58 protein-coding genes and 1 pseudogene (1 of these 59 running past the window's edge) are annotated in these 54,743 nt (G+C 61.5%); 25 read left to right on the plus strand and 34 right to left on the minus strand.

Translation table 11 applies throughout. From position 1 onward, the window contains the following. Window positions 1-19: 19 nt before the first annotated feature. From FFS45_RS32350 to FFS45_RS32365, 4 genes are all read right to left on the minus strand, one after another. Complete coding sequence (locus FFS45_RS32350; RefSeq protein WP_137958713.1) at window positions 20-964, minus strand: peptidyl-prolyl cis-trans isomerase; 945 nt, start codon at window positions 962-964, stop codon at window positions 20-22. A gap of 10 nt (window positions 965-974) precedes the next feature. Then, entirely contained in the window at window positions 975-2,795 is a 1,821-nt protein-coding gene (locus tag FFS45_RS32355; RefSeq protein ID WP_137958714.1) for a ShlB/FhaC/HecB family hemolysin secretion/activation protein, read from the minus strand. Further along, window positions 2,780-4,936, minus strand: coding sequence for a filamentous hemagglutinin N-terminal domain-containing protein (locus FFS45_RS32360; protein ID WP_137958715.1), 2,157 nt, complete (start codon window positions 4,934-4,936; stop codon window positions 2,780-2,782). Before FFS45_RS32360 ends, FFS45_RS32355 begins: the two co-directional genes overlap by 16 nt. A 295-nt stretch (window positions 4,937-5,231) precedes the next feature. Further along, window positions 5,232-6,206 carry a C45 family autoproteolytic acyltransferase/hydolase gene (locus tag FFS45_RS32365; protein WP_137958716.1) on the minus strand — a complete coding sequence of 325 codons (975 nt, stop codon included), beginning with the start codon at window positions 6,204-6,206 and terminating at the stop codon, window positions 5,232-5,234. Between the two features lie 148 nt (window positions 6,207-6,354). Between FFS45_RS32365 and fabV the strand changes: the two genes are divergently transcribed. From fabV to FFS45_RS32385, 4 genes are all read left to right on the plus strand, one after another. Then, window positions 6,355-7,551: an enoyl-ACP reductase FabV gene (fabV, locus tag FFS45_RS32370; RefSeq protein ID WP_137958717.1), complete on the plus strand. Its 1,197-nt coding sequence runs from the start codon at window positions 6,355-6,357 to the stop codon at window positions 7,549-7,551. A 33-nt stretch (window positions 7,552-7,584) separates the two neighbouring features. Next, on the plus strand, window positions 7,585-8,352 hold the full coding sequence (cobF, locus tag FFS45_RS32375) for a precorrin-6A synthase (deacetylating) (protein ID WP_137958718.1): 768 nt from the start codon (window positions 7,585-7,587) through the stop codon (window positions 8,350-8,352). Window positions 8,353-8,518: 166 nt separating this feature from the next. Next, entirely contained in the window at window positions 8,519-9,310 is a 792-nt protein-coding gene (locus FFS45_RS32380) for a hypothetical protein (protein ID WP_137958719.1), read from the plus strand. Between the two features lie 109 nt (window positions 9,311-9,419). Next, entirely contained in the window at window positions 9,420-9,845 is a 426-nt protein-coding gene (locus tag FFS45_RS32385) for a RidA family protein (RefSeq protein ID WP_137958720.1), read from the plus strand. An 18-nt stretch (window positions 9,846-9,863) separates the two neighbouring features. Here FFS45_RS32385 and FFS45_RS32390 read toward each other — a convergent pair whose 3' ends face one another. The 3 genes from FFS45_RS32390 to FFS45_RS32400 all read right to left on the minus strand — a co-directional run bounded on the left by FFS45_RS32390 (window position 9,864) and on the right by FFS45_RS32400 (window position 12,041). Continuing rightward, a complete protein-coding gene (locus FFS45_RS32390; RefSeq protein ID WP_137958721.1) occupies window positions 9,864-10,391 on the minus strand; it encodes a chromate transporter in 528 nt (175 codons plus the stop codon). Continuing rightward, window positions 10,388-11,029, minus strand: a complete 642-nt coding sequence (locus tag FFS45_RS32395; RefSeq protein WP_137958722.1) for a chromate transporter — start codon at window positions 11,027-11,029, stop codon at window positions 10,388-10,390. Before FFS45_RS32395 ends, FFS45_RS32390 begins: the two co-directional genes overlap by 4 nt. A gap of 118 nt (window positions 11,030-11,147) precedes the next feature. Further along, window positions 11,148-12,041: a LysR family transcriptional regulator gene (locus tag FFS45_RS32400; RefSeq protein ID WP_137958723.1), complete on the minus strand. Its 894-nt coding sequence runs from the start codon at window positions 12,039-12,041 to the stop codon at window positions 11,148-11,150. Between the two features lie 85 nt (window positions 12,042-12,126). Here FFS45_RS32400 and FFS45_RS32405 point away from each other — a divergent pair, with 85 nt between their 5' ends. Continuing rightward, window positions 12,127-12,903, plus strand: coding sequence for an NAD(P)H-dependent oxidoreductase (locus tag FFS45_RS32405; RefSeq protein WP_137958724.1), 777 nt, complete (start codon window positions 12,127-12,129; stop codon window positions 12,901-12,903). A 16-nt stretch (window positions 12,904-12,919) separates the two neighbouring features. Here the strand turns inward: FFS45_RS32405 and FFS45_RS32410 are convergent, their stop codons facing one another. Further along, window positions 12,920-15,436, minus strand: a complete 2,517-nt coding sequence (locus FFS45_RS32410) for a transglycosylase domain-containing protein (protein WP_249363021.1) — start codon at window positions 15,434-15,436, stop codon at window positions 12,920-12,922. 267 nt (window positions 15,437-15,703) lie between these two features. Here FFS45_RS32410 and FFS45_RS32415 point away from each other — a divergent pair, with 267 nt between their 5' ends. Beyond that, entirely contained in the window at window positions 15,704-16,441 is a 738-nt protein-coding gene (locus FFS45_RS32415; RefSeq protein ID WP_137958726.1) for a hypothetical protein, read from the plus strand. A gap of 46 nt (window positions 16,442-16,487) precedes the next feature. Here FFS45_RS32415 and FFS45_RS32420 read toward each other — a convergent pair whose 3' ends face one another. Then, on the minus strand, window positions 16,488-17,360 hold the full coding sequence (locus FFS45_RS32420; protein ID WP_137958727.1) for a LysR family transcriptional regulator: 873 nt from the start codon (window positions 17,358-17,360) through the stop codon (window positions 16,488-16,490). Window positions 17,361-17,449: 89 nt separating this feature from the next. Between FFS45_RS32420 and FFS45_RS32425 the strand changes: the two genes are divergently transcribed. Continuing rightward, the gene (locus FFS45_RS32425; RefSeq protein WP_137958728.1) at window positions 17,450-17,758 is read left to right on the plus strand and encodes a YciI family protein; all 309 of its coding nucleotides are present in this window, start codon (window positions 17,450-17,452) and stop codon (window positions 17,756-17,758) included. Next, complete coding sequence (locus tag FFS45_RS32430; RefSeq protein ID WP_212745785.1) at window positions 17,727-18,548, plus strand: haloacid dehalogenase type II; 822 nt, start codon at window positions 17,727-17,729, stop codon at window positions 18,546-18,548. Before FFS45_RS32425 ends, FFS45_RS32430 begins: the two co-directional genes overlap by 32 nt. Window positions 18,549-18,558: 10 nt before the next feature. Here the strand turns inward: FFS45_RS32430 and FFS45_RS32435 are convergent, their stop codons facing one another. Continuing rightward, on the minus strand, window positions 18,559-19,470 hold the full coding sequence (locus FFS45_RS32435; RefSeq protein ID WP_137958729.1) for a LysR family transcriptional regulator: 912 nt from the start codon (window positions 19,468-19,470) through the stop codon (window positions 18,559-18,561). Between the two features lie 102 nt (window positions 19,471-19,572). Here FFS45_RS32435 and FFS45_RS32440 point away from each other — a divergent pair, with 102 nt between their 5' ends. Then, entirely contained in the window at window positions 19,573-20,448 is an 876-nt protein-coding gene (locus FFS45_RS32440) for an aldo/keto reductase family oxidoreductase (RefSeq protein ID WP_137958730.1), read from the plus strand. A gap of 76 nt (window positions 20,449-20,524) precedes the next feature. On the opposite strand, the gene FFS45_RS32445 is transcribed toward FFS45_RS32440, so the two are convergent. Next, window positions 20,525-21,370 carry a helix-turn-helix transcriptional regulator gene (locus FFS45_RS32445; RefSeq protein WP_137958731.1) on the minus strand — a complete coding sequence of 282 codons (846 nt, stop codon included), beginning with the start codon at window positions 21,368-21,370 and terminating at the stop codon, window positions 20,525-20,527. An 84-nt stretch (window positions 21,371-21,454) separates the two neighbouring features. Here FFS45_RS32445 and FFS45_RS32450 point away from each other — a divergent pair, with 84 nt between their 5' ends. Beyond that, a complete protein-coding gene (locus tag FFS45_RS32450; RefSeq protein WP_137958732.1) occupies window positions 21,455-22,357 on the plus strand; it encodes an SDR family oxidoreductase in 903 nt (300 codons plus the stop codon). Between the two features lie 64 nt (window positions 22,358-22,421). Here FFS45_RS32450 and FFS45_RS32455 read toward each other — a convergent pair whose 3' ends face one another. Continuing rightward, window positions 22,422-23,255 (minus strand): SDR family oxidoreductase, encoded by an 834-nt coding sequence (locus FFS45_RS32455; RefSeq protein ID WP_137958733.1) that lies wholly within the window; start codon window positions 23,253-23,255, stop codon window positions 22,422-22,424. 98 nt (window positions 23,256-23,353) lie between these two features. Between FFS45_RS32455 and FFS45_RS32460 the strand changes: the two genes are divergently transcribed. Continuing rightward, a complete protein-coding gene (locus tag FFS45_RS32460; RefSeq protein ID WP_137958734.1) occupies window positions 23,354-24,244 on the plus strand; it encodes a LysR family transcriptional regulator in 891 nt (296 codons plus the stop codon). Window positions 24,245-24,262: 18 nt separating this feature from the next. Here the strand turns inward: FFS45_RS32460 and rsgA are convergent, their stop codons facing one another. The 3 genes from rsgA to FFS45_RS32475 form a co-directional block, all read right to left on the minus strand. Then, entirely contained in the window at window positions 24,263-25,366 is a 1,104-nt protein-coding gene (rsgA, locus tag FFS45_RS32465) for a ribosome small subunit-dependent GTPase A (RefSeq protein WP_137958735.1), read from the minus strand. A 277-nt stretch (window positions 25,367-25,643) separates the two neighbouring features. Further along, window positions 25,644-27,521: a type II CAAX endopeptidase family protein gene (locus FFS45_RS32470; protein WP_137958736.1), complete on the minus strand. Its 1,878-nt coding sequence runs from the start codon at window positions 27,519-27,521 to the stop codon at window positions 25,644-25,646. 121 nt (window positions 27,522-27,642) lie between these two features. Then, on the minus strand, window positions 27,643-28,209 hold the full coding sequence (locus FFS45_RS32475) for a cysteine hydrolase family protein (RefSeq protein WP_137958737.1): 567 nt from the start codon (window positions 28,207-28,209) through the stop codon (window positions 27,643-27,645). Between the two features lie 323 nt (window positions 28,210-28,532). Here FFS45_RS32475 and FFS45_RS32480 point away from each other — a divergent pair, with 323 nt between their 5' ends. Then, the gene (locus tag FFS45_RS32480; RefSeq protein ID WP_137958738.1) at window positions 28,533-31,019 is read left to right on the plus strand and encodes a penicillin acylase family protein; all 2,487 of its coding nucleotides are present in this window, start codon (window positions 28,533-28,535) and stop codon (window positions 31,017-31,019) included. Between the two features lie 325 nt (window positions 31,020-31,344). After that, a complete protein-coding gene (locus FFS45_RS32485; RefSeq protein ID WP_137958739.1) occupies window positions 31,345-32,154 on the plus strand; it encodes a hypothetical protein in 810 nt (269 codons plus the stop codon). A 45-nt stretch (window positions 32,155-32,199) separates the two neighbouring features. Here FFS45_RS32485 and FFS45_RS32490 read toward each other — a convergent pair whose 3' ends face one another. From FFS45_RS32490 to FFS45_RS32500, 3 genes are all read right to left on the minus strand, one after another. Continuing rightward, window positions 32,200-33,258 (minus strand): endo alpha-1,4 polygalactosaminidase, encoded by a 1,059-nt coding sequence (locus FFS45_RS32490; RefSeq protein WP_249363019.1) that lies wholly within the window; start codon window positions 33,256-33,258, stop codon window positions 32,200-32,202. Between the two features lie 103 nt (window positions 33,259-33,361). Then, window positions 33,362-34,522, minus strand: coding sequence for an iron-containing alcohol dehydrogenase (locus FFS45_RS32495; RefSeq protein ID WP_137958741.1), 1,161 nt, complete (start codon window positions 34,520-34,522; stop codon window positions 33,362-33,364). After that, window positions 34,522-34,830, minus strand: a complete 309-nt coding sequence (locus FFS45_RS32500) for a putative quinol monooxygenase (RefSeq protein WP_137958742.1) — start codon at window positions 34,828-34,830, stop codon at window positions 34,522-34,524. The genes FFS45_RS32495 and FFS45_RS32500 overlap by 1 nt, the downstream gene beginning before the upstream one ends. A 189-nt stretch (window positions 34,831-35,019) precedes the next feature. Between FFS45_RS32500 and FFS45_RS32505 the strand changes: the two genes are divergently transcribed. Then, window positions 35,020-35,304, plus strand: coding sequence for a hypothetical protein (locus tag FFS45_RS32505; protein ID WP_137958743.1), 285 nt, complete (start codon window positions 35,020-35,022; stop codon window positions 35,302-35,304). A gap of 11 nt (window positions 35,305-35,315) precedes the next feature. Here FFS45_RS32505 and FFS45_RS32510 read toward each other — a convergent pair whose 3' ends face one another. Further along, entirely contained in the window at window positions 35,316-36,035 is a 720-nt protein-coding gene (locus FFS45_RS32510) for a YceH family protein (protein WP_137958744.1), read from the minus strand. 173 nt (window positions 36,036-36,208) lie between these two features. Here FFS45_RS32510 and gcvA point away from each other — a divergent pair, with 173 nt between their 5' ends. The 4 genes from gcvA (at window position 36,209) to FFS45_RS32530 (ending at window position 39,533) form a co-directional block, all read left to right on the plus strand. Continuing rightward, window positions 36,209-37,126 (plus strand): transcriptional regulator GcvA, encoded by a 918-nt coding sequence (gcvA, locus tag FFS45_RS32515; RefSeq protein WP_137958745.1) that lies wholly within the window; start codon window positions 36,209-36,211, stop codon window positions 37,124-37,126. A gap of 108 nt (window positions 37,127-37,234) precedes the next feature. Beyond that, complete coding sequence (locus FFS45_RS32520) at window positions 37,235-37,708, plus strand: RidA family protein (protein WP_137958746.1); 474 nt, start codon at window positions 37,235-37,237, stop codon at window positions 37,706-37,708. 40 nt (window positions 37,709-37,748) lie between these two features. Beyond that, window positions 37,749-38,945 carry an aminotransferase class V-fold PLP-dependent enzyme gene (locus tag FFS45_RS32525; RefSeq protein ID WP_137958747.1) on the plus strand — a complete coding sequence of 399 codons (1,197 nt, stop codon included), beginning with the start codon at window positions 37,749-37,751 and terminating at the stop codon, window positions 38,943-38,945. A gap of 93 nt (window positions 38,946-39,038) precedes the next feature. Continuing rightward, a complete protein-coding gene (locus tag FFS45_RS32530; protein WP_137958748.1) occupies window positions 39,039-39,533 on the plus strand; it encodes a cupin domain-containing protein in 495 nt (164 codons plus the stop codon). Window positions 39,534-39,683: 150 nt separating this feature from the next. Here FFS45_RS32530 and FFS45_RS32535 read toward each other — a convergent pair whose 3' ends face one another. The 3 genes from FFS45_RS32535 to FFS45_RS32545 are packed head-to-tail and all read right to left on the minus strand — an operon-like array spanning window position 39,684 to window position 41,438. Further along, a complete protein-coding gene (locus tag FFS45_RS32535; protein ID WP_137958749.1) occupies window positions 39,684-40,268 on the minus strand; it encodes a YceI family protein in 585 nt (194 codons plus the stop codon). Window positions 40,269-40,294: 26 nt separating this feature from the next. After that, window positions 40,295-40,855, minus strand: coding sequence for a YceI family protein (locus FFS45_RS32540; protein ID WP_137958750.1), 561 nt, complete (start codon window positions 40,853-40,855; stop codon window positions 40,295-40,297). Window positions 40,856-40,883: 28 nt separating this feature from the next. Next, a complete protein-coding gene (locus FFS45_RS32545) occupies window positions 40,884-41,438 on the minus strand; it encodes a cytochrome b (protein WP_137958751.1) in 555 nt (184 codons plus the stop codon). A 305-nt stretch (window positions 41,439-41,743) separates the two neighbouring features. Here FFS45_RS32545 and FFS45_RS32550 point away from each other — a divergent pair, with 305 nt between their 5' ends. The 4 genes from FFS45_RS32550 to FFS45_RS32565 all read left to right on the plus strand — a co-directional run bounded on the left by FFS45_RS32550 (window position 41,744) and on the right by FFS45_RS32565 (window position 45,778). Further along, window positions 41,744-42,907 carry a porin gene (locus FFS45_RS32550; protein WP_137958752.1) on the plus strand — a complete coding sequence of 388 codons (1,164 nt, stop codon included), beginning with the start codon at window positions 41,744-41,746 and terminating at the stop codon, window positions 42,905-42,907. Window positions 42,908-43,130: 223 nt separating this feature from the next. Then, on the plus strand, window positions 43,131-43,925 hold the full coding sequence (locus tag FFS45_RS32555; protein WP_137958753.1) for a MipA/OmpV family protein: 795 nt from the start codon (window positions 43,131-43,133) through the stop codon (window positions 43,923-43,925). 200 nt (window positions 43,926-44,125) lie between these two features. Continuing rightward, window positions 44,126-44,896, plus strand: a complete 771-nt coding sequence (locus tag FFS45_RS32560; RefSeq protein WP_137958754.1) for a DUF4118 domain-containing protein — start codon at window positions 44,126-44,128, stop codon at window positions 44,894-44,896. A 54-nt stretch (window positions 44,897-44,950) separates the two neighbouring features. Continuing rightward, window positions 44,951-45,778: an alpha/beta fold hydrolase gene (locus tag FFS45_RS32565; RefSeq protein WP_137958773.1), complete on the plus strand. Its 828-nt coding sequence runs from the start codon at window positions 44,951-44,953 to the stop codon at window positions 45,776-45,778. 41 nt (window positions 45,779-45,819) lie between these two features. Here FFS45_RS32565 and FFS45_RS32570 read toward each other — a convergent pair whose 3' ends face one another. The 4 genes from FFS45_RS32570 to FFS45_RS32585 all read right to left on the minus strand — a co-directional run bounded on the left by FFS45_RS32570 (window position 45,820) and on the right by FFS45_RS32585 (window position 48,589). Then, window positions 45,820-46,617, minus strand: coding sequence for a hypothetical protein (locus tag FFS45_RS32570; protein ID WP_137958755.1), 798 nt, complete (start codon window positions 46,615-46,617; stop codon window positions 45,820-45,822). Window positions 46,618-46,628: 11 nt separating this feature from the next. Continuing rightward, a complete protein-coding gene (locus tag FFS45_RS32575) occupies window positions 46,629-47,108 on the minus strand; it encodes a hypothetical protein (RefSeq protein ID WP_137958756.1) in 480 nt (159 codons plus the stop codon). A gap of 299 nt (window positions 47,109-47,407) precedes the next feature. Continuing rightward, a complete protein-coding gene (locus FFS45_RS32580) occupies window positions 47,408-47,953 on the minus strand; it encodes a GNAT family N-acetyltransferase (protein ID WP_283204779.1) in 546 nt (181 codons plus the stop codon). Window positions 47,954-48,010: 57 nt separating this feature from the next. Beyond that, entirely contained in the window at window positions 48,011-48,589 is a 579-nt protein-coding gene (locus FFS45_RS32585; RefSeq protein ID WP_137958757.1) for a GNAT family protein, read from the minus strand. A 143-nt stretch (window positions 48,590-48,732) separates the two neighbouring features. Between FFS45_RS32585 and FFS45_RS32590 the strand changes: the two genes are divergently transcribed. Both FFS45_RS32590 and FFS45_RS32595 read left to right on the plus strand, forming a co-directional pair. Continuing rightward, the gene (locus FFS45_RS32590; protein ID WP_137958758.1) at window positions 48,733-49,284 is read left to right on the plus strand and encodes a YfhO family protein; all 552 of its coding nucleotides are present in this window, start codon (window positions 48,733-48,735) and stop codon (window positions 49,282-49,284) included. Further along, window positions 49,285-49,581: a transcriptional regulator gene (locus tag FFS45_RS32595; protein WP_137958759.1), complete on the plus strand. Its 297-nt coding sequence runs from the start codon at window positions 49,285-49,287 to the stop codon at window positions 49,579-49,581. Between the two features lie 48 nt (window positions 49,582-49,629). On the opposite strand, the gene FFS45_RS32600 is transcribed toward FFS45_RS32595, so the two are convergent. The 5 genes from FFS45_RS32600 to FFS45_RS32620 form a co-directional block, all read right to left on the minus strand. After that, complete coding sequence (locus FFS45_RS32600) at window positions 49,630-50,058, minus strand: rubredoxin (protein ID WP_137958760.1); 429 nt, start codon at window positions 50,056-50,058, stop codon at window positions 49,630-49,632. A 111-nt stretch (window positions 50,059-50,169) separates the two neighbouring features. Next, the gene (locus FFS45_RS32605) at window positions 50,170-50,655 is read right to left on the minus strand and encodes an SRPBCC domain-containing protein (protein ID WP_137958761.1); all 486 of its coding nucleotides are present in this window, start codon (window positions 50,653-50,655) and stop codon (window positions 50,170-50,172) included. Beyond that, the gene (locus tag FFS45_RS32610) at window positions 50,652-50,954 is read right to left on the minus strand and encodes a metalloregulator ArsR/SmtB family transcription factor (RefSeq protein ID WP_249363020.1); all 303 of its coding nucleotides are present in this window, start codon (window positions 50,952-50,954) and stop codon (window positions 50,652-50,654) included. The genes FFS45_RS32605 and FFS45_RS32610 overlap by 4 nt, the downstream gene beginning before the upstream one ends. Window positions 50,955-50,994: 40 nt before the next feature. After that, window positions 50,995-51,456, minus strand: a complete 462-nt coding sequence (locus tag FFS45_RS32615; RefSeq protein WP_137958763.1) for a VOC family protein — start codon at window positions 51,454-51,456, stop codon at window positions 50,995-50,997. A gap of 86 nt (window positions 51,457-51,542) precedes the next feature. Next, window positions 51,543-52,148 (minus strand): TetR/AcrR family transcriptional regulator, encoded by a 606-nt coding sequence (locus FFS45_RS32620; RefSeq protein ID WP_137958764.1) that lies wholly within the window; start codon window positions 52,146-52,148, stop codon window positions 51,543-51,545. 194 nt (window positions 52,149-52,342) lie between these two features. Between FFS45_RS32620 and FFS45_RS32625 the strand changes: the two genes are divergently transcribed. Next, a complete protein-coding gene (locus tag FFS45_RS32625) occupies window positions 52,343-53,113 on the plus strand; it encodes an alpha/beta hydrolase (RefSeq protein ID WP_137958765.1) in 771 nt (256 codons plus the stop codon). 32 nt (window positions 53,114-53,145) lie between these two features. On the opposite strand, the pseudogene FFS45_RS42550 reads toward FFS45_RS32625, so the two are convergent. The 3 genes and pseudogenes from FFS45_RS42550 to FFS45_RS32640 form a co-directional block, all read right to left on the minus strand. Next, window positions 53,146-53,271 (minus strand): annotated as a pseudogene (locus tag FFS45_RS42550) (3-ketoacyl-ACP reductase); the annotation flags it as partial. 120 nt (window positions 53,272-53,391) lie between these two features. Next, a complete protein-coding gene (locus FFS45_RS32635; RefSeq protein ID WP_137958766.1) occupies window positions 53,392-53,790 on the minus strand; it encodes a VOC family protein in 399 nt (132 codons plus the stop codon). A gap of 325 nt (window positions 53,791-54,115) precedes the next feature. Further along, window positions 54,116-54,743, minus strand: the 3' portion of a protein-coding gene (locus FFS45_RS32640; RefSeq protein WP_137958767.1) for a TetR/AcrR family transcriptional regulator. The gene runs 14 nt beyond the window's last position; only the last 628 of its 642 coding nucleotides appear in the window; its start codon lies off the right edge, out of view; its stop codon occupies window positions 54,116-54,118.

Consider the following 54,743-nt stretch of genomic DNA (forward strand, 5'->3'; position numbering starts at 1 on the left):
GCCCCATCCACCGGGACGCCTACTGCTGGATATGCGCGTTGCGAATCAGACCGGCCACAACCTGCGTGGTCGCCTTCTCGATTGCTATCTGCTCGAGCTGCTTGCGCAACACGTCCTTCGTCTGGTCGAACTGCGGAATCTGGGTCGGACGCTTCTCGTCGGCACGCAAGATCCAGAACGTGTCGCCCACCTGGACCGGCTCGCTCGACACCGCGCCTTGCGGCAGCTTCACCAGCGCTTCGGCCAACGGCTGCGGCCAGTTCTGCGTGTTGCCCGGCTGAATCGGCGTCTTGAACGAAATCCAGTTCTGCGCGCCGCCTTGCGCAGCACCCGGACCCTGGCTGTATTGCCTGGCCAGTTGTGCGAAATCAGCGCCCTTCTTCAACTGATCGAGAATCTTCTGAGCCGTATCTGCGTCCTTCACGGCAATCACACTCGGTTTGTATTCGTTATCGCCGAGGGTCGAAATGATCTTGTCGTATTGCGCCTTCACGTCGGCATCGGTCACCGGAGCCGGCTTGATCTGATCGCGCAGGTAGGCCTGCACCACCACGGCGTTGCGCGCCTGATCGATTGCGGCCTGGACTTCGGGCCGCGTTGCGTAGTGCGCCTGGTCGGCAGCCTGACGGAACAGTTCGCGAGCGATCAACTGGCTCTTGATCGACGCACGTAACGCCGGAGTATCTGGCGCATTCGAAATGCGCACCGCCTGATCGACCTGCTCCTGCGTAATTGAGACGTTATTCACGCGCGCCACGACGCCCGGGGGCAACGTGGACGCTGCTGCATTCGGCGCAGCGAGGCTGGCGGCTGGCACCTTCGACGGCGGCGTGTTGTCTGCACGTGCCTGAGGCGCGAATGCCGCGCACAGGCTGACGAGCGCCACGCCCGCGGCAAACAGATGATGCAAGCTGATACGCCGGGCTGCCGGCATGCTTGTCAGGAGCTTCGATTGGGTATTCATAGCCTCTCCGTTATTCGGACCAGTTGAGTGTTGCGAGCAGCACGGTTGCCTTGCTTCCGAGAGCTGCTGGTTGAAGGAGCGCGCGGCCGACCAGGACCTCGCTGGTAATGTTCTGGCTCCTGAAGCGCCACGCGGCACGCACGCCGACGCCGGTGCCGACGAGCGTCGGCCAACCGCCTTGAGCGATGAGATGCGCCTTGCCGCCATCGAGAAACACATAAGGTTCGACATGTGCGTCATGCCAGCTCGGCACGTTCTGCCAGACGGCCTCGTTGCGCAGATAGAAACCGCTGTCGCCGCTCACACCGCCCTCCCTGAAGCCGCGCACCGTATCCATCCCGCCGAGGAAGATCTGATTGGTGTTGAACAGCGCCACCGGGCTGTACTGGGCGCGCAACGTCCCCTGGTATCGCCAGGCCGTGCTGCCGATATGGCCAATGCCCTGTTGCACCGTGCCGGTCGCATCGAACATGGTGAACTGGCTGTGCGCGTCCGTACTGTCGATATCGGACGCGTCGTGACTTGCGGCAAGCCACGGCAGGCCTTGCGAGACGCCCACATCCCAGGTCGCCGCGGCCGCCTGATCGTCAGCCATATAACGGCGCAGACCGTTAATGCCCGCGCGCAGCACGGTCAGGTTTTGCGGCGTCAGCTCGATGCCGTTGACGCTGCGCTGCGTGCTCATCTTCGTCAATGTCACGTCGAGACTCATACGCCCCGAGCTCGAACGCGTCAGCACATCGTTCCAGCCGAGAATCTGGCTAAAGGTGCGCCCGTCCAGCAACGCGCTATTACCGATGGCCTGCTGGTATTCCGAAAGCGACGTCGTATAGCTGACGGTCTGATAACCGATCGGTATCGCGCCCGAAAACACCAGCGCATTGCTGTTCTCGCTGCCGACGTAGTTCAGCGAGAGCGACTCCTGCAGTCCGACAAGGTTGTCGGCTTCCACCCCGGCGCGATAGCGCAAGGTGCCGGTCTGCGAGCTGCCGTAGTTGTCTACGCCGGCGTCGTAGTAGAAGCGGTCGCCGTAGTGATTGGTGACTGCAACGATCGAATCGCCCGGCGCCTCGCCCGGCAGGATCTGGATTTCCGCCTGATTGCGGCGCAGGCGGTTGATCTGGTCGACGCCCTGCTCCAGATCCGGCAGGCGCAACACGTCTCCCTGGCTGTCGCCGAATGCCCACGCCGTGCCGGCATCGGTCAGCAGTCCACCGCCATGCGTCTCGAACCACCCGGCTTTCGGGTCGCGCGGACGCAGTGGCTTGCCGTTCAACGTGAACGCGGCCACGTGGCCGGCGACCACCTTGATCGTGAGCTTGCCCGACGACAGGTTCTGCGCACCAAGGTACGCACGCGTCGTGATGTAGCCATGGGCGATAAACGCTTCCGTGATACGCCGAAGCAGCAGATTGATACGGTTTCGGCCTAGCTGCTTGCCGAGAAACGGCTGCTTGATCGCATCCATCTGCCGCTTGCTCAACACCTGCTCGCCGTCGAACTCGATGTCGGTAATGTGGAACATCGGCTCGACGTCGGGCAGCGCTTCGATATCGGCGCCGGCCGGCAGGTTCGGAATCGCGGATTGCTCAGGCACAGCGATCTGCGCAGGCGCTTGCTGGACTTCGTCGCTGCGTTGCTGATTGCGCTGATCCTGTAACAGTCTTTGCCCTGGATCCTGGAGTGGCCGCGGCGCCGCGACGGGCGGCGGTAACCCCGGTGGCAACCCCGGCGCGGACTGCGCGCGCACGTGCGTGGCCGCAAGGCCGGCAAATGCGCCCACACCGCAGACCATCATGCGCGACAGACGGCGCCTCACAAGCCGAACCATGAGATAAGTCCAATGCTGTTATGGGCGCCAATCGTCACCGGAGCCTGATATGGCGCGCTGCGCGTGACAAGGCCGCCGGTCGCGTTCACGCCGTTAGGCGCGTTGAAGGCGCCACCTTCAATGTCCCCTTCACCAATGATCTGCACCTGGCCGGACCCGGCATTGAACAGGCCGCCCATGTCCATCGCGTAGATCTCCGACCACTCGTTTCCGAACCAGGCCTTCAGGTCATGGTCTTCATTGATGGCGCTGTAACCGAGCACACCCTGCGCGATGGTTTGGGGTGCGTTGAGCGTCAATCCGCCTTCAGCCAGTACCGTGCCGCCAGTGTTGACGATCTGCGTCCCCGCCTTCAGCGAGATATTCGTATTCGCTTCGATATCGCCGCCATACACCTGCACGTCACTTGCCGCCGATGAGCGGCAGAAGATGAAGCACGACTCATGGAACTGCGCCTGACCCGTAAACACGCCTTGATTCAACAGCGAGCCCTGCGCGGTAATGTTGATTGCTCCTCCGTTCGAGAGGATCGAGCCGCCAATATTGGAGATGTTGTTGCCGGTGATAGTCACGTTGCCGGCATCCGCAGTGATATACGAAAGCGCGTTTGGATCGGTCAATTCGCCGTAGTCCACTGCAAAACCGCTGCTGTGATGCTCGAGAAAGAGGAAGGTCCAGCTGTGGTTCGAATAGCTGGAGGGCGCGCCGTTATCGACGCCTGTGGTGTGGTCGACGATGTTGTCGACGTCGCCGCCCGCGGCAATGCTGATGTTCTGGTTCGACAGGATTCGCGCGTTCTGATTGACTACGTTGCCACCAGCGCTGATCACGACGTCGCCCTTCACGCCGAACAACACTCCGAGCCCTGTGCCCGGCAGCGACTGGTTCAGGATGTTGCCGCTCGCGTTGAGCGTAACCGCGCCAAGCGACTGTGTGTCGCCACTGGTCTGCACCTGCCCCTGAATGAGGGAACCGACGTTGGTGATGTCCCCCGTGCTCTCGAGCACGACACCTGCCGTCGACGACGCGAGCGCCGAACCGGTCTGATTGCTGTCGGTCGTCAAGGTGATGCCGTTGCCGGAAAGCTTGACACCGCTGTTGGCGAGCACGCTGCTGCCGCTCAGATTGATAGCGCCCGATGCGCTGAGCGTGGCGGCGCCGTTGCTCGCGGAGACCTTGGTATCGGCGAGCGAGATTGCGTCCTGCACCTGCAAGCTCGCGTTGCCCGCTGCCGTGAGAGTCGTATTCGATACCTGGACACTGCCGTTTGAAGTGAGTGTGAAATCGCCGAGCGACGCCTCCAGCGGCCCGGCACTGCGCACGCCAGGCCCCTTGTCTGTCACAATGATCTCGACCCGGCCGCTGGTCAGGCTGCCGGCAGCGCTAATATCAAGCGCAAACGAATTCGCCGTTGCCACCGTTTGGCCGGTTTGCATGGTCAGCCAGTCGTTGGCGTTGTCCGACGGCGACAGGCCCGTGTTCAGCGTGACCTCACTGTTACCGGCAATGGCGCGGGTGACGGCCGTCGATGAAGTGAATGTATTGTTCACCGGGCCATTAATCTGGATGTTCTTTGCGATCAGATCCAGATCGACCAATGCACTGGAAAGCCCTTGCGGCCCAATGACAATGGCGCCGCCGCTCGTATTAATGACGACATTACGCTGGAAAATTCCCGGCGCGATTTGCAGATCGTTGAAGCTCACCTGCCCCGTTGATAAGGCGACATGGCCCGCATTGACGAAAGAGCCACCGTTGACGGTTATGCCATTTGGATTTGCCAGTATGACGTTGGCTCGCGACCCCATCACCGCGATTTGTCCCTCTATTAAACTCGGATTGGTGCTGGTGACCTGATTGACGATTGTGCGGGCATTAATACCGACGTTATTCAGCGTGGCACCGGCCGCTGAAACGTTAAATGAGCTATAGGTGTTCTGTGATACACCGGAAAAGGCCGGCGCTATATTGACGGTTTGTTGCCCGTTAGCTGCGGTTGAGACGGTTGTAGCCGTGCCGCCATCCGGGACAATGCCGGCGGCGAGAGCAAGGCTGGAACATGCAGCGCTCGAAAAAAGAAAAATTCGACCCGCGCACGCGCACCCGCTGCGTATGCGTCGAAACGACCACCGGCTTGGCATTGTATTTATTCCGCTACCATCGTCGATGGAAGCAGCCCCAAAGTTTATTTACCCTTCGCGCGTGCAAACCCCATTCGCACGTTTCATCTGATAAATGTCGGCGCGTCGGAGGATATCTTTAGGAAATTTTGGTAAGTTTTTTCTTTCTTTTATTTTACGGTGTTTTTTCCAAATGCTTTCTATTGAGATATCCGATTTATTTGTTTCGATAAAATATAACCAACTTGCCTATATCGTCGGCACGCAAACGATTGCGCTCGGCTAATTTCCATACCATACCGAATGAATAAACACCTTATTCCTCAAGCTCCCCGAAGTCATGCACATACTCACCGGGTGCAAACAGATCAAATCCCTGCCGCCAGGTCTTGCCCGGCCAGAGATAGTCCACACGTCCCTCAGCGGGCCGGTACACCGCAGTGTAGGCGGTCGTGAAGCCCGCGCGCCGCGAGTAAAGCGGCGGTTTGAGGAAACGCGCCGTCAGCTCGTTCAGCGTCACGTTAGGCTCGTCCAAAGCCGCCAGTACAGACTGCAGCCTCGCAGCGCTGTTACCAGTACCCCGCGGCTCTGGCGGCACCTCTTGATGATTCGTGCAAGCCGGCAATCGCGACAGAGCGGGCGCACGATCCGGACCGAGAAACAAAGTCGCGTATGCGCCCGACCGGTCCAACAGTGTCACGTTTTGCGAAAGGGCGATCGGGATACGGCTAAGCGCTGCAACTGCCTCTTCCACCCGGCTACACGTTTCAAGTACATAGCGCAGCATCAGGATCACCGAGAATCCTAGTCCTTGGGAGCGGCCTCCTCCGGCGGTAAGACTGGCAACCAATCCATCCTCGTTCATGCCGTCAAGACAACCGCCCCACGGGCGCTGCGCTTTGGCAATCACGCGCCGCCCGGACCATGAGGTCAGTTCAAAGCGATCGGTAATCGCGTCGAGTGGGAAATCCATGTTACGGACCAACGCTGGGCCGCCCTCACCTAACCAGACGGCCTGGCTGCAGCCCATCACCGCCGCTGCGGGACGATAGTGGCTCAGCATGCAGTGAGCTAGTTCGTCGTCGCCCACCAAAGCGCACACATGGTCGTAATGCGGCAGCAACTCAGGCATGTGACGCAACAACGCTGATCGACATTCTGCAGCGCTCGGCGGTGTGGTCCTGTCAGTTCCCCTGTACCAGCGTTCAGCGTCTTCGCGACCGGCGTTAAAGCGTTCCAGCCAGGCATCGCCCGGTCGTTCCTCCTGCGCCACAACGAAGTGCTTTTGCATTGAACATGCTCCTGAGCAATTAGTGCGCGCCCTCGTCGCCACTCCCCCATTCCCGCCCCGCAAGCCCGACGACAGTGAGCACGTTTACAATACCCGGACTTCCCAGCTTCCCCCAAACCATCCCGACACCTCCCAACTAGAGGTCTTCATGATCATCAAACCCCGCGTGCGCGGCTTTATCTGCGTGACTACCCATCCCGACGGCTGCGAAGCCAACGTCAGGGAACAGATCGACTACGTCACCGCCAGCGGGCCCATCGTTAACGGTCCCAAGCGTGTACTCGTAATCGGTGCATCCACCGGCTACGGGTTGGCAGCCCGCATCAGCGCAGCATTCGGCTGCGGTGCGGACACGCTCGGTGTCTTCTTCGAGCGCGCCGGCAGTGACAGCAAACCCGGCACCGCAGGCTGGTACAACACCGCGGCATTCGAAAAGATCGCGGCTGCCAAGGGCCTCTACGCGAAGGGTATCAACGGTGACGCCTTTTCCGACGCAGTAAAGCAGCAAACGATCGATATCATCAAGCGCGATCTAGGCCAGGTGGATCTTGTCGTCTATAGCCTCGCATCGCCACGACGCACGCATCCTCGCACGGGCGAGGTGTTCAACTCGACGCTCAAGCCGATCGGCAAGGCAGTCACGTTGCGCGGTATCGACACCGACAAGGAAGTCGTCAGGGAAACCGTTCTCGAACCCGCGACGCAAACCGAAATCGACAATACCGTTGCAGTGATGGGCGGCGAAGACTGGCAAATGTGGATCGATGCACTGCTGGCCGCGAACGTTCTGGCCGACGGCGCGAAGACCACTGCGTTCACTTATCTCGGCGAGAAGATCACCCACGATATCTACTGGAACGGCTCAATCGGTGCAGCCAAGAAGGATCTCGACCGGAAGGTGCTCGGCATTCGCGAGAAACTGGCTCAGACCGGGGGCGATGCGCGCGTCTCGGTGCTGAAAGCGGTCGTTACCCAGGCAAGCTCGGCGATTCCGATGATGCCGCTGTACCTGTCGCTGCTGTTCAAGGTCATGAAGGAAAAGGGCACGCACGAAGGCTGCATCGAGCAGGTGTACGGCCTCTATAAGGACAGCCTCTACGGCACAGCGCCTCGCCTCGATGAGGAAGGCCGTCTGCGTGCCGATTACAAGGAACTCGATCCTGAAGTGCAAAACCAGGTGCAGCAACTCTGGAGCCAGGTCACTAACGACAATCTCTATGAGTTGACCGACTTCGCCGGTTACAAGACGGAGTTCCTTCGTCTCTTCGGCTTTGAGATTGCCGGCGTGGACTATGAAGCCGACGTCAATCCGGACGTCGCTATTCCGAACGTCGTCCAGGTTTAAGCAAAGGGAGAAAGCGCGTCCTGCGTATCCACGATGAAAAAAATCCTGATTATCGGCATCGGCGCGGGGGATCCTGACTACATGACGGTTCAGGCGATCAACGCGCTCAACCAGGTTGACGTGTTCTTTGTCATGGACAAAGGCCTCGCCAAGGAAAAACTGGTCGCCCTGCGCAAGCAGATCATCGAACGCTTTATCGCTCACCGCGACTATCGCATCGTGGAGGCGGCGAGTCCCGAGCGCCGCCGCGACGAAGAGGACTACCGGTCCGCGGTGGACGAACTGAACCGCGACAAGCAGGCGATCTTCGAGCGCCTGATCGCCGACGAACTGAGCGACGGCGAGTGTGGCGCGTTCCTCGTCTGGGGCGATCCGTCCCTGTACGACAGCACGATCCGTATCCTGGAGGCCATTGCGCAAGGCGGCAAGCATGCGTTCACCTATGACGTCATTCCAGGCATCAGCAGTGTCCAGGCGTTAGCCGCCCGGCACAAGGTTCCGCTCAACCTGATCGGACGCTCGGTGGAGATCACCAACGGCCGCGGTATTGCAGAAGGCTTCCCGAGTAACGTGGACAGCGTTGTAGTCATGCTCGACTCGCAGAACACCTTCCGCAAGCTCGCCAACGAAGATCTGGATATCTACTGGGGTGCTTATGTCGGCACGCCGGACGAGATTCTGATCTCAGGAAAGCTGCGCGACGTCATGGATGAAATCGAGCGCGTCCGGGCGGAGGCTCGCCGCACCCACGGCTGGATCATGGACACCTATCTGCTGCGCAGGCCCGATGCCCAGGTCTGAAACTGCACAGCGCCTCAGTTCGTAAATTAAGCCGATTTATGCATGTGTGAATCGTGCTTAATCCAGTTTACCGTCCACTCGAAGGCAGACAAACTGCATCTGCAGGCGGTTTAACCGCCTGCCAGGATCGGCGCAAACGCCTAACGACGACTGACGAGGGAACAACATGAAGACACTGCAATTGCGGCCAGGCAGGCTGATGCAGCTACGAACCATTGCAGTGCTGGCGTTACTGCTGAGCGGATTGATCGGCGCGCAACAACCGGTGTTTGCACAGGCCAATAGCTTCGTGCAAGCGAACTATGACGGCACGGTTGGCGACGCAAAAGTGGGCATGACGCTGGCGCTGAACGGCAACACGGTCACGCGGGCGCATTACTTTTACTACCGGCATCTGAAGGACATCGCACTTACCGGCACACAAGCGGGCAGCAACCTCACCTTGAAGGAAGCAAACGGCACTTTCGATCTGCACTTCGTGGGTAACGGGTCAAACGGCAGCGCTCCGCTTGATTTTCCTAATAGCATCGGTCTCGAAGGCACCTGGACCGACGGCAGCAAAACACTGCCCGTCAAGCTAAGCGGTGGTGGCGACCGCTCATCTGTCGAGACGCCGGCCAGCCCGCAATACGGCGCGATTACCAGTGAAACGGATCAAGCGTTTGAGGCGCGAGCCCAAGGGTTCTACTTTGCCGCGCTCAAAGGCGATGCCAGAACGGCGGCACGTTACGTCGACTATCCGCTGCGAGTGAACTGGACGCCAACTCACCACGAACTGATCAAGTCGCCCAAGCAGCTTGTCGATAACTGGAATCGCATCTTCACTCCCCAATACATCGCCGCATTGCGCGACGCCGCGCCGCACGATATGCCGGTCATGAAAAGCGAATACGCGATGCTGGGAGCAGGGCTCGCCTACTTTAGCGACAAAGGCGTCGAAGTATTGAACGTGCCTTGATGAGCACATTGCGTGCGATCAGGTGGCCGCCCATGCGGTCTCCCGATTTCGCAGGCCAGTCCCAAACAGCGCATAATCCGCTGGAGCATTTCGTCACCGGAGTTCAGCAATGGCAGACGCATTCAATCCGCCCGAAGTCTGGCCGCCCTTTGGCGCATTCTCGATGGCTGTCGTCCAGGGCGAGGGGCAAATCGTTCATCTGAAAGGCCAGGTGTCTCTTGATCGAGGGGGCCAGGTTGTCGGCCACAGCGACATGCTGGCGCAAACGCGCCAAACGCTCGAAAACATTCGCGCTGTCCTGGCGTCGATGGGAGGGCAAATGGCCGACGTGTTGTCGATCGTTCACTACACCACGGACATCGACGCGTTCATGGGCGCGTCGGAGATTCGAAAAGCGTTTTTTACCGCGCCGTATCCCGTCACGACCACCGTTCAGGTCGAACGGCTGTATCGCCCTGAGTTGATGATCGAGATTACGGCGATTGCAGAAATTCCTCGGGACCGGTTTCGGCGCCCTGCTGTCGCACCAAGCTGATGCCCAGCAGCCTGGTGGCTAATTCACAAGCCCTGCCAGCCCTAACGCCGCCCCTGCCGCAACCAGCCAGATGGGATTGAACTTTGTCCGATAGGCGATCACAACCGTCATGATCGTCAGAACGGCGCGGCCCACGTTGACATCCACTTCGCGAATGAACACATAGGCCGCGCAAGCCAGCAGACCGACCGTCGCAGGCGCGAGACCGCGGCGAATCGCCTTCACGACCAGCGAGGCATTGTGTCGCTCGAACCAGCCGCTCACAAAATAGGCGAGCACCGCGGAAGGAATAATCATGGCCAATGTCGCAACCAGCGCCCCGGCCAGCCCCGCGGCCTGAAAGCCGATCAACGAAACGGCCATGCCGTTTGGGCCAGGTGCCGCCTGCATTGCCGAGAAAAACGTGACGAACTGCTGAGCCGTGAGCCAGTGACGCGTTTCGACCGCATAGTGCTGAATATCGGCCAGCGTAGCGTTGATCCCGCCGACCGCAAGAAGCGACCAGAGCGCGCTATGAAGCGCGAGATCGGTGAGCCGGGACATCATCGTGCAGCTCCCTCGCGCCGCTGCGCCGCCGCTTCGGCTCGCAACGCACGCCACATAAGCCATGAGCCAAACGGTCCCAGCACCGCGAGAACAAGCAGCAGCGGCAGTTTCAGCAAGCCCACGGCAATGAACGTGGCCACCACCAGCACCAGATTACGCAGATCGCGCGGCAGGCTGACGAGCAGCTTGAGCACCGTTGCAATGACGAGTCCCGTCGCCACCGGCATCAAGCCCGCCAGAAGATGCGACGTGACGGGAGCACTACCCCAACTTGCGTATGCGTAGCCGACGCCAATCGTAATGACTGTGGGAGCAAGGTAAAGGCCGCATACACCCGTGACCGCGCCGAGCGCCCCGTGATATTGCCGCCCGATAATCGTCGCAATGTTCGATACGTTTGGCCCCGGCAGAAGCTGCGCCAACGGCAGCAGTTCGGCAAACTCGCGGTCGGTCAGCCAGCCGCGACGCTCGACCAGCATGCGGCGGGCCCACGGCAGCACGCCACCGAAGCCGGTCAGCCCGACCATGAAGAACGCGCCGAACAGTTGCCCAAGCGTGGGTCGAGGACGCACGTCGAGCGGGCTGTCGTGCGTCCTGGCACCTGGATCATTGGCGTCATCGAGGATCGGTGCGTTCATCGGCGGGTCTCCTCACGAAGGTTCTTTTGGATTGAGATAGATGATAGCAGCGCCATTTCCCGCATCGCAGGTCGGGAGATTGGCCAGGCGCGTGACCGCATCGAACGCACGACGCTGCTCATACCGAGTCCGCAATAAACTCGCGCAACCATCGATGCGCGGGGTCGCGATGGGAACGCCCATGCCAAAGCATGGCCATCTCGTAGCCCGGCACCTCGACTGGCGCTTCGACCACGCGCAGCGCAGGCGTGTTGCGAGCCAGCCGCGAAGGCAGCATCGCGACCAGGTCTGTGCTCGCCAGAACCGACTTCATGAACAGAAAGTGCGGCACCGAAAGCACCACACGGCGAGACAAGCCAGCATGCGCAAGCGCTTCGTCTGTCACGCCATGAAACCCCGCACCTTCCTGCGACACGATCACATGATCGAGCGCACAGAATTGCGCGAGCGTAGGGCGCCGCTTCAGGCGTGGGTGATCGGCTCGGCCAGCCAGCACATACCGCTCCGCAAACAGCACCCGCCGGTGCAATCCCTCGGGCGCGCCTTCGCTGGTATGGAAAGCCAGATCGATTTCCCCCCGTTCCGCCTGCCTCGCAATGCGAGCCGGAAACATTTCGACGACGCCCAGCCTGGTACCGGGCGCAACCGAGCGCAGACTGGCCAACGCCGGCAACAGGATCGTCGACTCGCCGTAGTCGGCTGCGGCAACACGCCATGTATTGGTTGCCGTGGCCGGATCGAAGGGACGCTCGGGGGAAACTGTGCGCTCCAGCGCCTCAAGGGCTTGCCGCAACGGTTCGCGCAACGCTTCCGCTCGCGCGGTGGGCCGCATTCCTCGTGGCCCCGGCAATAGCAGCGGGTCGCCGAAGATATCCCTTAGTTTGGCGAGATGAACGCTGACCGAGGGTTGCGAAAAATTCAGCCGCTCTGCCGCACGCGTCACATTGTGTTCCGAAAGCAAGACATCAAGCGTGACCAGCAAGTTGAGGTCCAGTCGTCTGAGATTAGTCATTGCAATACCTGTAATATTGGATATTCATTTCCAATATACCTTAGCCGAACCTATGCTGGCGTCTCCAAGCTATGGAGCCTCAGCTATGAATGTTCTTATCGTGTACGCCCATCCCGAACCCAGATCGTTGAACGGTTCACTCAAGGATTTCTCCGTCAAACGCCTTGAGGATGCGGGACATACGGTGCAAGTGTCAGATCTGTACGCAATGAAGTGGAAAGCCTCGCTCGACGAGAACGACAGCCTAGATCGCAGGGCCGGCGCGAAATTCGACCCGTCCCATGACTCAAAGCACGCGTTCGCGAACGGCACGCAAAGCCCGGACATTGCGCTGGAGCAGGACAAACTAAGGTGGGCGGATGCAGTGATCCTGCAGTTTCCGCTCTGGTGGTTTTCAATGCCCGCGGTCCTGAAGGGCTGGGTGGAACGCGTCTATGCGTACGGCTTCGCGTACGGGGTCGGCGAGCACAGCGACTCACACTGGGGCGACCGCTATGGGGAAGGTTCGATGAAGGGAAAGCGGGCGATGCTGATCGTCACTACCGGAGGTTGGGAGTCACACTACGGCCCGCGAGGTATCAACGGGCCAATCGACGACGTGCTCTTCCCGATTCACCACGGCATCCTGTACTACCCCGGCTTCGATGTGTTGCCGCCGTTCCTGCTTTATCGGACCAGCCGTATGGACGAAGCAAGATTCTCGAAGACCTGCGACGAACTGGGACAACGTCTCGACGACCTTTGGAACACGCAACCAATCGCATTTCGCCAGCAAAATGCGGGGGAATACGACATCCCCGCCTGCACTTTGCGACCTGATATTGCCCCCGATCAGGTCGGCTTCGCTGCGCACGTCGCCTAGGCCATCTTCGCGGCGTTCAAGGCTTGTTCGTGTCCATACCAGGCGCCGCTTCCGGCACATCCGGCGTTGGCGTGGGTGTGGAACTCGGCCCTTCCGTTGGGAATCCGCCGTTGCCTTGCGGCACGCCCGTCGGCTCGCCGGCAGATGCCGGCTGCGGTGTCACCGGTGCCGGCAGCCCGTTCGCACCGGCATTCGATGCAGCCACCGGTCCCGATGCAGCCGCGCCCGGCGCCCCGAGCAACGGCGGCAATTCACGCGGCGCCGAGGCTGGAGCGGGAGCGAGTACCGCCCCGGATGCTTCGGACGCCGCCGATGCCACCGGCGCCGGCTTAGGCGGTGCGCGGCGAACCGGTGCAGCAGGCGCCGCCGTCTGCGGCTTCGAGCTGCTGAAATAGGCCACCCAGGCACGCAGTTTGTCGCGGAACTGCTCGAACAGGCTCGGCTGTACTTCGGTCGCAAAACGAACCCGCGAATCGATCAGCCGGGCGCGTAGCGCGCGCTGGTAGAAATCGCCGACAATCGGCAGCGCGGTGTGCGCACCTTCGCCCCAATAGCTGCTGCCGAGCGTCACGCGCCCGTCGTCGAATCCGACCCACGCGCCCGCCACCAGTTGCGGATGCATCAGGATGAACCAGCCGTCCGCGTTGTCCTGGGTCGTGCCGGTCTTGCCTGCCACGTCTGCGCGGATGCCGAAACGCGTACGTATGCCCACCCCGGTGCCGCGATTGACCACGTCACGCATGACGTCGATCAGCGTTCTATCCGCCGCTGCCGGCAACGCACGCTCGGGCGAGGCCGGTTCGAATTGCGCCAGCACGTTGCCATCGTGGTCCTCGATACTCGTCACCATGCGTGGCTCGAGATACTGGCCGTCGTTCGCGATCGTGCTGTAGGCCGACACCATCTCCTTGATCGTCACCGGGCTCGTACCGAGCGCGAGCGAGGGCACGGGATCGAGCGTGCTGTCGCGCACGCCCATGGCGCGCGCAAGCCGCACCACCTTGTCCGGCCCCACCTCCTCCATCAACTGCGCAGTAATGCGGTTGCGCGAATAGGCCAGCGCATCGCGCAGCGTCATTGGCTTTCCGCTCGGTGGAACGTCATCGTTAGGACGCCAGATTTCTCCACCTTTCAGCGGAATTTCGACCGGCTGGTCAACAAAGGTATCAGTCGGTTTGGCGCCGTCTTCGAATGCCGCGCCATATACGAACGGCTTGAAGGTCGAACCCGGCTGGCGTCGCGACTGCTGGACGTGATCGAACGGTTCGTCTTCGAAGTCGCGGCTGCCCACCCACGCCTTGATCTGGCCGTTGCGCGGATCGATGGCGAGGAAGCCCGCCTGCACTTCGGTCTTGTCGTGGCAGAGGTTGCGCACAAAGGTCCGGTCGGCGCCCAGATGCTGGAGCGCATCTTCGTCGCTCTGCCCCGCGGCGCGCGCCGTACGGTACTCCGGCGTCTCGCGGATAAACGTCTTGAAGAGGTCGTTACCCGGCGCACAGCCGGAGCGTCCGCTCCAGGCCGAGTTCGCCACCGATTGCAGCGCATTGCCCTGTAGCGCCACGGCCGCGGTCGCCATGGACTGCAGGCGCGAATCGATCGTCGTATGAACGATCAGTCCATCTGAGTAAATGTTGTAATCGTTGCGGTCCGCCCAGGAGATCAGCCATTTGCGCAACTGTTGCGCGAAGTGCGGCGCGGGTCCGGGTGGCTCGATCTGCCGCTCGAAGTCGACGCGCAGCGGCTTGCGCTTGAGCGTATCGTAGGCCGCGGGCGACAGCCGGCCATACTTGACCATCTGCGCGAGCACCGTATTGCGGCGCTCCAGCGCCCGCTCCGGGTTCAGCACCGGGTTGTAATAGCTGTTGCCCTTCAGCATGCCGGTCAACGTGGCGCTTTCCAGAATGTCCAGTTGATCGGCCGATTTGCCGAAGTACGTCCGCGCCGCCATTTCAACGCCATACGCGTTGTACAGAAACGGCACCGTGTTCAGGTACGTTTCGAGAATCTGGTCCTTGCTGTAGGTGGCCTCGATCTTCAGGGCAGTGATCGCCTCTTTCACCTTGCGGCTCAGCGTCGGCGCACGGCCAATCTCGTCGGGATAGAGGTTGCGCGCGAGTTGCTGCGTAATCGTCGAGCCACCTTGGCGGTCGCCGCCGAACGTATGCAGCGCCGCCGAGCCGGTGCGTCGCCAGTCAATCCCGTGGTGCTGATAGAACCGGTGGTCCTCGGTCGAGATCAGCGCGTCGACCATATGCGGCGAGATCTCGGACAGCGTGACCCATTCGCGGTTTGACGGTTTGAATTCGGCAAGCAGTTTGCCATCGGCCGAGAGAATTTGCGCGGGTTGATCGACCCGCGCCTTGCGGATGTCGCTGATGCTCGGCGTGAACGGGATCAGTACGATCACGTAGAGCACGAGCAGAACCGGCGGCGTGGCGAGCGTCAGCAGAATGCCGCGACGGGTCGGATGCCGCAGGTGGTAAAGCGTCGCGGCCAGCAACGGCTGGAGCAGGCTCGCGATAAAGCTGATCAGGCCGGCCAGGATATGGAAGCAGGTCACCGCTACCCGTGCAAGCCGGCCGCCCCATTTGCGGCAGGATTCACGTACGGACGATACAAATTGGCGACTCACGCTGGTCTCAGCCCATCTTGAAAAGCGTGAATGGTACCAAACCAGGCATGCCGGCTGGATTCCTGGGACGACCCAAGGCGACGACACCCGGTGCGGCGGGCAACGAATGCTTGCCGAAAGCTTGGATAACTAGAATCATCAGACAGACCAACACGATAAGAACCAGTCATGAAAACGAAAAAAACTCTCCTGCTACTGATTTCGTTGTCCGCTTCGACGCTTGTTCGCGCGGAATCCCTGCCTGCACCGAAGCTCAGCCCTGGCGACACCTGGAACTATGTCGAGACGGTCGAGACTGCACCCAACGGTTGGCGTCAGACCCATGACGAAGTCGTGTTGTTACGTACAACGTCCGACCATATCTACTACGAGGTGAAGCAGGCCGGTACGACCCAGCCAGCTAACGAAGCGATCTCAGGCGCCGACTGGAGCCGCTCGCGCAACGTGAACGGAACCGAGACGATCGTCAATCAGCCGTTGTCGTTTCCGCTCTCGGTAGGCAAAACGTGGGTGGTCAAATACACCGAAGCCAATCCGAACGTGAAGCACAAATCGGAATCGCTCGATACGCGCTTCAAGGTTGTAGGCCCCGAATCCGTAGAAGTGCCCGCCGGCAAATTCGACGCGATCAAGATCGAGGCCGAAGGCGACTGGACCGCGCAGACCGCGCCAATGCAGTCCGCGACGGGCGGAACCGTCTCCACTCAGACGGGGACCACGGTCGTGATGCAGACCAACAGGGCGACCCCAGTTGTCGCCACCGGCCGCCTTTATAAGGCGTTCTGGTACGTGCCCGAGATTGGCCGCTGGGTTAAATCCGTCGAGGAGTACTACAACAGCAACGGCGTGCGTACCCAGCGGTTCTCTAGCGAGCTTGAATCGTTTAAGCACGGCGGCGCGCAGTAACCGGCTATCCCTGGGGAGCGCTCGCCTCCCCAACTGACTCATCTGCCTAACACCCTGCCAGCGTACCCTCGATCCACTCGAGCACCGCCGCAACACGTGCCAGGTGCCGGACATCCGGATGCGTCAACGTCCAGATTTCGCGCTCGAGCGGCGCACCGCCATCCGCCCCAACACGCACAATCCCCGATACGCGATCCGCAACGATACATGGCAGCAGCGAGCGTCCAAGCCCCGCCAGGACACATTGCAAAAGAGGCTCCGCGTCGTTGACCGCAACCGCGGCCAAACCCGTGCTCCGCGCCGCGGCATAGTCTATCCACTTCGCCTGCGGAATATGCCCCATCGCCTCTTCATAGGTCACCCAGGGCAGTTCATGCGCATCGTCCTCGCGCGATTCATGGACATACACGCCATACCTGAGCAGGCCAATTCGCCGGGCAAATACCCGATCACCCACCTCTTCGCCCGGCCTCGCGAGGCGCACGGCAACATCCGCGTCGCGCCGCGATAAATTCAGGTCGTGGGAATCCGCAATCAACTCGATTTGCAGATCGGGATACCGCTCAAGTAGCGCGGGCAGCGCCGGTATCAGAACCCGGTTGACCAGGATCGGCACTGACGTCACTCGCACCGAACCGCTGATCGCAGCGTCCGCACCGCTGACAGCTGCGTTTAGCCCGGCAATCTGCGACTCGACCCACTCAGCCCGCGTCACGACAACCTCGCCAGCTTCGGTCGGCCGCATCCGGCCATCTGCCGTTCGCTCGAACAATCGGGCACCTAGCGCCGACTCGATCGTGCGCACCCGGCGCGAAACCGTCGTGGAGTCGATTTTCAGGCGACGCCCCGCCGTTGCGAAAGAACCCTCGCGGGCGACAGCGAGTACGTACTGCAGATCATTCCAGTCGAGAGCAGGCATTTTTGCAGGTCGAACCAGCAGTTTTTCGGCTTGAGGCTGCCATGATGCCGCACTAAGCTCGACGCATCTACCTGAAAGGAGGTGCAGCAATGCTGTTTGCGGTTCTATTTGAAGACGATGAAGCGTGCGCAAACGAAGTGCGTAGCCGGTACATGCGGGACCATCTCGACTTCCTCGAACGAAGCGCATCGATGGTCAAAGCGGCCGGTCCGCTTCGACAGAACGAAGACGCGCCGGCCGGCGGCCTCTGGCTGGTTGAAGCAGAGTCGCGTGACGCCGTCGACCAACTGGTGCGCAGCGATCCGTTCTGGCCAACCGGTCTGCGCCGTTCCGTGCGGGTTCTCGCGTGGCAGCAGGTGTTCGCCGATGGCACCCGTCTCCTTCCTGTCCATGCCTGAGCGTTACAATCGCCGCGCTTTTATCGGCGCATCCTTAGCAATGACCAGCACGTTCGCCATGCCCTCCCGAGGGGAACACGCGGTGCCGCTACGGGCACAGGAACAGCTAAACGCCATCGCGTTCGACGCATTTACGCTCTTTGATCCGCGGCCGGTCGAGGCGCTTGCCGAGCAGTTATTTCGCGGCAACGGGACCCAACTGGTAGCCGCGTGGCGCACACGGCAGTTCGAATACACATGGCTGCGGACGTTGACGCGAACCTATGTCGATTTCTGGCATGTCACGGAGGACGCGCTTCGCTTTGCGGCCGAATCGCTCAAGCTCGATCTCACACCAACCCGATGCAATCGGCTGATGCAGGCTTGGCTCGACATCAAGACATGGTCCGATGTGCTGCCCGCACTCGCTTCCATGAAACAACAAGGTCTTCGGCTGGCGATTCTCGCCAACCCGACAACGGCGATGTTGAATGCCTGGATCGCCAACTCGCAACTCGATGGAGTGTTTGAACCTCATCTGAGCACCGATCGTGTCCGCGCATTCAAGCCCGATCCGCGTGCGTATCAGATGGGAGTGGACGCGTTCGCGACCGATCGCCGCAACATCCTGTTCGCGGCTTTTGGCAATTGGGACGTTGCTGGCGCGAAGGCATTTGGCTATCCGGTCTTCTGGGTCAATCGAGCCGGCGCACCGGCCGAGGAGCTGGGATTTTCAGCAGACGGCATTGGCAATACGCTGACTGATCTCGCCAGCTTTGTCGCCGGCAGGAGAGGCACGCTAGCGCAATGAATCGCTCCAATCAGCCGGGGGCGTCCGGCACGCCCCCCGCCCTCAGAAAATCCACAAAAGCCCGCAACGGCGCCGGTAAATGGCGCCGTCCCGGATAGTAAAGAAACGGCCCGGAAAACCGCTGCCACCAGGGCTCCAGGATCGGCTCCAGCACACCGCTCTCGAGATGCGGGCGCAGCATGTCCTCGAACAGATGGATCACCCCCACCCCGGCTATGGCGGTGCTGATGGTCAGCTCCATTGCCGCGCCCGGTCTCACCAGCAACGGCCCAGACGGATCGAGCCGCACCACTTCGCCGTCCCGCTCGAAATCCCAGGTCGGCTTCGCACCGCCGGCAAACTGGCCGCGCAGACACGCGTGAGCAAGCAGCTCGCGTGGATGCTCGGGCCGCCCATGCACGTCGAGATAAGCGGGTGCCGCCGCCGTCGCGAAACGCTGCACACGCGGCCCGATCGGGATAGCGATCATGTCCTGTTCGAGCCGCTCGTCGTAGCGAATGCCCGCGTCACAGCCGATGGACAGCACATCGACGAAACCGTCTTCGACCACCACCTCCACGCGGATGTCCGGATAGGCTTTCAGGAACGAGGCGACGATACCCGGCAAGACAATCCGCGCAGCGCTCGACGGCACATTAAGCTTCAGCGTGCCGGTTGGCTTATCCCTGAAGCCATTGAGCACATCGAGCGACGCCTCCATCTCGCTGAAGAGCGGCGTTAGTTTTTCGATCAGACGCTGTCCCGCTTCGGTCGGCGCCACACTGCGCGTCGTGCGGTTGAGCAGGCGCAGACCGAGCTTCGCTTCGAGACGCCGCACGGCGATGCTCAGGCTCGAGGCGGAAACGCCGCTGATGCGGGCGGCGTCGCGAAAGCCGCCGGCGCGGGCCACGGAAACAAACGCGGCAAGATCATTCAATTCCATGGGCATTGTTCATAATTTTCAACAACCCGTACAATTTAGGCCGGATTTTCAAACAACGCAACCAGGACCATACTGCGCTCACCACTCTTCAAGGAGAACGCAATGTCCACCGTCACCTCTACATTTAGGTTTGCCGGCCGCTCCGTTCGCCGCATGGGCTACGGCGCCATGCAGCTCGCCGGCCCCGGCGTATTTGGGCCGCCCAAGGATCGCGACGCCGCTCTCGCCGTGCTGCGCGAAGCCATCGCGCTAGGCGTCGATCACATCGACACCAGCGATTTTTACGGGCCGCACGTCACCAATCAGATCATCCGGGAGGCGCTGCATCCGTATCCGACCAAGCCGATGATCGTCACCAAGGTGGGCGCGGTGCGTGGCAGCGACGCTTCGTGGCTGCCCGCCATCGAGCCCGAAGATATCGAACGCGGCGTGCACGACAACCTGCGCAACCTTGGTCTCGACGCGCTCGATGTCGTCAATATGCGTGTCATGGGCAGTATCCACGCCCCTGCTGAAGGATCGATCGGCAAGCAGGTCGAGGCACTGGCCGAGCTGCAACGCCGGGGGCTCGTGCGCCATATCGGTCTGAGCAATGTGACTTCGAAGCAGGTCGCCGAAGCACAAAGCATTGCCGAGGTTGTCTGCGTGCAGAACCAGTACAACCTGGTGCAGCGCGAGGACGACGCACTCGTCGACGAACTGGCGGCCAAGGGCATTGCGTATGTGCCGTTCTTCCCGCTGGGCGGCTTCTCGCCGATTCAATCGTCGGTGTTGTCCGACGTGGCCCGCAAGCTCAGCGCAACGCCGATGCAGGTGGCGCTAGCGTGGCTCCTGCAGCGTGCACCGAACATTCTGCTGATCCCGGGTACGTCGTCGGTCGCGCATCTGCGTGAAAACATGCAGGCGGCGCAGTTGCAGTTGCCGGATGCGGCGCTCAAGGAACTGAATGGAATTGGCAGCCTGGGCGGCGGGCATTGATAGAGTCAGCGCAACTTGGGGAATCGATCGTGGCGTTGACCTGTTGATTCCCCGCCTTGCGTCACCTCACGTCACCTCAAGCTGCCTCCTGCCTGCGCGAGACGAGCGAGGCCACCGCACGAACGTCCGCTGCCGTGAGCGGCGTGAACACAACCATGCTCAATCCCGCTGCCCCGTCGACGGCAAACGCGGTGTACTCGAGCGTAAACGGGCCCACCAGCGAATTGTGGATGCGTTTCGTGCCGCCCCAATGGCTATGCACTTCGTTCTCGGCCCACAGTCGACGGAACTCCGCGCTGCTTGCCTGCAACTCCGCGGCAAGCGCCGCGGCGGCAGGGTCACCGCCGATGCGCGCCACGTCGATGCGGAACACGCCAACCGCGAGACGCGCGCTGTCCTCCCAATCCGGGTGCGACGCGCGCGGCAGCGGGCTGCCGAACAGGAGCCGCAGTACGTTGCGCTCATGCACCGGCAGCTTGCCGTAGTCACTCAGCACCGCAGCCGCGGCAGCATTCCAGGCCACCACATCCCAGGTGGGCGTTTTCACGATGGCCGGGCTGGTCGTCAAGGCGTCCAGCACCCGCTGCAGGGTCGGCGTGACGGCAGGCGGCGCCACGGCCTGACTGAGCGGCGGCTGTCTTTGCTGGGCGAGCAGGAACAGCATCTCGCGGCCGGTCGCATCCAGCTCCAGCGCGCGGACCAGCCGCTCCAGCACCTCGACCGAAGGAGGGCCGCCACGGCCCTGTTCGAGCCACGTGTACCACGCGACGCTGACGTTCGCGCGCGTCGCGACTTCCTCCCGCCGCAAACCTGGCGTACGGCGCGGCCCCTGAGCATCCGCTCCGGGCTGCAACCGCGAGCGGCGATCACGAAGGAAACTGCCTAAAGAGGCAAGCGGATCCGGCTGGGTGTTAACAGACATAACGGTATACGCTCCCGGCTTTTGTTGGGCGAAGGCACGTAGGAAGATGGGCTCATCCGTTCGTAACCTAATCAGGAGATCAGTATGCGTGTATTCGTAACGGGAGCCACAGGATTTGTCGGCAGCGCCGTCGTCAGCGAGCTTATCGCCGCAGGACACTCGGTCGTTGGACTCGCGCGCAACGAGGCGGCTGCCGATACTCTAGCGCGAATGGGCGCCGGGGTGCACCGGGGCGACCTGTCCAACCCGGAGACCCTGCGCAGCGGCGCCGCTGAGTCGGACGGCGTGATTCACACGGCCTTCATTCACGACTTCAGCAAGTTCAAGGAAAACTGCGAGACCGACCGGCGCGCCATTGAAGCACTCGGTTCCGCGCTCGCCGGCTCGAACCGGCCGTTGCTCATCACCTCGGGCACGGGGCTTGTCGCGGGCCTGCCGCTCGCGACTGAGGAAGATCCGGCCCCCTCGGGCCCGCATGCGATACCGCGTATCGCATCGGAAGAAGCCACCGCTGCGGTGCTGGCGCGTGGGGTGAATGCCTCCGTGGTGCGTCTGCCGCCCTCGGTGCACGGCGACGGCGATCACGGCTTCGTTCCGAGGTTGATCGACCTTGCCCGCGAGAAAGGCGTGTCGGTCTATGTGGGTGAAGGGCTCAACCGCTGGGCGGCGGTACACCGGTTTGATGCGGCGCGTCTTTACAGGCTGGCACTTGAGAAGGGCAGCACCAGTGCCGGTGCGGAACGCTATCACGTGGTCGCCGAAACCGGCGTGCGGTTCCGCGAGATCGCCGAAGTAATCGGTAGACGCCTGAACGTGCCGGTAGTCAGCAAGACGCCCGAAGAAGCCGCCGAGCACTTTGGCTGGTTCGCGCATTTTGCGTCCATCGACAACCCGACCTCCAGCCAACGGACGCGTGAACTGCTCGGGTGGGAACCGGCGCAGCCCGGATTGATCGCGGATATCGACCGGCCGCGCTATTTCGAATAGCCGAACGCTGGCGCGTTGAGTGTTGGTGGCGTGGTGGCGTGGTGGCGTGGTGGCGTGGCGGCGCTCAACTATCTGAGACGTCAGCCGCCAAGGCCACGCTCTTCTGCGCTTCGAGTTCAGCCAGACGGCCAGCGAGCGCCTTGCTGATCGACTGGTAGGCCGTGCTGCCGAGCGTCAGACGCCGCGCTGGCCGGTCCGCATCGGCTGCGACGATCATCGCATCGACCGTCTTGCCCGCGTCGCCGAGGCGCGGGAATGCGTCGCCATTGATGCGCCGCCTGATCTCCCCGACGGGCGTGGCGTCATAAACAGGCAGCGGTTCCGGGCTGAGCAGATTGGTGCGGAAGCTCGTCCCGGTGGGTCCGGGTTCGACGATGACGAAGTCGATTCCAAACGGCGCGACCTCGAGAGCCACCGCTTCGACGAACCCCTCGATGCCCCACTTGGTTGCGTGGTACAGACTGAAGCCGGGATAGACAGTCTGTCCGCCTTCCGACGAAACCTGCACGATCCGGCCACCGCCTTGCTCTCGCAGATAAGGTAACGCAGCGCGAATGAGCTGGATCGAGCCGGTCAGGTTCGTCGCGATCTGCCTGTCGATCTGCTCGTCCGTGACCTCCTCGGCCGCGCCGAACAACCCGTAGCCAGCGTTACTCACCACCACGTCGATACGGCCCATGGCTTCGAATGCGCGGCCAACCGCCTCGCGTACCGCGTTGGCGTCGGTCACGTCGAGCGTCAGGGTGTGCAAGCGCTCGCCATACCGCCCGCTCAGATCGTCCAGCGCTGCGGCATTGCGCACGGTGGCGGCGACGCGGTCGCCACGCGCCAGCAAACGCTCGGCCAACAGCCGGCCAAGTCCACTGGAGGTGCCGGTAATAAACCAGTTCTTTGTCATCGCACGCTCTCCCGAATGATTGAAAAATCATTGTAGGAGCGCGCCATTGGTGCGATAAGCCACTATAGTTTGTATGACCACGTGAAAAAACTTCACCAATGGCCAAACCCACCCTCGCCGATCTCACCGCATTTTCTGCCGTCGCCAGCCACCGCAGTTTCCGCGGCGCGGCCGACGCACTTGGAGTCACGCGCTCATCGCTGAGTCACGCCATGCGCGGTCTGGAGCTTGCTCTGGGCGTGCGCCTGCTGAATCGCACCACGCGCAGCGTGTCCCTCACCGAAGCGGGTGAGCAGTTGCTCAAACGGCTCACACCGCTGCTGCGCGATCTCGACGAAGCACTCGACACGGTTGCCGATGCCGGTGGTCCGCCTACCGGCACGTTGCGCATCAATGCCAATGAAAACGCAGTGCGTTTGCTCCTGAAAACGGTAGTGCCGCGTTTCCTGGCCCGCTATCCGGGTGTGGCGCTCGATCTGGTCGCGGAGGGCCGCCTCGTTGATATCGTCGAACAGGGTTTTGATGCCGGCGTAAGGCTTGGCGAATCGTTGCCGCAAGACATGGTGGCGGTGCGAATCAGTGAGGATTTTCGCTTTGTTGCCGTTGCCGCGCCGTCCTACCTTGCCGAGCGGCCCGCACCCGTGACGCCGGACGATCTTGCGCAGCATCGCTGTATCCGCCATCGCCTGCCCAGCGGCAAGCTTTACCGCTGGGAATTCGCCAAACAAGGGCAAGAGGCCGTCGTGAATGTGCCCGGCGTGCTGACGCTTGACCACAATGGACTGATGATCGAAGCGGCAGCAGACGGCCTGGGCATTGCCTACGTTCCGGAAACCGCCGCACGCGCGTGGCTCGACGACGGCCGGCTAGTCACGGTATTGGATGACTGGTGTCCCGTCATCCCCGGCCTCTACCTTTACTATCCGGGCCATCGTCACGTCCCCGCTGGGTTGCGCGCTTTTATAGAAGTGCTAAAGGAGTGCGGCTGATTTCGGCTTTGGCATCCCTCATTTCGGGTCCCGCTCAAATCGCTCGCGGCTGCCGCGCCGTGCCGCCCGCTGCTTACCCTCGTCGCGCTGACGCCGTATCGCTGCGGTTTTGTCTTCGAAGAACTCCGCTTCGCGCTGCAACTTCTTGTACGAGTTCAACCGCCTGAGCGTCAAGCGGCCATCGTCGACCGCTTGCGCGACGGCGCAGCCTGCCTCGCCGTTATGCCGGCAGTTGCGAAACGCGCACTGGGTCATCAGATGGGCTACGTCCTCAAAGGCGTCGCTCAAACTGTCTGCGCTGGCCGCCACACCCACACTGCGAATGCCTGGCGTGTCGATAATCACGCCATGTCCTGGCAGCATGAACAACGAACGGCTGGTGGTGGTATGCGAGCCGCGCGCCCCTTTGGCGCTGACACCCAGCGTTAGCTGCCGATGCGAACCGGTCAAAGCGTTCACGATAGAACTCTTCCCTACTCCCGATGATCCGACGAAAACGCAGGTTTCATGCCGCGCGATCATGTCATGAAGTTGCGTCACGCCCTGTTCGGTGAACGTGCTCAGCACGCACACGGCAATGCCGGAGCCGAGCTCGGCGAACTGGGCGAGGTACGTGTTGATGTCGGGCGCCAGATCGGCCTTGTTCAAGACGAGGACCGGTGCGATGCGGTTAGCTCGCGCTAGCAAGAGAAAGCGCTCAAGCCGCGACAGATTGAATTCGTCTGTGCATGAGGTGACGATAAAGAGCTTGTCTACGTTAGCGGCTAATGGTTGCACACGGTCTTCGCCGTTGCTGCGTTGGAAGCAACTGGTGCGTTCGAGGATGTCGATAAATTCGACTTCGCCAGTATTCGTTGGAATGCCGAGAATCCAGTCGCCGATGATCGGCGCTCGATCGCTCTTTCTGGCAAAGGTCAGGTTGAAGTGCTGCAATTTCCCTTGTGCCTCGCCGCAGACGACGAAGCGCAGACCGAAGTCCTCGGTTACGCGGTAGGGTTGGCCGATGCCGTATTGCGCGGCTTGTCCAGCGAAGTGTTCGCTAAAGCCTAGCGTGTCTAAAGACTGAAGACTAAGAGATGCAGAAGTGGTGTTTTGATGCTGATTGGATTCGAGCTTGGTCATGGTCCCAATGCATAGAGGAATTTAGAAGAAAGTCGCCTGAAGCTGTGGTGACAAGATCTTTCATATCCAAACCTCCTGATTGCAATGGGGCACCCTAAAGCTGAAACAAACACGCAACGCCAGGCGGGGTGGGACGCTGGCGCTGGTACAGAACTATCGAGCAGGTCTCACGTATGTGAGGCCGCTCATCATAACCGAGAACGAAAGAGCCGGTTAGGGGGCGTTGTATTTCGGCGATGCGTCTGCGGCGAGCGTTTCGCTCGCCCCTGTGATTTACCTAGCCCAAAGAAAGCACCGAAAACACAAAGGTTGCATTGATAAGCCCATGCATCAGGATCGACATGGAAAGCCCTTTAGTTTTCCGGACCAGCCATCCTGCAATCACTCCCGTGGCAAACAGAAAAACAAGGTGCTGGCTATCTTGATGCAAGCCCGCAAATAGCGCCGCCTGTAAAACGTTGGACCAGCCGAAGCTCATGTGGCGTGACAAGCCGCCCAGCAGACAACCGCGGAACACCAGTTCCTCCATGACCGGCACAAGCACGGACAACACGAGCAGCGCGAGTGGTATCCCACCGATCGCCACAGTGCCATGAACGAGTGCGACCGCCCATACGGTAGGTGCCGCTTTGGTCGCCGCCGGATGGTGCAGCAAGCCGCTCGCGAGCAGTTGGACGGCGAGCAATCCCGCCGGTATGACGAACCATTTCAGTTTCCATGAACCGCTACCCAGCCAGTCACGCCAGTCGAGCAATCTGGCGACCCAGGCCAGCCCAAGCGCGCAGAACAGGAGCGCCCACAGATAGGCCGCAGCCAGGCGGCTCTGCCAGTCGATCCGCGCTGCGCCGCTTCCGGTCGGGGAAATCAGTGCCGTACCCGCATGAAATATCGTGACCAGGTAGAGCAAAACGAAATAGATGGCGAGCGCTAGCCACGCGTGGCGCAAGCCGATTCTGCCGAAGAGGGGAACGGAGACTTTGCCGATCCGTTGACGTACTGTCCCACGATAGTGCGCGGGAAACAGGAGTAATCCGGGGCAAGCCGCAACCAACGCGATCGCCGCCAGCAGACCGAACGCGAGCGGAAGCAGATCCAGACGGCCGACGAGTGCGGGATCGAGATTCAGAAGGTGCGCGTACGCGCCGATAAATCCTGCAGCTTTGCCGGTTTTAACGTACTGGTCGTGAATGACGTCAGCCGCAGCTTTCGCGTTGCCCGAATCGAAGGCTACTTCGAGCCGCAGTTGCTGATTCTGCGGGGACTCAAGCTTGTGCGAAGCAGCGTCAGTGGCTAATACCGCTTCGGCGCCTGCCGAGTCGCCGACGTGCTGAAGCGCGCGCGCCGTTGTGTAAGCGTCGATCTTGAGCCCGGCGCGTTGAGCGCGATGCAATTCATCAATCGCTTCGGTCCCGCGCAGCAACTCGGTCGCGGCACGGATTCGGGCAGTCTCCTGCCAGAGCAATTTGGGAACCGGCGCCGCGGCGAGCAGTCTAGCCGCGTCCTGCGCGTGTCCTGTCTTCACCAGGTAACGCATTGCTTCGACCAGACTTGCATTTGCCGGATCCAGTTCCACCGCAAGCACCGCCTCCTGCCCCGCCCGCGTGTCATTCTTTGCGAAGCTGTAATTGCGCGAGAGCGCAGCATGCAAACGCGCCCGTTGAGTTGCAGACCAGTTGTTTGAGGATTTGAGCAGGGGCTCGCCAAAGTCGATCGCCGGCTTGCCGAAGCGATTCTCAAGCACGAACAGCGTGGCTTCTGGATCGGACGAAAACTGCTTTTCAAGCGCCGACTGACAGGCCGCGAAATCCCTCGACGCAACATCGGCCCAGCTCAAATCGTCCGATTCAGCAAAGCGTTCGATGAATTTGCACTGCGCCAGGGCAAGTCCGGCGTCCGCGGGATACCTTGCCAGGGCGTCACGGTAAGCGTTGAGCACATTCTCGTAAGCGGTCTTTTCTCCGTTGATCACCACATCGTTCATGCGCTCGGGAAGACGCAGATCTTCGCTGGCCCATCCGGTTGGTGCCGCGGCACTTACGGGATCAAGCATCAGCACGGCCCACGCAGCAATGACGAGGATCTTCAGGATTCTTAAAAGCATGGCAGGCGTTTTTTTGGAATGGTCAATGACATGAGCGATGGATGGCCCCGTCATGTCATCTTAAGGCAAGACGCCAAGAACCAGAGCGACTAAACCTCTCGCTAGAACCTTGCGTAAGACCGTCGTTGCTCCGTGGTGTGACGTGCTGCCTTTATGCACGAGAACAGGTCAATTGCTAATTCGCATCGCCTAACAATTCATCGGCCGAGACAACCGTGCAATATTCCCCATCCAGGTTTGCAAGCGACATGGCGTGAACTTCGTCGGCGCTTCGCATCCGGCCTTCCCAATCCACGCGGCCGAATGTGAAACAACCATCCTCGACAAGATACGTATCGAAGCCGAGATTGCCCGCCATGCGAACCGTCGCTTCGACCGAGTTATTCGTGATCACCCCAACGACCACGAGCGCCGTATGTCCCCCTGCGCGCAAACGTTCTTCGAGTCCGGTACCAATGAAGGCGTTGTTGGTGTGCTTCGGGATCACCGTCTCTCCGGACAGCGGTGCTACTTCCGGTTTGAATTCGTTTCCGGGTTGCCCAGGGCGGTAGTGCGAGCCTGGTTCGACGGAATCGTGGCGTACATGCCAGACAGGCCATTTCGCGGCGCGCCAGTGCTTCAAGAGTCGGCCAATGTTGACCTCGGCCATCAGATTGTTTCGTACTCCCCAATCCGGATGGTCAATCGCCTTCTGCAAATCAATTAGAAGAAGCACGGCCCCATGAGCCGAAAACGTCCACATACGCTAAGCCTTCCTGAGTTGAGGCGCGGCAAGAGATACAGCTAGATATCACATGTCTTATTGCCGGGCAGTATAAGCGACTTTTTTGGTATGACGTGGTGGATCTGTCAGGTGTCGCGCAACGCAAGCGAAGCGCCTGTTGTGAGGGCTGGCACGCATAGCCGTCGCGGAAGATTGCGGGCGGCGAAGTGACTTTCGAGCAAAGATTCACACTTCGCACCGCTCGGCTAGACGCACCCACACCCACCCGTGCTATGTTCATACCCGCCCCGGCCGAAATCGCATGCCACCTAAGGCCGCAACCACGACATCCCTGATCGACGATGACTCGCCCGAGCTTCTCCGTTAGAAGACCAAGGTCTTACTGGTTGATCCGCGTGCTATGCGCCATCGCCGTCATCGTGGCCGCGCTGGTGCTGGCATGCTGGATGACGCTGCGTGCCAGCCTGCCGCAACTCGACGGTGCGCGCGCCGCACCGGCATTGTCTGCTTCCGTCTCAATCGAACGCGATTCGCGAGGCGTTCCCACGCTGACGGGCAAGAACCGGACAGACGTGGCTTACGCGACCGGCTTCGTTCACGCGCAGGACCGCTTCTTCCAGATGGACCTGCTGCGCCGCGTCGCAGCCGGCGAAATGGCCGCGCTGATCGGCCCGGCCGCGCTCGACCTCGATCGCCGCAACCGGCCTAACCGCTTCCGCGAACGCGCGCGGATGCTGGTCGCTGCGCTTCCCACCGACCAGCGCGCCCTGCTGAACAGCTACACAGCCGGTGTCAACGACGGACTAGCCGCACTGAATTCGCGCCCGTTCGAGTACTGGGCCCTGCGCACACAACCGCTCGCCTGGCGTCCCGAGGACACTTTCCTCGTGGTCTACGCGATGTATTTCGATCTGCAATCGCACGAGGCGATCCGCATCCTCTCGCGCGCCGCGTTGCGCGAGCATGTGCCGGCCGATCTGTTCGCGTTCCTGCTCCCCGTCAGGAGCCACTGGGACGCGCCGTTCGACGTCGCCAAGCCACCTGCGGTCGACCTTCCGGCGCCACCGGTCACACGCCCCGACTGGCTGCAGACAGCGAAATCCGCCAGCATCCCCACACAAGGGCAAGAAACCGAATTCGCCGCAAGCGACCTCATGGAAGGCAACTCCATGATCGGCAGCAACGGCTGGACGGTGGACGCCGCACACAGCGCAAACGGCGGCGCACTCCTCGCAAGCGATATGCACCTTGGGCTCTCGCTGCCCAACCTCTGGTACCGGCTCTCGCTGAAATGGAGCGGTCCGGACGGTCAACCGCGGCGAGTGAGCGGCGTCAGCTTGCCGGGGACGCCGCTTGTTATTGTCGGCAGCAACGGTCAGGTTGCCTGGGGCTTTACGAACAGCTATGGCCGGTTCATCGACCTGATCGAACTCCAGCGCAATCCCGCCGACCCGCTGCAATACCGGGTTCCCGGCGGAGGCTGGCAACGCGCGACGCTCTATCACGAACGCATCGACGTCAAGGGTGGCAAACCGGTCGATCTACCGGTTGCGGAAACGCAATGGGGTCCGCAGATCACGGTCGGCTCGCACGCCTACGCGCTACGCTGGGTCGCGCACGATCCTCAGGCAGTCAACGTCAACCTGCAGCGGCTCGAAGAAGCAACGAACGTCGAAGACGCACTGCATATCGCACAAACCAGCGGAATTCCAACGCAGAACTTCACCGTCGCGGACGCGCACGGCAACATCGGCTGGACTCTTGCCGGACCGCTGCCGCGCTGGAGCACGGGCGCAGGCGCATCAAGCGGTTCGTACGAGGATCTGCCTTTCGATTCGTCCACCTATCAGGGCTGGCAAGGCTACCTTGCGCCGCAAGCGTATCCGGTGCGAATCGATCCACCGCTCGGACGTCTGTGGACCGCGAACAACCATACGCTGCCTGACAACGAAGCAGCGCTGCTGGGTGACGCAGGCGCTGATGTCGGCGCACGCGCATCGCAGATCCGTGACGATCTGCTGGCGCTGCCGAAAGCCAGCGAACACGACATGCTCGCTATCCAGACCGACGACCGCGCGCTGTGGATCGACAGTTGGCGCCGCCTCTCGCTCTCGGTGCTCGACGCCGATGCGGTACGCGATCATCCGCAACGTGCCGAATTCCGCCGCCTCGTGATCGCATGGAACGGCCGCGCCGATGCCGACGCGGTCGGCTACCGTCTCGTGCGGGCGTTCTACTTTTCGCTCTACGACGCCTGGTTCGGCAAGCTCGACAAGGAACTCGCAGCAAGCGTCAATAACACTGCGACCGGCGTCCCGCCCAACTTTCGCTCTGCAAGTTCCCGCTATGACGCGGTGATGGAAGCGCTTGCCGCGCATCAGGCATGGGTGCCCGATAACATCGACAACTGGCGCGCATTCATGCTCGAACGCATCGACCACGCCATTGCACAGTTGCCGCCGGGCGTGGCGCTCGCTGACGCGCGCTGGGGCGATCGCAACCGTGCGGAGATCGAGCATCCGTTCGCGCGAATCGTGCCGGCCTGGTTGCCGTGGCTGCACACGTGGCTCAGTGCGCCGCCCGATCCGCTCGCGGGCGACTTCAACATGCCGCGCGTGCAAGCCTCTTCGTTCGGCGCATCCGAACGCATGGTCGTTTCGCCGGGACGCGAACAGGACGGCCTGTTCGAGATGCCGGGCGGGCAATCTGCTCATCCTTTGTCGCCGTATTTTCTGCTCGGGCACGAAACCTGGGTACACGGCGCGCCGGCCCCCTTCTTGCCGGGAGCAACGCTGCATCGGCTTGAACTGGCGCCGCCGGTCCGCTGAACAGACTGTGTGGGTGATCGGTGCTACGCCCGGCTTCGCGCCCGCACAGGTCCGGGCGTCGAATTGATCCACACATTTTTTAACTTCACTCTTTAGCCATCTTATTCAATAAATATAAAACGCATTAATTTTACTTTTAATGCGCTTTCGATGACATAACACTACATTCATATACAAGGTTTCAGCTAAACTTCCGGTTCGCGAGAAGAGATAACGCGTCGCAGCGCTAGCCCACATCTGTCATTGCATTCCGGAAAAGGCTTGAGTGATGTCCGATCAGTTATGCGTCATACATGGGAAAATCAGTACCGTGGAGCAGGTCCCAGTGGACCTTCTTGCTGTTCCGCAAATGCCTACCGGCACGCCAGTCAAAGCCTTTGCGCCTATTCTATTTGCATTAAATACAAATAGCGCCAAATCAATAATGAATAACTGGCAGCGTCGTTATCTAATGCGCATTTCCAGGCAGATCGATCAGACCACCAACATCGGGCCTTCACAATCCGCGGAGTTTGAACCCCAGGCCGACCAACCTTACCTGATGGACATCACCATTGACGGTATCAACTACCGGACCATGCTGAGCGGTCTCTGCTTTAACGAAGGGGATGATGTCACCGCGGTCGTCGACGAACGAGGCTCCTTACTGGCCGTCGCGAGAAAGGATCAGACCGCGATGTCGATCTATGCAGGCTGCAAAAACGGCTTCGCGCAACTCATGGACCATCTGTGGTGGGTCGCCAGACTGCTGTTCTGGGTAACGATGATCCCGATGCTATTGGTCAACGTGGGCGAACTCACGCTCAACAGTTCGTGGGATCTGACCATCTTCCTGATCGTCCTCGCCGGCTCGCCGTTCGTCCTTTTTGCTCTGTGCGCGCTGCTATGCGGGTTCGCCAAGCGGAGCGAATTCATGCCTGCGTGGCTTGCGTCGAGCATCTTCGAGGCGCTCGGCCGGCACGATCTGACCAACCTGAACTTCACTGCGGCCGAAAGCGAAGCACCTCACGACGGCAGAAAGCGGCCGGGCGACAAGGGCCGGGTGCTTTACTTCTGGCCGGCAGACAGAACCGCGCCGGTCGAGCGAACCCGGATTCTCGCCGCGGGCAGGCACGTCGAACAAGGTCAGGGGTAAGCGCGGACTCGGAAGCTCCGCTGCGCCCCGTTCAAACCGGCACGCTCAATTTGCCGGGACAGCCGGCAAGAACGACCACCAGCACACCTGATTGAGCGCCGAAGTCGCGACCGAAGGACTCAGCCCGGCGGCAATGCTGGCATTCCAGTCGCCTTGCGCATCCGTGCTATCCGAGCAACTGCTGACGTAGTCCAGCGATCCGGTAAAGAACGCACTACGCGGCAACTTTGCCTCGGTGCTCTTCCACGACTGCAGCGTTTGCAGCAGCGAACTGTCGAGTGAGGGCAGGAACACCTGCTCCGCAAAGTCGCCATCCACGAGCATCGGGAACGATACGCCACCGCTCGAACCGCTGATAGCCGAGGTGGGTGCTGCATTCAGGACGATCGGCGCATTCGGGAATTCCGTGCGCAACTGCGCGACGAGGTCCAGACCGCCTTGCTGGCAGGCGGCATTGCAGGGTCCTTGAGCCGCGTTCGCAGCGTGGCCGACAATTTCAAAGTTATCCAGCATGAAGCCATCCACGCCGGTCGCGGCAAGCCGCGGTGCGACGTAGTTCACGATCAGGTTCTGATAATCCGCGTTCCCGACGTTCATCCAGTACTCGTTCGGGTAGCCGCTGTACTGGCCTAATTGCGCGGCCTGATTCGCACCGCAGGAGACGAAGCCGGAAGGCACGGTTGTCCAGTAGGTACGCCAGGTTTCGCAAGCGCCAACGTTCAGATAGCTGAGCACTTTCGCCCCGTGCGCTTTGAGCGCGCTGATCTGCGCGGCCGTGAAGTTGGGCGTGCCGGTGCCCGGGTCCGCATCGATGACGATCACGTTGAAACTCGACGCGAGCTGGTCAATATTGGTCTGGGCCGCGGTACCGTAGTACACAGCCCATACCGCCGAGGCAGGCAGATTGCGCGCGGCGGCAACCGGCACGCTGGTCGACCCCGAAAGGGTGATCGCACTGCTGCTGGCCGGAGTGCTGCTGGAGTTGCCGGAATTGCTGGAGCTGCTGGACGCGGAGGCCTGGCCGCCACCCCCGCCACAGGCTCCCAACAATGACGCTACAAGGAACGCGGCCGCGAGGATAGAGCGAGAGAGTAATGAGCGCATGGATTGGCTATTCTGGATTTTCCAGGAGCGTAGCATGCGCAGCGGGCCGACGCGCGATACAGCTCCGGCAGCGCACGGCGCCAACCCTGCCATCTCGGGCGAATCAGAACGCCGCTGTGTAGATAGCCAGTGCGTCGGCTTCGGAAACCACCCGCGGGTTGTTGACCAGCAAACGCGTCTGCAGCATCGCGTCGCTTGCCATGCGCTCCAGACCGCTGCGTTCGATGCCCACCGCGCTTAGGGTGGCAGGAATGCCGGTCGCGGCAATCAAGCGCTCGATCTGCTCGATTAGCGCATGGGTGCGGCTCGCGTCACTGCCGGTGGCCGCCGGCACCACTACGCCGGCGAGTTCTGCGTACAAGTGAGCCGCCGCTTCCGCGTTGAAGCGCAGCACGTGTGGCAGCACGAGCGCGTTGGAAAGACCATGCGGCACATGATAGATACCGCCGACCGGATAGGCCAATGCGTGCACCGCGGCAACCGGCGAGTTGGCAAAGGCCTGACCGGCGAACGTCGCGCCGAGCAGCATCGCCTCACGCGCCGCACGGTTCTGGCCGTTCTCGCAGGCCGCCAGCAGGTTGCGCGACAGCAGTTCGAGCGCCTTCACCGCCAGCATGTCGGAGATCGGATTCTTCAAACGCACCGACGTGTACGCTTCAATCGCGTGCACCATCGCATCGATACCGGTAGCCGCCGTCGCAGCCGACGGCAGAGCGAGCGTGAGCTCCGCGTCGAGAATCGCCAGATCCGCAATCAGTTGCGGCGCGACGACGCCCATCTTCTTCGCTTCGCCAACCGTGACGATTGAGACCGCGGTGACCTCGGAGCCGGTGCCGGCGGTGGTCGGCATCTGCACGAGCGGCAAGCGCGCGACCTCAACCTTGTTCACCCCGTACATCTCGCTTAACGGCTGTTGCTGCTGCGGCGCCAGCACTGCCAGCAGTTTTGCGACGTCCATCGACGAGCCGCCGCCCAGGCCGAGCACGATTTGCGCGTCTGCTTCGCGCGCCAGCGAGGTGGCCTCCAGCACAATGTGCTCAGGCGGATCGGCAATCACGTCGTCGATCACGCTCACTTGCCAGCCGTGCGCGGCAAGATCGGCCAAGGCAGGATCCAGCAGGCCGCTGCGGTGCAGAAAATCATCCGTGACGACACACAAACGGGTAAGCGCCGGAAACTGCTCGCGCAGCAAACTACCGAGACGCCGCGCTGCACCATATTCGACGACGAGCGTCGGTACGGTTTGAAACCGGAATGCGTTCATCACGCAGCCTCCTCCGGCACCATGTAGCTCGTCACCTCACGGCGATCGAGCAACGGAATGATGGTGCCAAAACCAAGCCTCTGGAAATGCGGGGTGTCGCGATGCTCGGCTAGGCCGTTGGCATCGGAGTACTTTTCCAGAATGACGAAGTGGTCGGGGTCGAGCGGTGAACGGAAGAACTCGTAGTAGAGATTTTTAGGCTCGGTACGTGTCGCCGCCGCAAGCTCCGTCAACGGTGCGACGATCTTGTCGCCGTTGCCGGGTTGCGCGAAGTAATGTGCAATCACCTGCAGATAAGCCTTGGACATCGATCACTCCAGCAAGGTTAGTCGTTCAACGTTCCATATTTGCATTGTATGAGATCGGCGCCACGTTCGCCGCGCCCTGGCATAACGCGTTGGCATACGTCCGCCATGGCTCGCATGCGCTAGACTCACATAGGCAGGACAGGCAAGCATCTCGTACAGGCTTGCGCTTGCATGGGATTGGAGATTTCGATGATACGCAAGACTCTCAACGCATCGCAGCTACAGCAGGAAGTAAACCGGCGGCTGCATCGGCTTCAGGAAATCGTCGAAGACGGTGTGAAGATTCGCGTGCCCCGGCCGCAGTTGCAAGAGCCGGATAAAACCGGCTGCAACTGGGACATGAAGCACTTCGGCAACGCCGCGGGCTTCGAGCGCGATATTGCCGCGGTGCTCAAGGCCGTACGCGCCGAATACAACCTGAGCACCGAAACGAAGGACACGGGGAATCCGTTTGCGGACTTCCCGGGCAACTGAGCAGCACAGACCTAAGCGTCAGGTTCGCGCGAGAACTTGTCGAGACTGATGCCCAGCTCTGCGGCCAGATATTCGACAAGCGCCTGAAGACGCGCCAGTTCCTCACCTTGGCGCCTCACTTCCGCCTTCAGCGTCTCGACCTCGGCCGACGGCGCCGTGTCTTCCACGACACCACGCGCCGGCTCTTCGCTCACGCTGACTTCGCCGCACAGCAAGTGCGTCCAGCGGTTTTCGCGCTCGCCCGGCGTGCGCGGTAGCTTCACCACGCGCGGCGGGTCGTTCGCGGCCAGTTCATCGAGAAACACTTCGACCGACGAGATGTCGGCAAAGTCGTGCAAGCGCGAAGTGTTCAGGCGCAATTCAGCGGCAGTCTGCGGGCCGCGCAGCACCAGTACCGTGAGCAAGGCGGCCGACTGGCTCGGGATGCCCAACACACGGTTCATATTGTGTTCGAAGCGCGGCACCCGGCTGCTGCTGCCTTCCAGCACCAGCGAGAGGCGTTTCAGGCCGTCAATTGCGGTAAGCACTTCCGCCTCGCTCACGTTCATCACGGGAGCGCGCGCGGTCTTCTGGTTGCAACCGGCGGTCAATGCGTTAAGCGAGAGCGGATACGTATCGGGTACCGTGTGCTGTTTCTCGCTCAGCACGCCCAGTACACGCGCTTCGATGGGCGTCAGTGAACGCATGGCGGGGCGGGGAACCGCGCCGGTGGTGTCGGGAGTGGTATTCATAGCTGGGGCTTCGCAGAGGGTAGCGCCTGGCAAGGCCACCCTGATCGTGAGCCGGACGGACGTGTCCGGCGAAGACACACATGATAAACAGATTGACCGCCACCGCAAAACGCACTCTGCCGTTCAACAACGGGTAGCATGACGCACTGCCCCAACGCCTTTGTCGAAATCCCATGCGTTCCACGCGCCCCTTGCCGCCCCTCATCACCCTGCGCGCCTTCGAAGCGGCCGCACGGCACCTGAGTTTCAGCCTGGCGGCGCAAGAACTGTTCGTCACGCAAAGCGCCATTAGCCACCACATCCAGAAGCTGGAAAGCGAGCTGGGCGTCGCGCTGTTCGAGCGGCGCACACGTGCCGTGGCGCTCACCACCGCCGGAGAAGCCTACTTCGCCAAAGTGCACGCGGCGTTCGAACTGCTGCGCGCCGGCACCGAGGAAACGCGCGCACCGGCAGCGCAACGGGTGACGCTGAAGGTGGGCCTACTGGCTTCGTTCGCGACACGCTGGCTCGCGCCTCGCCTGCAGGCGTTTTCTGCCGCGCATCCGCAGATCGAACTGCAACTGCGGCCCGACATTGCACTCGCCGACGTCCCCGGCGGCGAAGTGGACATGGCAATCCGCTACGGCCGCGGCGGCTGGCCCGGTGTGCGTGCCCGCAAGCTCATGTCCGAACGGCTCTCGGTGGTGTGCTCACCCACGCTGCTCGCCGGTGCACGGAGACCGCGCAAGCCGCAGGACCTGCTGCGCTTTCCTCTGCTCGCCTCGCATGCCAAACTGCCGTTCGAATGGCATGCCTGGGCGACGCGCTTCGGCGTGGACCTCAAGCACATCCAGACAGTGCAACTGCACGACTACAACATCGTCGTCGAAGCGGCACTCGCGGGGCAAGGCATCGCCATGGGGCGCCACCGGCTGATCGCCGCGCAACTGGCAAGCGGGGCACTCGTTCAGGCGCTGCCCGATGCCGTGCTGGACGATCCGCGCATCGGCTGGTGGCTTGTCACGCCCCCCGCAGCGACGGGAGAAAGCGAGGCCGTGGCGGCCTTCCGCGGCTGGCTGGCGCAAACCGCCGCGGCAGATTTGCTCGATTGAACGCATTAGTTCTGCTCATGCGTAGCGCCCAAGAATTCATTGGTCAGCGGACGGCCGCGGCCATAGGATGGAACGTCTATCCACCTGTCCTGTGAGGACCCGCACATCATGACGCTCTCGCTCACCGCCCACCTTGCCACGCTCGGCATCACGCTCGAATCCGCTGCCGCCCCCGCCGCCAACTACGTCCCGTTCGTGCAGGACGGCTCGCTGCTTTATATTTCCGGTCAGATCTCGCGCAAGAACGGTCAGGCTGCCTATGTGGGCCGTCTCGGCGAAACGATCTCCGATGAGGATGGCGTACAGGCCGCACGGCTCGCCGCGCTCGGCATCCTCTCGCAGATCGCCGCCGCCACCGGCGACCGGCTCGATCGTGTAGCGCGTATCGTGCGCCTCGGCGTCTTCGTCGCCAGCACGCCGGAATTCAATCGCCAGAGCGCCATTGCGAATGGCGCATCGGATCTGATGGTGCAGGTATTCGGCGACGCCGGCCGCCATGCGCGCGCCGCGGTCGGCGTTGCGTCGCTGCCGCAAGGCGTCGCCGTGGAAGTCGAAGCGGTCGTTTCGCTCACACAGTCCTGAACCGTAGTTCCGAACCGTCGCTGCATCACTGGAGCCACTAATGCCCGCCCCTCTTACCGACGCCACCGTGCAAGCGCTACGCGCCCAGACGCCGGGCACGCAACACATCACGCACTTCAATCACGCCGGCTCCTCGCTGCCGTCCGCGGCAACGCTCGAGGCAATCCGCGCCCATCTGTGGCGCGAAGCCACCATGGGTCCCATGGAAGCCGGCGTGGCAGCACGCGCGCAAACGGAGAATGCACGTGCGCTGGCCGCGCAGCTATTCAATGCTCAACCCATGGAGATCGCGCTGACAGACGGCAACTCCCAAGGCTGGGGCGGCGCGTTCGCCGCGCTGGGCACATGGCAGCCCGGCGACCGGATTCTGGTTGCGCGTCACGAGTGGGGCGGCAACCTGGCCACCATGCGCCTGACGGCCGGGCGCGCGGGCGCATCCATTGAAACGATTCCTTCCGATAGCAGCGGCGCGGTCGACCCCGAAGCGCTAGAGGCGATGCTCGACGAGCGGGTACGACTGATTGCGCTGACCTGGATGCCGGCCAACGGCGGGCTCATCAATCCGGCGGCGGCGATCGGCCGGATCGCGCGCCGCCATGGCATCGCGTACTTCATCGACGCCGCGCAGGCGGTCGGGCAAATGCCCATCGACGTCACCGAACTCGGCTGCGACATCTTGAGCGGAGTGGGCCGCAAGGCCTTGCGCGGCCCACGCGGCACCGGACTGCTGTACGTGCGGCAGGCGTTTCTGGAGCGCCTGACACCGGCATTTGTCGACACTCACACGGCGCCGCTCGATGCCGGCGGCGAGCCCGTTTTGCGGACCGACGCGGCTCGCCTCGAACCGTCGGAAGCCGCTCCGGCGCTGCGCTGCGGTTTGGCCAGCGCGCTACAGGAGGCGCTGGAGATCGGCGTTGAGAACATCCGTGCCCGCATCGACGCCGTCGCGCAGACGGTGCGCGCCGAACTCGCGCAGATCGACGGCGTGACGCTACTTGACCAAGGGCGCGAACGTTCGGGTCTGGTGTCCTTCAGCGTGGCGGGCCACGAGCCCGCCGCGTTGCAGCGCGCACTGGCCGCGCGGGGCGTGACGATCGGAAGCAACGGGGTCAGCTATACCCCGCTCGACATGAATGCCCGCGGCCTCACCCAGATCGCCCGCGTTTCCGTCAGCTATCTGACCACCGAGGAGGAAATCGGCAAAATGCTGGGCGACTTGCGGTCGCTGCTGCAGTAATATCGTCGCTTACGCCGCGTCGTCTGGGCTGGCGCAGCCGGGCAAGGCGAGACGCGGCGGACCCACAATACAGGCCGACCCAAGGAGGCTTCAATGGAACGACCCGAGTTCATCCGCCACTGGACCGAACTGGAAGGCCCGGACGATTCCCACTACAAGGACAGCACCGAACTGCACGGCATTGGCGCGCCGCTTGCCCGCAAGCTTGGGCTTCAGCGCATCGGCATTCACCACAGCCGTTTGCTGCCCGGACGCCGCACCTCATACCCGCACGCGGAAAGCGCGGAGGAAGAGTTCGTGTTTGTGATTGAAGGCACGCCCGATGTGTGGATCGACGGTCATCTGCATCCACTGAAGCCGGGCGACTCGGTGGCGTTTCCGGCGGGCACCGGAATTTGCCATACCTTCATCAACAACACGGATCAGGAAGTGCGCCTGCTGGTGATTGGAGAGACAGAAAAGCCGGAGAACCGGATTCGCTATCCGATGAACGAAGCCCATGAAGCGACGCGCCCGGACCGCTGGGTCGATTGGCCGGCGCGTCCGATGGGTCCGCATGACGGCAAGCCGTCAGGCAGCAAGTCTTAACCGGACAAAGGGCCGCTCGCTGCACGGCACTGGGCCACGCGCATCCAGATAAGCGCAGCGCCAGGCTCATGCGAAAACGCCCCCGCGCTGTTAGCGCCGGGGCGTCATTCTTAAAGCGAACCCGCCATCGCGTAGCGGGACCATGCTCGCTTACTGCTTCACGCCTTCCGCCTGGATGTGCAGGACGGTGGCCATCTTGAAGCCATAGGTCTTGCCGAAGTCGACACCGAAATCCGAGCGGTCGAACGTCGCCGTCGATTCCGTGCCGCAGACTTCGCGCTTGAGCATCGGGTTCTGGAAGCACTTGAACGATTCGATCTTCAGGTTCAGCGGCTTCGTCACGCCGTGCAGGGTCAGCTCACCGATCACTTCGACCGGCACGTCACCCTTGAACTTGATCGACGTGCCCTTGTAGACAGCGGTCGGGAATTGCGTGGCGTCGAAGAACTTCGGGCTCTTCAGTTCCGTGTCCAGCGTATCGTTGCCGATGTCCACCGACGACATGTCGATCGTGGCTTCGAGCGAACCCGTCTTCGCTTCACGATCAAGCGTCACCGTGCCGGTGGCCTTCGTGAACTTGCCGCGCCAGATCGAGACGCCACCGAAGTGGTCGGCTTCGAAGCTCGGCGACGTGTGGGTCGGGTCGAGCGTGTAGGTGGTTTCAGCTGCCATTGCGCTAAACGTTGCACCGGCTGCCAGTGCGGCGACTGCTACGGCCAAAAGCTGTTTCTTCAAGGTCATTCTCCTGGTAGGTGTGTGGATTATTTCTTGGTTGCCACAATATGAAACTTGATCACGACGTCGTCAGCGACCACTGAGGTGTCCTTCCATTCGCCCGTGCCGATATCGAACTGGCTGCGTTTGATCGGCAGGCTGCCGTCGAAGGTTTGCGTTGCGCCTTGCTGGGCGACCGTCACCGGCACCGTGACGGTCTCGGACTTGCCCTTGATGGTCAGCGTGCCGCTGACCTTGAACTGGTTACCGCCGGCGGGCGCGATGGCGCTCGAGACGAACGTCGCGCTCGGAAACTGCGCGCTGTTGAACCACTCCTTGCCGCGCACCTGGTCGTTGTAGCTTTCGTCGCCGAGATCGTAGCTCGCGGTGTCGATAGACAGCTTGGCGCTACCGGCGGCCGGCTTGGCCGGATCGAAATCGAGCTGCGCCGTGAACTTCTTGAAGGTGCCTTCGACAGGCACGTTCATCTGCTTCGAGGTGGCGGTCACCTTGCTTTTAGCGGTATCGACCTGTGCGTGCGCCACGCCAAAAAACAGCGAGGACATCGCCGTGGCAGCCACGATCCATTGACGGAGAGAGAGTTTCATAGTGTTGATATCTGCGGTATGCCTGGGGCTACTTGAGAAAGGGAATCATGCGGGCCAGCAATCCGTCACGATCGATGAAGTGGTGCTTGAGCGCCGCCAGCACATGAGCGCTCACCAGCGCGAGCAAGCTGTAGTTCAGCCAGATGTGGATGGTTTTCAGCAGCACCTTGAGCGTCGCGTCCGGGCCGATCAGCGTCGGCAGCGGCACGATGCCCAGATACACCACCTGAATGCCGGCCGCCGAGCTGTAGAGATAGCCCGAGACCGGAATCACGAACATCAGCAGGTACAGGATCACGTGCACGGCTTCCGCCGCCAGCTTCTGCAGCGAAGCCATGCCCGGCGGCAAGGCCGGAGCGCGGTGCGTGAGACGCCACGCGAGGCGAATAACGGCCAATGCGAAAACCGTTACGCCAATCCATTTATGCCATGAAAAGTACTTGAGCTTGGTGGGCGTAAAGCCGGGTATATCGGTCATGATCCAACCGAGATAAAAGCCGGCAACGATCATCAATGCAATCAGCCAATGCAGGCTCATGGCAGTCGTACTGTATCGCTGCTGGAGCGGAGGAACTGTCGTCATCGTCATTTCGGCTGGCGGCTTGAGGGCAGTTCGTCCACACATGAGACGAACGGGTATGAGGCACAGATTCTAGGAGGGGGGATGCCTGCTGAATAGCACACTCAAAGAGAACAGATCGTTGTCCCAGCATGACTAATCGCCAGCCAGTCCGGTCAGATTCTCTCGGTATTCACTTTATATAACCTTTTTATCTCGAAGACCGTAGCATCGCGGTTCTTATAACTCATCCCAACGGCATATGCGAGCGCATAGCCGTCCGGGACGATTGACTCTCGCAGTCCCGCTACGTCATGGAGCATAAAAGCATGAAGAAGTCTTTACTGGCACTCGCGCTGCCAGGGGCATTCGCCTTGTCCGCACACGCGCAAAGCAGCGTCACCCTGTATGGCGTGATCGATACCGGCCTCGTGTATGCGAGCAACCAGGGCGGTCACAGCAGTTGGCAGGAAACCAGTGCCGCCACCGAAAACACGGTGTATGGCCTGAAGGGCTCCGAAGACCTCGGCGGCGGCCTGCACGCCATCTTCAAGCTGGAAAACGGCTTCAACCTGAATAACGGCAGCCTCTATAACTCAGGTGATGCCTTCGGCGAGCAAGCTTATGTCGGTGTGCAGAGCGACCAGTTCGGCACCGTGCTGCTCGGCCGCCAGTTCGATACGTTCAACGACGTGATGGGTCCGATCTCGGCCGCCGGCAACGGCTACGGCGGCAACCTCTCCGCGCATCCGTTCAACAACGATAACCTCGCTGCGGACTCGATGAGCATCAACAACGCGGTGAAGTTCACGAGCAACACCTACGGCGGCTTCACCGCCGAAGGCATGTACGCCTTCAGCAACAAGGCCGGCGGCTTCGCGAACAACCGCGCCTATGGGTTTGGCGCAACCTACGCGCACGGCCCGTTGAATCTGGCGGCAGGTTACCTGCAGCTCAACAACGCCGGCGGCGGCGTGAGCGGCACGAACCAGAACGGCGCCGTCGCACTCGGCGACGGCAGCGCCGACTTCGTCGCGCAACGTCAGCGCATCTGGGGCACGGGCGGCAACTACACGTTCGGCCCGGCAACGGTAGGCCTGCTGTGGACGCACTCGCAGATCGACAACATGTCGAGCGTATTTGCCGGCGGTGACGGTTACGTCAGCCTCGGCGGCGGCCTGCGCCTCGATAACTACGAAGTGAACGCGCGTTATTCGCTGACGCCGAGCCTGAGCCTCGCCGGCGCCTACACCTTCACCGACGGTTCGTATGGCAACGGCGGCGCCAGCGCCTCGCCGGAGTGGAATCAGTTCACGCTGCAGACCGACTACACGCTCAGCAAGCGGACTGATGTCTACCTTGAAGGCGTGTATCAGCACGCTCATGGTGCGGCAGCCGGCTCGGTGCTGGGCGACGCAACGATCAACACGCTGTCGCCCTCGGCAACCGCCACGCAGGTTGCTGTGACGGTGGGTCTGCGCCACCAGTTCTAGGCGCATCGCGCTTGAGCAAGAAAGGCCGCGCGCCAGTCGCGGCCTTTCTTACATCTGTGCGGCAAACGTTTGCCACCGTGAAAGGTGCGGGAATGCTCCGTATGCCTCATAATCACGCGCGCCCGGAATCTTCCGGGCTACGTAACGGGGCCCATATAGCGGACGCAAGTGGCAATCCGCACCGTCACGCCTCGCCCGTCTTTCTTCTCTTCGAACTGGCAATATGTTTTCGTCACCCCAACTCGGCGCCGGCCTGATGGCGCTTGCCGGCTTGCTGGCGCCCGTCGCGAGCTACGCGCAGCAGGCCACGAGCAACGCGGCGGCAACCCCGGACTGGACGGTGACCCTGGGCGCCGAAGCGCAATGGGAACCGGCCTATCCCGGCGCGAACTTCATGCGGCTCAGGCCCTTTCCTGCGTTCGACATCGAATACAAGAACCGCCTGTTCGCCAAAGAAGACATGCTGCTGGGCGTGTATTTCGTCAACAACGCCAACTGGAGCGCGGGCCTTGCGCTTCAGTACGACTTCACCGAGCGCGAGACGAGCGACGACATCCGGCTGCGTGGGCTGCAAAATGTACCGGCCACGCCGCGCGCCAAGCTCTTCCTCGACTACACGCTGTCGGCACTCACGATATCGACCTCGGCTGCCCAGGATATTGGCGGCAACCGCGAAGGGCTGGTGGTTGACGCCAATGCCACCGCCACGCTGCCAATCGGCAAGAAGCTGTATCTGACCGCGGGGCCGGGGGTCACGTGGACCAACGCGACCTACCAGCAAACCTGGTTCGGCATCACGCCGAGCCAGAGCGCGGCATCGGGCTTGCCCGTGTACGACGCGCACGGCGGCGCTGCCACCGGGTACATCACGCTCGAAGCGGACTATCTGATCACCAAATCCTTGACCGCCACCCTTGAGATGAAATTCGCCCGCCTGTACGGCAATTCCGCCTCAAGTCCGATCACGCGACGGGTTCAGCAGAATACGGACACCCTCGCGCTGACTTACACGTTTTAAGCGGGACCGCTGCACAAAATTGTTGAGTACCCCCAAACCTCCCGCTGTGCGCCGCCCCTCCTGAGTGAGACGCAAAAATCGGGCGCAGGCGCCGCGTTTTCTTAAGACTGCCGCCAGGAGAACCGATCCCGTCAGGCATCGAATGCGATACCATTGGCGCCCAATCGTTAAATTAAGCGTGCCGCAAAGCACGCAGTGCTGTGAAAATTCAAAACGCCAAAAGATGGGCGCCGCGCGGTTCCCGAGCCTGGCTCGCCGCGTTGCTGGCCCTGGCGGTGGCAAGCGGGGTACGTCTGCTACTCAGTCCCTTCATCGGTCCGGCCATGCCCGGGGCATTTTTCTGCGTCGCCGCCGCGCTGATCGAGTACTTTTTCGGACTGGGGCCGGCTCTGACGGTCATGCTGGTGGGACTCGTGATTGCGGACTATCTGTTCGTGCCGCCTTACGCCGACTTCACGACCTTCGATCGCGCCGACCTGATGCTGCTCATCTCGTACCCGTCGCTGACGATCTTCGTGATCTGCCTGATCGAGCGCCTGCGCCGCGCGCAGTTTCGCGCCGAACTGTTCGCCTCGGTTGCCAAATCGCGGTATGAAATGCTGCTGCGCGCCGACAATAGCCGCGCACTGCGGCGTCGCACGATCGACGAAACGCATCGTCTGCTGCGCCATCTGCCGCACTATCACGACACCATCATCCTGATTCAGGCGCTCGACCGCAAAGCAACGCTGCGCACCGACGTCGCCCTCGCGAGCGGCGCCATACACAGCTTGCCGCACACCTCGGCGCCAGGCAGCCGCTTCTCGGCGGTGCATCCGGCAGATATCGCGCGTCTGCAAAACACGCTGACGCCAGGCAGCCACCGCTTGCGCATCAAGAGCGGGGACCACAGCTATAAGCCTGTCGACTGCGTCGGCGAGCGGTTTACGACCCATGCCGGGGACTTCCTCGTGCTGCGAATCGAGGATTGAGCGTTGGATCGAGCCAAACACATACTTCAGGAAGGTGGCGAGCACGCCGTGCTCATGCTGCACGGCCTGTCGAGCTCGCCGCTCGAAATGCGCTTTCTGGCGCGTCATTTGAACAACGAAGGATTTACCGCCTTCGCGCCGGTGCTGGACGGCTACAGCGCCGGCTCGAGCGAGCGCGGCATGCAGGCGTGGATCGATGCCGCCGTGCGCGAATTCGACGCGCTGGCAGAACGCTATGCGCGCGTTTCCGTCTGCGGCCTGTCGGTCGGTGCGGCGTTGGCGCTGGCCGTGGTGAGCAGGCGGCCGAATGCCCACGCGCTGGTATTGCTGTCCGTCACGCTCTCATATGACGGCTGGGCGATTCCGTGGTACCGGTTTTTGCTGGGGTGGGCCTATTACACGCCGCTGCGCAGCCGCTGGCGTTACCGTGAGGCATCACCGTTCGGCCTGCGCAACGAGGCGCTACGCGCGAAGATCGCACGCGCCATGCAGCGCAACGGCATTAGCGAAGTGGGACCGTCGACCATCTCGCTGCCCGCGCTGCGGGAAGCGAGCCGCCTCGCCAAGCGCGTGCGGGCGAGCCTGGCGGAGATCTCGACCGACTGCCTGATCATTCATGCTATCGACGATGAAACCGCCAACCCGCGCAACGCCCATTACGTGGCAACGCAGATTGCCTCACCGTTTCTGCGCACGATCTATCTCGACGACTCGTATCACATGATCACCTCGGACAACGAGCGTGAAATCGTCGCCGAGGAGACTGTGGCGTTCCTGCGTGAGAGCGAAGCTGCGCGCGGCATCGGCAGCGGCGCGGAATCGCAGGTGGTATCGAAAGCGCTGGCTAGACGCTTGAGGCAGTTGGCCGCGCTGGGGAATTGAGGCAGCGGTTGCGGGTCGGGGAAACGCGTCATCCCAGCCGCTCACCCAGCAACCACCCGCCCATCTCGACCCATCCAGCCGAATGCGTAAACCCGTGTCACCGGGCGGGCTAACGCAGCAGCTGCGCAGATGATGCCTGGCATCGGCAAATCGAGAACCTGCCAGCGCAGGGGACCGGCCGTATCGACGAAGAAGGGGCTGGCGTCGTGCCGCAACACGGCAGCATCGGCACTCAGCACGCCCGCTCCCGCTGCCGACAGACTCGCATGGCGCACCCGGCTGCGCGTTTCCAGTGGCGGCAGTGCCAGCGCCGGCTCACCAGGCGCGTTGTCGGGCAGCGTCGGAACGCTGGTGGCGAGCCCAAGCGGGCTGCTGCTGACCCCCACCACAATCCAGATCCCCGCATAGGCGATGGCAATCTCGATCGAGCCGCACGCACCATCGCGGACCAAACGAGGCTGCCCGTCCTCGTCGTCCTTGAGCGCCACTTCACCCGGCGCACAGCCGATCACGTCCGCGAGAATTTCGCGCATCACCGCACGGCCCACCACAAAGCGTTTGGCTAGCGCAGGATAGGGATGACTCCTGACGCGCGCCTGCTCCGCTTTCGAAAGACACGCATAGGCGGCGTCCTTCGGGATGGACTGCCATTCCGGGCGAAAGCGCCATAGCAGCAGCTCGCCGTCTTTGGGCAGCGGGACACCCGCAGCGTGCCGGTAAGCGAGGCGGCGAGGAATGAACTCGAATTCGGGAGCAAAGCGCACGGCGTGAACCGGCCGGACGCTGCGGGACGGTGCGGCGGTTTCATCCGCGAGGGCAACTGAAGAATTGAACGGCATACGCTGACTCTTCAGTGCATGTAGGTGACGCGGCGAGAACGGACCTGGATCACGAGTCCCGCATCGAGCAGCGCAATCGCAAACCAGCGCACGATTTTCAACACACCGCTGACGGCCCACTCGGGCAGCCAGTCGTTGAGCAACTCGACTGCAGCGTCGCCGCGCACCCGCTGCAGCAGCGCGATGGTCTGCAGCAAGGAGGCTTCGTCCTTGGCGAGATCGCTTGCGCAGCGGCAACGCGTATCGATGCGGCGGTAGGCGCACCGTCGCAGCAGGCGCATCAGGAGATCGAAATAAAGCATGCCGTCGACGCTCAATCCGGCTTCGGTGAGTACGTCGCGCCAGTTGCCGTTGCGGCCCTGTGCGTCGCAACGTGGGCGCAACCATGTGCGGACCGCGTTCAACACAGTCTGTTCCGCTTCGTTCGCGTGCGAAGTGGAGAAATCGTCCAGCAGCGAATGGGCCGCCGCCGATGAGCTATGGAAATTCATTGGACCTCCGTTCAGGGAGAGGCCGGCAGCCGGCACCCGTGGGCGATCGCAGCATCCGCGGCATGCGGGTGGGCGATTCGCTGGGCGGGAATACGTTCAGCGGAAGCGAGTAAGGCGGGTGAAAGCATGCGCAGGCAAATCAAAGTGGTGAGGCATGCTGAATCATCGGATAATTTGAGCATAATTGCAAATGATTCGCATTTGCAATTATGCTCAATGACTATAAATCGTGTGAAACATGCGAGAAATGGTGGGGGTTTCAGGAGGCGGCGCTGCGATGCGCGTGGAATCGGCGTGGATCAAATCCCGTAGCGTGCGAGAAACTCATCCTGCGTCATCCGGTAGGACCGGTACGGCGCGTCGGCGTGGATACCCGCGTCGCCCACGAACTTCAGCCCGAGCTTCTCTGCGACGCGGACGGACCCGATGTTCTGTGGATGAATATCGGCAATGACCTGCTGCAAGCGCATCTGCGTGAAAGCGTATTCGAGGATGGGCGTTGCCGCTTCCGTGGCATAGCCGCGCCCCCATGCGGCCCGATTCAGACGCCAGCCGATTTCGATATCCGGGCCCACGCCGTCAGCGGGAATCAGCAAGATCCAGCCTAGAAAACTTGCGGGGGCATCTTTGGCGAAAATCGACCAATAGCCGAAGCCCGGTCCGAATGACCGTTGAATGCGCTCGGTCAGAAACCGCTCGTGCGCCTGCGGGTCGTGCCACGGACCCACAACGTATTGCGTGACCTGCGGATCGCGGTCCATCGCGAGACAGGCATCGAACTCGGCCATTGAGCGGGGACGCAGCAGCAGACGGGGCGTATCGAACGTGGGTAGATGAGGCTTCAATGGTCCTCCTCGCCTTGATGCGTGGTCTGGTTGAGCAGCGGTATGCAGCACCTCGGGTTATCTGCCGCCGGGCAAAGCCTTGCCGGGCACGCGGAAGGAATAGTGAAATTCGTCGCTGACCGAGCCTTTGAATTCGTCGGCGTGTTCGATGAAACGGGTTAGCACGAAGCCCAGTGACTCGACCAACGCAATCGACGCAACGTTGCGCGTGTCGATCGCCGCCACGATCTCGTCGAGCTCGAAGCTTGCGACGACCTGCCCCATGGCGGCGGCAACCGCCTCCGCCGCAATTCCCTGCCGCTGATAGTGCGGGAAGACCAGGTAAGCGACGAAGGCGTGCCGCTCGGCCGGCGTGATCGTGAACTGCACGTAGCCGTAGAGCTTCGACTCGCTCGCCGAGGCGATGACCCAATTGAGCCAGACCTCCTGACAGTCAGGCGAGAACTGGCCTTCCATGAACCGGTATCGCTCCGCCAACGCGCTCACACTGACGGGCGGCATCTCCGGAATGAACGCGTAGCTGCGAGCGTCGCTCAAACCCTCGAACATACGCCCGGCATGTTCGGCCCGAAGCGGATACAGCACGAAGCGGCGAGTGTGAACCACCTCCGGATAAGGTTGCGGCGTCTCGGTCATAGGTCTTCATGTTTGATATGAACCCGTATCGTAGACGCATTACCCGGTCCAGGCATGCGCGCGTTCGCATCGCCTCAACATCGCCCTTGCTCTTTTACACTCTGTCGTATAGAGTTCTCTAAAATCATACATCAGGAGTAAACATGCCACTGTCCTCTGAGCAGGCATCCCAAGCCCTGCGTGAACTCGAAGCTGTTACGCAGCGCAGCGGACAACTCTATCGCTACCAGCGGTTTGCACCCATGCTGGTGCTGTGGGGCGTGATCTGGTTAATCGGCTTCTCGTTGAGCCATTTTTTCCCCATCTATGTTTTGTGGATCTGGACCGCGCTGGATATCATCGGCGTGTTCGCGTGCATCTATCTAGGCAGCAGAGGCAAACGGGACGCCTCCAATAGCACATCATGGCGCTGGCTTGCGTCTATCTGCAGCATCATGGTGTTTTATGTTGTTGTGCTAAATATCATGCAGCCGGTTTCCGGTCCTCAGTCCGCGGTCCTGATTTCTCTGATTGTCGCGCTCTGCTACGTCCTGGGCGGCGTGTGGATAGGCGCGCGATTGGCGGTCACGGGGATCGCCGTCGCGGTACTCACCCTCGTTGGCTTTTACATGCTTCCGGCTTATTTTCTCCTGTGGATGGCCGTTGTCGGTGGCGGCGCGCTGATCCTTGCAGGTGTCTGGTTGAGGACTGCCTGAATGGATCAACTTGACGAAACCATCCATCAGCCGGTTCGGCTCAAGATCATGGCCGCGCTCAAGGCGTTGCCGAATCGGGAAGCGATTGAATTTGTGAGGCTGCGCACCGTCGTGGGCGCAACCGAAGGCAATCTTGGCGCCCATCTCACCACGCTGGAAAAGTGCGGCTACATTGAGATCACCAAGGATTTTGTCGGTAAGAAACCGCGCACCCGGATAGCCATGACCACAGTGGGCCGGCGCGCTTTCGAACGCTATGTCGATTATCTGCGCGGCATTCTCGACGGTTCGGCCTGACGCGCCTCGCCTGGTGGACCTTGCGCGCGAGGTTGAAACGCCGGGGGCTCAGAATTCGACCAGGGCGAAATCCTCTTTGCCCACATCGCACAGCGGACAACGCCAATCGGCCGGCACGTCGGCCCAGCGCGTTCCCGCAGCGATGCCCTCTTCGGGCACGCCGGCCGCCTCGTCGTAGATCCAGCCGCAAATCACGCACACCCATTGCTTGAATTCGACGGCGGACGACGCATCACGCGTGCCGCCGGATAAACCCGTGTCGGCGCACGACGGCCCGTTCGAGGATTTCGTCTCATCGAGGCTCACGACGAGCGGTGCCGCGGTTCCAGCACTGTCCGCGGCCAACCGCGTCTGCAGCGTGTGCAGAAGCGCCTGAGCCTCTTCACGCGTCAAGTCGATCCAGTAGGGATCTCCTGCGCCGTCGTTGAGCCGTTCAGGAGCAAACTGAATCTCTAAGGCAACACCTTTCTTATACATGGCAAATCGAAACGGGGATGAAGCCGCAACCCATGCGGCGGACGACAATTATCCCCTTGTGCGCACGGCCGATTCGCTACGCCACAGAGATGCACTGTTTCCTGCCGGTATCTAAAGAGGCGCCTTCTCTTGGCTGACACGGGTGCTGTACGACCCCAGCAGCACTTGCCACCATTGCCCATGACGCACGAGGAAAATGCCGTCCGGGAAGTGATGGCGCGCAACATGCTCTTGCGGCACAGTGTCCCAGCCACGATGCTCGACGCTTACGCGTGTCTCGTCGCCCACTGCTTCGAAGCGCACTTCCACATGTGTCTGCTGCCCCGCTGAGAAACTCGCCTGGGCCCAGCCGAAGGCAAGCCGCACACCCGGCTCCCACGCTGTGACACGACCGACCTCGAACACGCCCCCATTCGGCTGCGTTTCGATCAAACGGCCATCGGCCGTGCCTTCAAACGACAACATGCCCGCGCCCTGCCGCGTGAACTGAAACAGCGAATTGGGTTGCCACCACAGCGCGATATCGCGTGTGAAAACTTCAAACGCCCGTTGCGGCGTAGCAGCCACACGCACCGAGACCTGCACGCGCGAGCTCATGGCTGCCGCTCCAGGTGCGCCTTGAACGCCAGCAATTGCGACGACCACAGTTGCTCGGTCGCTTCGAGCCACGCTTTGAGTTCGTTCATCGGTGCGGCTCTCAGGACATAGAGGCGCACGCGTGCATCGACGCCGTCGTGCGACTCCTCGATCAGTTCGCTTGAGCGCAACACGCGCAAATGCCGGCTCATGGCTTGCGGACTGAGGCCGGCTGCCTGTGCAAGCTCGCCCGCGCGCATCGGCCGCTGGCTCAGCAGATCAACCACCTGGCGCCGGCTCGGGTCAGCGAGTGCGGCCAAGGTCCGGTCTAGCGACGCACTGGCAGGTAACGCCATCGGCTCACACCCATCCGTCGATCTTCAGACCCGTGGCTTGCTCGGCCTCTTCGCGCGACACCTTGCGCACGGTCTGGCCAAAACTCCAGACATGTCCCTCAGGATCACGTGCGGCGTAGACGCGATCGCCATAGAACTGGTCTGCCGGTTCACGCGTGATCACCGCGCCGGCTGCGCGCGCCCGGGCGCAATGCGCGTCGATACCGTCATCCAGTTGCACGTGTACCGACTGCGTGTTCTTGCCGCCGAGAGACTGCGGGCTTGCCATATCCTCGGTCCATGCGCGGCAAACCATCAGATAGCCATTGCCGAAACGCATTTCCGAATGAGCGAGCTGGCCGTCGTTGTCCGTAACGACAAACTGGCGCTCGAAGCCGAAGGCTTTCTCAAGCCAATCCAATGCGGCAAACGGGTCACGGTAATACACAGCAGCACCCAGTGACGGACGGGAAGGCGCGTCGCTCATGGCAGGCTCCTTTGATAAACCATTGAGTTAATATTTAACACTATAGTTAAGCAAAATGGGATGTCAAGGACAGCGGCGGAACAAGGTCAGGCGGATCGTGCGCGTTTGCGCGGCTTCACCAGTCTTTCCACTACGCCTCCGGTGACATCCTTGAATAGCGCGACGTTGCCATACGCCCGCGCAGCAAGCATGGCGCCGTAGACCAGCGACACGAGCGTAGCAGCCTCGGTTTGAACCGATGAATCCAGTTTGATGAGGTCGTTTTTCACCCCCGACTCGAACACCTGTTCGAGCCACAAGGTCAGGCTATCGAAGAACGTTTTCACCACCTGTGCCACGTCCTCAGGCAGCGAAGGGAGCTCGGCGCCAAGCATGCCCGCTACGCAGAACGGAGCCGTGTCGTCCGCAATGCAGCGCTCCCAATGGCCGATGTAGGCACGCAGCTGGGCGATAGCGTCGGCGCCGCTCGCCTGAAGTGACTCCACGTCGGCGTCAAATGCTTCCCGCCACTCGTTCAGTACCGCGATCACGAGATCTGTTTTAGCGGGGAAGTGGTGATGAATGCTCGCCTTGCGAATGTCGATCGCTTCTGCGATGTCGGCATAGCTAAAGCCGTGATAGCCACGCCGCATGATGAGTTGCCGTCCCGCCGCAATGATCCTGTTTGCGGTCAGGTCTCCAGTTGCTGTCATTTAGCCTACCATCTAGTCGGTTGAATTCCAGACAGTCTACGCGGTGTGGGGTCCAATTTCCAGCCTCAAAGATTTTCTTGCATTTAAGCCATCCTACTAGTAGGATGATTACATCGAACAGGCAATGCCCTGTCGAGTTCACAGTTAGCTCACTCATTTACGTAATCAGTCACCTTAATTTCTGGAGCATGAAAATGAAGATTTCCTCATACGTCACCCGCATCGCCGCTGCCGTTGCCCTTTCCGCCGCCGCCCTCGGCTCGCAGGCCGCCACGGCTGCGCCGGTCAAGAACGTCGTCCTGGTCCACGGGTATTTCGCCGACGGCTCGGGCTGGCAAGCCGTGTCGAAGATCCTCACGCGCGACGGCTACAAAGTCTCCGTGGTGCAGGAGCCGGAGACCTCGTTCGACGACGACGTGAAGGCAACCACCCGTGTTGTCGATGCGCAGGACGGCCCGAGCATCCTCGTCGGCCACAGCTACGGGGGCGCGGTCGTGACCGAGGCCGGCAACGACGACAAGGTCGCGGGTCTGGTCTACGTGGCTGCGTTCCAGCCGGACACGGGCGAAACCCCGCTCGAGCTGACCAAGAAGATGCCGCCGGCAACCACGGCCATCAAGGCGACCACCGACGGCCACCTGTACATCGATCCGGCCAATTTCCATCAGGACTTCGCCGCCGACCTGCCCGCAGCAGTTGCCGGCTTCATGGCGGTCTCGCAGGTGATGCCAGCCGCGCAATCGTTCGGCGTTCCGATCACGCACGCAGCGTGGAGAACGAAGCCGAGCTGGGCAGTCGTGGCAACCGCGGACCGCGCGATCAATCCCGATCTGGAACGCTTCATGACCCAGCGTGCCGGCAGCAAGACGGTTGAGATCAATTCGAGCCACGTGGCCTACATGTCGCATCCGGCCGAGGTTGCGAAGCTGATCGAGCAGGCCGCAGCACAGTCCAGCAAAGAATGACAAAACGTGATGCGCCGCCTTCGGTCGAGGTATTGGCCGAGGCGGCCGAGTGGAATGTCGCTCGTCAGACGCTGAATGAGCTCCTTAGACCTACCGGTCAGGAGCAGCTCGGTTGCAACCAGTCCGAGCGCAACTGCGTTGACCGTCACACCGCCTCGCCAGCGCAGCTCCGATACCTTTGGACGCGCCCGTCACAATTGCCGTTCGAATCCGATTCATGTGCTGTACTCCTTATCTTTAAGCTTGCCGGTCACACCGGAGCCAGATTTCATCTGTGGTTAAAACAGCTCTCGCCATTTTTCCTGTTGCATGTCCGCTCGCGTGTTGACCTCGATCAGCACACCACCGGGCGCACGACAAAAGAACCGGGATCCGCGCGTGTTGTTGAAGACGCCTGTCTCCATCTGAACGCCGCCCTCCAGGAATTCTCCATACAGGGTTTGGACCTCCTCCAGGCTGTCGACCTCGAGGCCGAAATGGAAGTTTTTGGGCCAAACCGGCACTTCCTCGGCGACATGCTCCAGGACAATATCGAAGCCATTCCGCTTGAGCAGGCGGTGTTCGCCGGCGGCGACGATTTCGCAGCCAAGGTACTTTTCAAAAAAGGCAGCCGTCTCGGCCACGTCAGTAGTGGGGAAGCTCAGGTGGTTGAGCTTCGCTTCTTTACGAAGGTTCATGATCGATCTCGCAGAAAGGTTGAAAGGTGCGGTGGAGTGAGTGATGACCGCTTCAACACCATGTGGCGGTTTCGGTCGTGCGACATTCCACGGAACCTATTTTGCGAGTAATTGCTCGATTTTTAAACTCGCATTGGGCACTGGCCCAGACCTGGCGGGAATCCCAGTCATGGCGGGGGTTTATACGTCTGCCTTGCTAAAAATATGAACAATTACTCGTATTTCCGAAGCCATCCGGACCGCGCCTCCTGGCTCTGAAGGGGGATGCACACGGCAGTCACTGGATGAGACTCACGAAGGCAGCCTCAGCGGCTCGGGAAGGTGCTTATTCCCGGCTACGAGACTTTGGGGGCAGGCGATCCACGATTCCCAGGTATCCAAACAGGGCGCGGCCGACACGGCGTTCCAGATCTCCACGGTCCGATTCGCCACGCTCTCCGGCGCCATCTACGATGGCGCGAATCACGGCAACCAGGTCCTCGGTCGAGGTCTCCATGTCTGGCTGCGGTGGAATATCGTCACGGACAAGAATCTGCCGGATCACTTCGCCAAACGCGGCCTTGGATGTCGCCAGCTCCCGGGCAATGGCAGGCCGGCCTTCTTCGAAGTCAAGCGCACGGGCAAGCGCGGGGCGACGCAGTTGCTGGTGAACCGAGACGGCAATCAGGTACTTCAATGCCTTTCGACCCGTAGGCTCGTTCAAGGCGCCTTCGGCCTCTGCAAAGAACACAGCCCGTTCCCGCTTGCTAAGGGCAACGATGAGCGCGTCCTTGTTGGGGAAGTATTGATACAGGGTGCCGACGCTGACCCCCGCTCGCTGCGCGACGAGATTGGTGTTCAGCCCGTCAAATCCCCTGGTTTCCAGAATTAGGGCCGCAGCCTCGAGAATGGTAGCAACGGTTTGTTCCGCGCGGGATTGCTGCGGAATCTTTCGCGGCTTTAATGATCGGCGC

This window comes from Burkholderia sp. 4M9327F10, assembly GCF_005503145.1.
In the GTDB taxonomy this organism is placed as follows: domain Bacteria; phylum Pseudomonadota; class Gammaproteobacteria; order Burkholderiales; family Burkholderiaceae; genus Paraburkholderia.

Excerpts from the sequence above, each read along its gene's own strand:
- FFS45_RS32350 (WP_137958713.1), bottom strand. The coding sequence starts at position 964 with ATGAATACCCAATCGAAGCTCCTGACAAGCATGCCGGCAGCCCGGCGT.
- FFS45_RS32385 (WP_137958720.1), top strand. The coding sequence starts at position 9,420 with ATGGCAGACGCATTCAATCCGCCCGAAGTCTGGCCGCCCTTTGGCGCA.
- FFS45_RS32510 (WP_137958744.1), bottom strand. The coding sequence starts at position 36,035 with ATGAATACCACTCCCGACACCACCGGCGCGGTTCCCCGCCCCGCCATG.
- FFS45_RS32555 (WP_137958753.1), top strand. The coding sequence starts at position 43,131 with ATGTTTTCGTCACCCCAACTCGGCGCCGGCCTGATGGCGCTTGCCGGC.
- FFS45_RS32475 (WP_137958737.1), bottom strand. The coding sequence starts at position 28,209 with ATGTGGACGTTTTCGGCTCATGGGGCCGTGCTTCTTCTAATTGATTTG.
- FFS45_RS32455 (WP_137958733.1), bottom strand. The coding sequence starts at position 23,255 with ATGACAAAGAACTGGTTTATTACCGGCACCTCCAGTGGACTTGGCCGG.
- FFS45_RS32540 (WP_137958750.1), bottom strand. The coding sequence starts at position 40,855 with ATGAAACTCTCTCTCCGTCAATGGATCGTGGCTGCCACGGCGATGTCC.
- FFS45_RS32360 (WP_137958715.1), bottom strand. The coding sequence starts at position 4,936 with ATGCCAAGCCGGTGGTCGTTTCGACGCATACGCAGCGGGTGCGCGTGC.
- FFS45_RS32480 (WP_137958738.1), top strand. The coding sequence starts at position 28,533 with ATGACTCGCCCGAGCTTCTCCGTTAGAAGACCAAGGTCTTACTGGTTG.
- FFS45_RS32520 (WP_137958746.1), top strand. The coding sequence starts at position 37,235 with ATGACGCTCTCGCTCACCGCCCACCTTGCCACGCTCGGCATCACGCTC.
- FFS45_RS32445 (WP_137958731.1), bottom strand. The coding sequence starts at position 21,370 with ATGTCTGTTAACACCCAGCCGGATCCGCTTGCCTCTTTAGGCAGTTTC.
- FFS45_RS32565 (WP_137958773.1), top strand. The coding sequence starts at position 44,951 with ATGCTGCACGGCCTGTCGAGCTCGCCGCTCGAAATGCGCTTTCTGGCG.
- FFS45_RS32430 (WP_212745785.1), top strand. The coding sequence starts at position 17,727 with ATGGCACCCGTCTCCTTCCTGTCCATGCCTGAGCGTTACAATCGCCGC.
- FFS45_RS32435 (WP_137958729.1), bottom strand. The coding sequence starts at position 19,470 with ATGGAATTGAATGATCTTGCCGCGTTTGTTTCCGTGGCCCGCGCCGGC.
- fabV (WP_137958717.1), top strand. The coding sequence starts at position 6,355 with ATGATCATCAAACCCCGCGTGCGCGGCTTTATCTGCGTGACTACCCAT.
- FFS45_RS32355 (WP_137958714.1), bottom strand. The coding sequence starts at position 2,795 with ATGGTTCGGCTTGTGAGGCGCCGTCTGTCGCGCATGATGGTCTGCGGT.
- FFS45_RS32605 (WP_137958761.1), bottom strand. The coding sequence starts at position 50,655 with ATGAGCTCGCGCGTGCAGGTCTCGGTGCGTGTGGCTGCTACGCCGCAA.
- FFS45_RS32615 (WP_137958763.1), bottom strand. The coding sequence starts at position 51,456 with ATGAGCGACGCGCCTTCCCGTCCGTCACTGGGTGCTGCTGTGTATTAC.
- FFS45_RS32490 (WP_249363019.1), bottom strand. The coding sequence starts at position 33,258 with ATGCGCTCATTACTCTCTCGCTCTATCCTCGCGGCCGCGTTCCTTGTA.
- FFS45_RS32595 (WP_137958759.1), top strand. The coding sequence starts at position 49,285 with ATGGATCAACTTGACGAAACCATCCATCAGCCGGTTCGGCTCAAGATC.
- FFS45_RS32450 (WP_137958732.1), top strand. The coding sequence starts at position 21,455 with ATGCGTGTATTCGTAACGGGAGCCACAGGATTTGTCGGCAGCGCCGTC.
- FFS45_RS32405 (WP_137958724.1), top strand. The coding sequence starts at position 12,127 with ATGAATGTTCTTATCGTGTACGCCCATCCCGAACCCAGATCGTTGAAC.
- FFS45_RS32570 (WP_137958755.1), bottom strand. The coding sequence starts at position 46,617 with ATGCCGTTCAATTCTTCAGTTGCCCTCGCGGATGAAACCGCCGCACCG.
- FFS45_RS32585 (WP_137958757.1), bottom strand. The coding sequence starts at position 48,589 with ATGACCGAGACGCCGCAACCTTATCCGGAGGTGGTTCACACTCGCCGC.
- FFS45_RS32390 (WP_137958721.1), bottom strand. The coding sequence starts at position 10,391 with ATGATGTCCCGGCTCACCGATCTCGCGCTTCATAGCGCGCTCTGGTCG.
- rsgA (WP_137958735.1), bottom strand. The coding sequence starts at position 25,366 with ATGACCAAGCTCGAATCCAATCAGCATCAAAACACCACTTCTGCATCT.
- FFS45_RS32440 (WP_137958730.1), top strand. The coding sequence starts at position 19,573 with ATGTCCACCGTCACCTCTACATTTAGGTTTGCCGGCCGCTCCGTTCGC.
- cobF (WP_137958718.1), top strand. The coding sequence starts at position 7,585 with ATGAAAAAAATCCTGATTATCGGCATCGGCGCGGGGGATCCTGACTAC.
- FFS45_RS32620 (WP_137958764.1), bottom strand. The coding sequence starts at position 52,148 with ATGACAGCAACTGGAGACCTGACCGCAAACAGGATCATTGCGGCGGGA.
- FFS45_RS32415 (WP_137958726.1), top strand. The coding sequence starts at position 15,704 with ATGAAAACGAAAAAAACTCTCCTGCTACTGATTTCGTTGTCCGCTTCG.
- FFS45_RS32635 (WP_137958766.1), bottom strand. The coding sequence starts at position 53,790 with ATGAACCTTCGTAAAGAAGCGAAGCTCAACCACCTGAGCTTCCCCACT.
- FFS45_RS32600 (WP_137958760.1), bottom strand. The coding sequence starts at position 50,058 with ATGTATAAGAAAGGTGTTGCCTTAGAGATTCAGTTTGCTCCTGAACGG.
- gcvA (WP_137958745.1), top strand. The coding sequence starts at position 36,209 with ATGCGTTCCACGCGCCCCTTGCCGCCCCTCATCACCCTGCGCGCCTTC.
- FFS45_RS32380 (WP_137958719.1), top strand. The coding sequence starts at position 8,519 with ATGAAGACACTGCAATTGCGGCCAGGCAGGCTGATGCAGCTACGAACC.
- FFS45_RS32420 (WP_137958727.1), bottom strand. The coding sequence starts at position 17,360 with ATGCCTGCTCTCGACTGGAATGATCTGCAGTACGTACTCGCTGTCGCC.
- FFS45_RS32425 (WP_137958728.1), top strand. The coding sequence starts at position 17,450 with ATGCTGTTTGCGGTTCTATTTGAAGACGATGAAGCGTGCGCAAACGAA.
- FFS45_RS32530 (WP_137958748.1), top strand. The coding sequence starts at position 39,039 with ATGGAACGACCCGAGTTCATCCGCCACTGGACCGAACTGGAAGGCCCG.
- FFS45_RS32395 (WP_137958722.1), bottom strand. The coding sequence starts at position 11,029 with ATGAACGCACCGATCCTCGATGACGCCAATGATCCAGGTGCCAGGACG.
- FFS45_RS32470 (WP_137958736.1), bottom strand. The coding sequence starts at position 27,521 with ATGACGGGGCCATCCATCGCTCATGTCATTGACCATTCCAAAAAAACG.
- FFS45_RS32550 (WP_137958752.1), top strand. The coding sequence starts at position 41,744 with ATGAAGAAGTCTTTACTGGCACTCGCGCTGCCAGGGGCATTCGCCTTG.
- FFS45_RS32575 (WP_137958756.1), bottom strand. The coding sequence starts at position 47,108 with ATGAATTTCCATAGCTCATCGGCGGCGGCCCATTCGCTGCTGGACGAT.
- FFS45_RS32545 (WP_137958751.1), bottom strand. The coding sequence starts at position 41,438 with ATGACGACAGTTCCTCCGCTCCAGCAGCGATACAGTACGACTGCCATG.
- FFS45_RS32460 (WP_137958734.1), top strand. The coding sequence starts at position 23,354 with ATGGCCAAACCCACCCTCGCCGATCTCACCGCATTTTCTGCCGTCGCC.
- FFS45_RS32590 (WP_137958758.1), top strand. The coding sequence starts at position 48,733 with ATGCCACTGTCCTCTGAGCAGGCATCCCAAGCCCTGCGTGAACTCGAA.
- FFS45_RS32505 (WP_137958743.1), top strand. The coding sequence starts at position 35,020 with ATGATACGCAAGACTCTCAACGCATCGCAGCTACAGCAGGAAGTAAAC.
- FFS45_RS32495 (WP_137958741.1), bottom strand. The coding sequence starts at position 34,522 with ATGAACGCATTCCGGTTTCAAACCGTACCGACGCTCGTCGTCGAATAT.
- FFS45_RS32500 (WP_137958742.1), bottom strand. The coding sequence starts at position 34,830 with ATGTCCAAGGCTTATCTGCAGGTGATTGCACATTACTTCGCGCAACCC.
- FFS45_RS32625 (WP_137958765.1), top strand. The coding sequence starts at position 52,343 with ATGAAGATTTCCTCATACGTCACCCGCATCGCCGCTGCCGTTGCCCTT.
- FFS45_RS32400 (WP_137958723.1), bottom strand. The coding sequence starts at position 12,041 with ATGACTAATCTCAGACGACTGGACCTCAACTTGCTGGTCACGCTTGAT.
- FFS45_RS32365 (WP_137958716.1), bottom strand. The coding sequence starts at position 6,206 with ATGCAAAAGCACTTCGTTGTGGCGCAGGAGGAACGACCGGGCGATGCC.
- FFS45_RS32525 (WP_137958747.1), top strand. The coding sequence starts at position 37,749 with ATGCCCGCCCCTCTTACCGACGCCACCGTGCAAGCGCTACGCGCCCAG.